The organism is Flavobacterium sp. TSSA_36 (genome assembly GCF_051547165.1).
Taxonomy (GTDB): Bacteria; Bacteroidota; Bacteroidia; order Flavobacteriales; family Flavobacteriaceae; genus Flavobacterium.
This window is the reverse complement of the sequence record NZ_JBPTTP010000010.1, coordinates 1-42765: the sequence shown is the minus strand read 5'-3', so window position 1 is coordinate 42765 and position 42765 is coordinate 1. Positions and strand designations below refer to the sequence as shown.

Genomic DNA, 42765 nt, shown 5'->3' with positions numbered 1-42765 from the left:
AATTAATTTGAAAAGATTGTGGGGAGGGGTGACCGCAGATTCGCAGATTTTTTTTTGAAAAGAGGGGGTGATGGGACGCGGATGGAAGCGGATGAAGCGGATGGGCGCGGATTTTTTTATGGCCACGAATGCTCGAATTAATTTGAAAGGATGTTTAACCGCAAGGGGCGCAAAGGGTTACGCAAGGTTCGCGAAGTTTTTTTAAGGGGTGATCGCAGATTACTTCGTCAGTTCGCTATCGCTCGGGTCGCAAATTTTTTAAAAAGATTGTGTTTGAGGATGGCCACGAAGGCTCGAATTAATTTGAAAAGAGGGGGTGATGGGACGCGGATGGGCGCGGATGAAGCGGATGGGCGCGGATTTTTTTATGGCCACGAAGGCACGAATTAATTTGAAAGGATTGTGGGGAGGGGTGACCGCAGATTCGCAGATTTTTTTTGAGAAGAGGGTGTGATGGGACGCGGATGGAAGCGGATGAAGCGGATGGGCGCGGATTTTTTTATGGCCATGAATGCTCGAATTAATTTGAAAGGATGTTTAACCGCAAGGGGCGCAAAGGGTTACGCAAGGTTCGCGAAGTTTTTTTAAGGGGTGACCGCAGATTACTTCGTCAGTTCGCTATCGCTCGGGTCGCAAATTTTTTAAAAAGATTGTGTTTGAGGATGGCCACGAAGGCTCGAATTAATTTGAGAAGAGGGTGTGATGGGACGCGGATGGACGCGGATGAAGCGGATGGGCGCGGATTTTTTTATGGCCACGAAGGCACGAATTATTTTGAAAAGATGGTGGGAAGGATGGCCGCAGATTCGCAGATTTTTTGAAAAGATGGTGGGGGGATGGCCGGGAAGGCTTGAAAAAATGAATGATTTAACTAAGAAAATACATAAAGAATAAAATTTCTAAACCTAAAAATAGCTATAAAATGAAAAAAATATTGATTACTGGTGGCGCAGGATTTATTGGGTCGCACGTGGTGAGACGCTTTGTAACGAAGTATCCTGATTATCATATTTTTAATTTGGATGCCTTGACCTATGCAGGGAATCTCGAAAATATTAAAGACATTGAAAAGGCGCCGAATTATACTTTTGTGAAAGGAGATATTACGGATGAGGCTTTTATTAACGACTTGTTTGCTACGCATCAATTTGATGGGGTCTTGCATTTGGCGGCGGAATCGCATGTGGATCGCTCGATTACGGATCCGCTAGCGTTTGTGAAGACTAACGTTTTTGGGACCATGATTTTATTGAATGCCGCTAAAAATCTGTGGAAAGACAATTTTGAAGGGAAACGATTTTATCATATTTCTACTGATGAGGTGTACGGTACTCTGGGAGCTGAAGGCTTGTTTACTGAAACGACGCCTTACGATCCGAATTCTCCCTACTCGGCCTCCAAAGCAAGTTCAGATCACTTCGTACGTGCCTACGGGGAGACGTATGGTCTGCCTTATATATTGACTAATTGTTCGAACAATTACGGTCCCTTTCATTTTCCTGAAAAATTGATTCCCTTGTTTATCAATAATATTATCCATAACAAACCTTTGCCGGTGTATGGTGATGGTAATTATACGAGAGATTGGCTGTTCGTGAAAGATCACGCCGTAGCCATCGATTTGGTTTTCCATAAAGGTACTAACCACGAAACCTACAATATCGGAGGCTTCAACGAGTGGAAAAATATTGACTTAGTAAAAGTCTTATGCCGCATCATGGACGAAAAATTAGGACGCCCAGAAGGCAGTTCGCAACGTTTAATCACCTACGTGAAAGATCGCCCTGGACACGATTTGCGCTACGCCATAGATGCCACTAAAATTAATCAAGAATTGGGTTGGAGTCCTTCGGTTACTTTCGAAGAAGGCTTGGCACAAACCATCGATTGGTATTTGAGCAATCAAGAGTGGCTGAATAGCGTGACTTCAGGGGCGTATGCGTCGTATTATGAGGAGCAGTATAAGTGATTTAATAGAAAATAGAGAATAGACGGATAGATGATAGAGAATAGAAAATAGATGCTAGAACATAGAATCAAGATTAGTGTTCTTTAATTAGTGCTAGGGGGGCTACTGGGCAAGGGGAAACACGTGTTTTTTATTTGTAAGTAAAAATTTAGAATCAGGAGTAGATAGTCTTGCATCTAAAATCCCTACCTTAAATGACGTTGGGGGTGTGGGGCAATGTCATTAAGTTAAGAGATTTTAGATTGAAGATTAACGATTCTTGATTTTAGATTTGATTTTAGATTTGGAGCAAGTGAGTAAAAATTATATGATTTTCAGCATCTTGTATATCAGCAATCAAAAATCGTTAATCAAAAATTAGCAATCATTTTATCATTTAATCCTTAACTTAATGACATTGGGGGTGTGGGGTAATTTCATTGAGTTAAGAGATTTTAGATTGAAGATTAACGATTCTTGATTTTAGATTTGGAGCAAGTGAGTAAAAATTATTTGATTTTCAGCATTTTATACATCAGCAATCAAAAATCGTTAATCAAAAATCAGCAATCATTTTAGATTGAAGATTAACGATTCTTGATTTTAGATTTGGAGCCAGTGAGTAAAAATTATATGATTTTCAGCATCTTATACATCAGCAATCAAAAATCGTTAATCAAAAATCAGCAATCATTTTAGATTGAAGATTAACGATTCTTGATTTTAGATTGTGAGCAGCTCTTAGTGAAGAGTTAAAAAGGATATTTGTAAGTTTGTATTTCAAACCTTAGAGAAATTGTAATAGTTTGGTGTTTTAAATGCATTGTTTAACTAAAACCTATTGAATTATGGAAGCAGTACACATAAAAGTATATCCGAGTGACGAGGGTCAAATAGAAAATTTGAAAGCCGTGATGAAAGCTTTTAAAATTAAATTTAAAGTGGTGGAAGAAAAACCATACGACCCTGAATTTGTAAAAAAAATACTTAAATCTCGAGAGGATTCAAAACAAGGAAAATCGGTGTCTATTCCTTTAGAAGATTTATGGAAATAAAATACACCCCCAATGCTGTTTCAGATATACAGTATTGGAAGAAATCTGGAAATTTGGCCGTTTGTAATAAAATAACCCAATTGTTGGAAGGGGGTTACCGCGAAGACGCTAGGGCGCGAAAGATTTTGAGTTTAAAAGTTTAAGGGTTTAATCGTTTAAAGGTTTAAGCGTTTAAGGGTTTAATTGTTTAAAAGTTTAAGGTTGTTGGATTGTGGGGACAAGGGCAATGTCATTAAGGTAAGGGAAAATCCCAGATTTGATTGATGATGAGTGGATTTTTGGCAGGATTCTTAATGGTGTTAGGATTGATTGGTAAACGATTTTGAAGGAGTTGTCGGTTTATGCCTTTATATTTGGTCTTATGATATGAAATAGCATTCAAAAAAAATGATTACAGAAAATCAACATATAGAATTCAAATCCAGTTTTAATGAAACTGTGATAGAGACTTTGTGTGCCTTTGTGAATGCTAAGGGTGGGACGGTTTATGTAGGTTTAGATGATAAGGGGATACCAGTTCCTAATTTTTCACTCGGTAAGGAAACGATACAACATTGGATCAACGAAATAAAAAATAAAACGCAACCTAGTATCATTGCCGACATAGAGACGGTAACGATACAAGGAAAAGAAGTGGTTAGTATTAGGGTTAATGAATTTCCTGTAAAGCCAGCTTCTTTTAGAGGTCGATATTATAAAAGGATAAAAAACGCAAATCATCAACTTTCGGCAATAGAAATTACGAATCTGAGTTTGCAATCGTTACAACTTTCTTGGGACTCCTATCCTGCTCATGGCAAGAGTTTGGATGACCTTGATATCCATAAGGTCACTGCTTTTTTTGAAAAAGTAAGTGCTATGGGACGGTTCAATCTCGAAGGTACTTGGTTAGAAAAGCTTCAAAAACTAAAGTTAGTGAATGGCGATGTCGTTAGTAATGCTGCTTGGTTGTTGTTTTCTAAAGAAAGTACAGGGTATAATGTTCATCTTGGCAGGCTGAAAACCCCTTCGATGATTATTGATGACAAGATGCTCAATAGTACCTTGTTTGAGGTGGTTGAGGAGACCATGAGGTATATTATTGGGCAGATAAAAGTAGCCTTTGAGATCAAAGGAATGCCAACACAGCGTACGGAAATTTTCGAATATCCCTTGCCTGCTCTTAGAGAAATAGTACTAAACGCTATTATTCATCGAGATTATATGAGTCCGATTGATCTGCAGATTAAGCTATTCGATAATTATATCACCATTTATAATCCAGGTGGTCTTTATGGAAATTTGACCGTAGACCAGCTTAAAAATGATAATTACCAAGCAATAGCTCGAAATAAATTGATAGCCGAAGCATTTTATCTTACGGGTGACATAGAGAAATATGGTAGTGGTTTTGGTAGAATCCGTAAAGGAATCAAGGAATACCCTACTATGAAAATGGAGTTTGGAGAAGTTGCCAGCGGTTTTTTATGGACTGTTAGTTATACGAAACAGAGGGTGAGTTTGGCTGAGGATAATGTCTCAGAAAAGGTCACCGATAAGGTCACCGATAAGGTCACCGATAAGGTCACCGATAATCAATTTAAAATTATAACTCTTATAGAAAGTAATAACAGAATTACAACTAATGAGTTGGCTATTGCAATAGGTATATCACAACGAAAAATAAAGAATAATATACTTAAGCTAAAGGCGTCTGGTATTTTATCCCGTATAGGAACTCCTAAAAATGGTTATTGGCAATTGTGAATTGTGAATGGTGAATGGTAATTAGTAATTAGCCAAAAGCCAACAAGAAGTTTAATTGTTTAAAGGTTTAAGGGTATAAGGGTTTAATTGTTTAAGAGTTTAATCGTTTAAAAGTTTAATCGTTTAAGGGTTTAATCGTTTAAAGGTTTAAGCGTTTAAAGGTTTAATCGTTTAAGGGTTTAATTGTTTAAAAGTTTAATCGTTAAAAGGTTTAAGAGTTTAAGGTTGTTGGATTGAGGGGGAGAAGGGATGAAACTTTTTAGTAATTAGTAATCAGTCCTTAGCCAAAAGCTAATAGCCAACAGTCAAAAGCTAAAAGAGAGTGCCGAGATTAAATGTAACATATAAGTCATGGTAGTTTTTTATGCAGTGGGGTGGCTTTGAGCCAATTAAGGTGTTTAAGGGCATAGAAGGGGGAGTCGGGTGGCAGTTTCGTTTTCCTGAATCTAAAGGGAGGTGAACATTTTCCTCTCAAAATGAATATAAGACCTAATACATCATTCCCTCTCGGGGCAATGTTATTAAGTTAAGGAAAAAGCAATAATTTGATTGCTGATTTTTGATTAACGATTTTTGATTTTAGATGGGTAAGTCGCTGAAAACAAGTGATTTTTACTCTATTAGCACAAAAAACTAAAATCAAGAATTGTTGCTCTTCCCTCTAAAATTTCTTAATTTAATGAAATTGAGGGAGAGGTGCCTAGGTGAAGGGGGATTTTGTGCAGACAAGAAGAGGTGGATGGGGTCTTCTTCTTTTTTGTTTTGGAAACGCACGGATTGGGTCATGGTGGCTGTTTACTTGAGGATTAGGTCTTAGTGTGGAAAATTAGAAGCTCGTAAAGGTGTGAGGTGTTAGGAGTGGTGGTGGTGTAATAGATTTTTATAAGACTTTGGCATAGTATCGGGGATTTTGGGTAGTAATGAGGCGTTTTGTTGTGTTTTTGTTTTCGTAAAATGCATGTTCCTGGGTTTGCAGGACCGTAGAGTAAGAAGAAAACAGTAGTAAAAGGCCGTTTTGTGGTTTCTGAAATTTTTAAATTTTCAATAAATACGGTGTTTTGCAGTCTATTTTTTATCTTTTTGTCTTTTTTTAACAACTTATTTGTTGACCTACGAATTCTCTTATTTAAGTTTTAAATAATATGAGTATTCTTATTTTTTTGTGCTACTTTCGCAGGGAAATAGCAGGGTTGTAGGTTCCGAAATGGGAGTTACAGTGGCGAAGCCGTTGGAGGAGTTGAGGGTTTTTTGTTTTTTACCGCTAAGACGCAAGGGCGCGGAGGAGTTGGAGGGGTTAAAAGTTTAATGGTTTAAGGGTTTAAAGGTTTAAAGGTTTAAGGGTTTAAAGGTTTAAGGGTTTAAAGGTTTAAGAGTTTAAGGGTTTAAGAGTTTAAAGGTTTAATCGTTTAAGGTTGTTGGATTGTGGGGGAGAAGGCAATGTCGTTAAGTTAAGGAAAAAGACTCTCGATTTTGTCATTCCGACGCAGGAGGAAACACACAAGCTGTTCATATTATGTGATTGCTTCGCCAATTCGCTTCGCTCGTGTCTTCGTTCCCCAGAATGACAAAAAAAACGCTTAGCTGAATGATATTGGAGAGTATCCCTTAGTCAAAAGGCAAAAGGCAAAAGTCAAAAGTCAAAAGTCAAAAGTCAAAAGCAAAAGTCAATAGCTAAAACCCAACAACTAAATTATATCAGCGTTTCAATGAATACCAACGAAATTATTTTATATAAATCGGATAGGCTTTCCAGTCATATTGAGGTTAGGATTGAAGACGAGATGGTTTGGTTGAATCGACTTCAATTAGCTGATTTGTTTGGGCGTGACGTAAAAACAATTGGTAAGCATGTTGCTAACGCATTAAAAGAAGAACTTGATGGGATTCAAGTTGTCGCAAAATTTACGACAACTGCCAGTGATGGTAAAACGTACCAAGTTGAATACTATAATTTGGATATGATTATGTCTTTAGGGTATCGGGTTAAATCAAATAGAGGTTTAATTGTTTAAGGGGTTAAGAGTTTAATCGTTTAAGGTTGTTGGATTGTGGTTGACAAGGGGTGGAACTTATTAGTGAGTGGTGATTAGTAATTAGTAATTAGACCTTAGCCAACACCGAAAACCCAACAGCCAATAGCCAACACCCAGTTGAATTAAAAAATAAACGCCATCTACTTAATTCCCCCTTCGGGGGCTAGGGGGCTTAACAATATGAAAATAGGAATTACTTTTAGTGCTTTTGATTTATTGCACGCGGGACATATTAAAATGTTAGAAGAAGCCAAGCGACAATGTGACTATTTAATTGTAGGTTTGCAAACGGATCCTACTTTGGATCGACCTGATAAAAACCGACCGGTGCAAACGGTAGTGGAACGCTATATCCAATTGAAAGGCTGTAAATTCGTTGACGAGATTGTTCCTTACGCTACCGAACAGGATTTAGAGGATATTTTACGCTCTTTTAAAATTGACGTGCGTATTGTAGGCGACGAATACCGTGAACAAAATTTTACTGGAAGAATGTATTGTGAAGCGAAAGGGATTGAGTTGTATTTCAATACGAGAGATCATCGGTTTTCGAGTTCAGGATTACGCAAAGTGGTGGCTGCAAAAGAAAAAATAATTTAATAATGATTTTGAGTTGTACTAATACAATTACCCATGTGATTTTAACAGGGGGCGTGGGGAGTAGGTTGTGGCCGCTTTCGCGTAAAAGTCAACCGAAACAATATTTGGAACTTTTTGAGGGGAAGTCCTTATTTGAGATGACTGTTGCCCGCAATCGTGCACTAGCAGATGCGGTAGTGGTGGTTGGGAATACTGACAACTGCGAGTTGAGCCGCAAGATTTTAGAAAAAACGTCTACTTCCTATACCGATATCATTGAAGCTACGGCTAGGAATACCGCAGCAGCTATTGCCTTTGCTGCCTTTGCTGCGGCTCCTGATACTATATTAGTAGTAACACCCTCTGATCACATTATAGCAGAAGGCAAGGCGTATCAAGACGCTTTATCACAAGCTATTGCTACTGCTACGGCTGGGTATTTGGTGACTTTTGGCATCGTTCCCACTCATGCGGAAACTGGATACGGTTATATTGAACACCGTGAAGGGAATGTGCTTTCTTTTCGGGAGAAACCCGATCAGGAAACTGCCAAAGCCTTCCTTGCTCAAGGTGATTTTTTGTGGAATAGTGGTTTGTTTTGCTTTAAAGCAGGCGTGTTTTTAGACGAATTGCAACAACACGCTCCTGAGGTGTATCGTACCTCCAAAATAGCCTGGGAACAGGCGGTTGATGGGCGTTTGGATTTGGCGCTTTCTATGGCGATTCCTTCTATTAGTGTTGATTATGCTGTAATGGAACGCAGTAAAAAAATAAAAGTGGTGTCATCTCACTTTGAATGGTCTGATTTAGGGTCTTTTGAAGCGGTGTATGCTTATTTGAAAGCCCATGGACATCCGGTAGACTCGCAAGGGAATATGGTAATTGGGACTTCTACACATACCTCTTTTTTGGGGTTGCAAGACACTATTTTTGTCCATACGGCAACTGCTAATTTGATTTTGCAGAAGGCTGCTTCACAAGAGGTGAAACAGTTGTATGCGCAATTAGAAGAAGGACAATCGGATCTTTTGAATTAAGTATTAAGTATTAAGTATTAAGTATTAAGTATTAAGTATTAAGTATTAAGTATTAAGTATTAAGTATTAAGAATTAAGTATTGAGAAGATGAATAAAGATACTAAAATATATATAGCGGGTCATCGAGGAATGGTGGGTAGTGCTATTTGGAGGACGTTGACCGCTAACGGCTATACTAATTTACTGGGGGCGACAAGTTCGGAGTTAGATTTAAGAAATCAACAAGACGTTCAGGAGTTTTTTGCGAAAGCACAACCTGATGTGGTCATTGATGCTGCGGCTAAGGTAGGTGGGATTTTGGCAAATAACGATTATCCTTACCAGTTTATTATGGAGAATATGCAAATCCAGAACAACCTTATCGATACTGCATTACAAGCTGGTGTTGAAAAATTTATCTTTTTGGGTAGTTCTTGTATCTATCCTAAAATGGCACCACAGCCTTTAAAAGAGGATTATTTATTGACCGATTCTTTAGAGCCTACCAACGAGTGGTATGCCTTGGCCAAAATTACGGGTGTCAAAGCTTGTCAAGCCATACGAAAACAATTTGGTAAAGATTATGTGAGTTTAATGCCTACCAATTTATATGGCACGCATGACAATTTCGATTTAACCTCCTCTCACGTTTTGCCCGCCATGCTTCGTAAATTTCATGAAGCGAAACGTAACAATCATGCACCGGTCACCTTGTGGGGTAGTGGTACACCTATGCGAGAGTTTCTTTTTGTTGATGACATGGCTGCTGCGGTGGTTTTTGCCTTAGAAAATAAGCTTCCGGACTATTTATATAATGTAGGGACAGGAGAAGATTTAACGATCAAGCATTTAGCGGAAACCATTCAGAAGATCACAGGACATCAAGGAGAAATCCTTTGGGATAGTAGCAAACCCGATGGTACTCCCAGAAAATTGATGGATGTTTCTAAAATGCACCAATTAGGATGGCAACATCAAGTGTCCTTGGGGGTAGGGATACAATTAACTTACGACTGGTTTTTGGAAAACTTGAATGCGTTTAAGGAAGTGAAGTTGTAAGGTTAATGGTTTAATCGATTAATCGGTTATGGAAAAGATAATCGAGAGGAGAAGATTAATCGGTCAACTGTTTAAATGGTTAGGTAAAGAGATTGGGGACAGAAAGGTTATTGGTATTAATGATTAATCGGTTAGGGAAAAGATAATAGAGTGGTGAAGATTAATCGGTTAATTGATTAAATCGTTAGGGAAAGAAGTTGGGGTAGAGAAAGGTTAATTGTTTAAACGTTGAGGAAAGTTTAATTGTCTTACTAGTTAATAAATAAATATTGTTTAACTAATTAAACATTTAATAACAAGCTATACCATATGAAATATCATGTTTATTCTTTTGAAAAATTAGAAGTATATCAACTAGCTAGAAAATTCAAAAAAGAAATAAAAATGATGAGCCAGTTATTTCCGAAAGAAGAACGGTTTGAGTTAATTAGTCAAATCAACAGGGCGGCGGCTAGTATTGCTGCAAATTTAGCAGAAGGATCTGGAAGAGCTTCTAATTTTGATCAAGCTTATTTTACCAACATGTCCTATGCAACAGGATTAGAAACTATTGATCATTTGAATACTGCATTAGATATGAAGTATATAAATGAAGATAAATATACGGAAATCAGGATTAAACTTGATGCCATTTTAAATAAACTTAATGCTCTTTATAAGTTTCAAATTAATAATAAAAGCACACTAAAAGGTAAAGTTTAATCCTTTTGGAAAGTTCAATCGCTTAGGGAATTAGTAATAGGTTAGAGAACGATTAAGCACGTAACCCATTAACCCAATAAGCAGTTAACCAATTAAAAAAAACATGCAAAAAACAGCACTTATTACAGGAATCACAGGTCAAGATGGTTCTTATTTAGCCGAGTTGCTATTAGAAAAAGGGTATAGGGTTCACGGGGTGAAACGCCGCGCCTCCTCTTTTAATACACAGCGTATTGATCATTTGTACCAAGATCAGCATGAAGCCCATGTGAATTTTAAACTGCATTATGGTGATTTGACCGATTCTACGAATATAATAAGAATCATTCAGGAAGTGCAACCGGATGAAATCTATAACCTTGGAGCGATGTCGCATGTTAAAGTATCTTTTGATTCTCCAGAGTATGTAGCTAATGTAGATGGTATCGGTACTTTGAGAATCTTAGAGGCGGTACGTATTTTAGGATTGACCAATAAAACAAGAATTTATCAAGCTTCTACCTCTGAATTGTATGGAGGCTTGGCCGAAAATAAAAATGCTGCCGGATTTTATGATGAAAATTCCCCTTTCTACCCGCGTTCTCCCTATGGAGTGGCTAAAATATATGGTTTTTGGATTACCAAAAATTACCGTGAAGCCTATGGGATGTATGCCTGTAATGGGATTTTATTTAACCATGAATCGCCTAGAAGAGGGGAAACTTTCGTGACCCGTAAAATAACTATGGCTACTGCCGCTATAGCTTTAGGCAAACAAGAGTGTTTGTACTTAGGTAACTTAAATTCTCAGAGAGATTGGGGTCACGCCAAAGATTATGTGGAGGCGATGTGGCGTATTTTGCAGCAAGAGGTAGCAGAAGACTATGTCATTGCAACTGGCGTTACTACCTATATCCGTGATTTTGTTAGAATGGCCTTTGAAGAAATTGGAGTACAATTAGCTTTTGAAGGGGAGAATGAAAATGAAGTGGCTAGAATTGTAGCTTGTAACAATCCTTTGTATCAACTAGAAATTGGTAAAATAGTTGTTCGCGTAGACCCACAATACTATAGACCTACAGAAGTGGATTTGTTGATAGGAGATCCTTCTAAATCTAAAACAAAGTTGGGATGGCTACCAAAATATGATTTAGCTGCTATGGTGAAAGAGATGGTAGCAAGTGATTTAGAGATTTTTTAATAAAAAGTAGATTTAAGGGACTTAATTCTAGTGGTTATAATGTTTAATAAAAATTACGCGTTTTATAGAATTCGTTATATTCCAGTAAAAAAATATTTTTTAATAAATAATCTTGTATTGAAACCTTTTATGGTCTTCAGTAATATTTACTAATATCTAATTAAATTTGATATAAATATGAAAGTTGTAATATTAGCAGGAGGTCTTGGTACAAGACTGTCAGAAGAAACAGTTTTGAAGCCAAAGCCAATGGTAGAAATCGGAGGGATGCCTATTCTTTGGCATATTATGAAGATTTATTCATCATATGGGTACAATGACTTTGTGGTGTGTCTAGGCTATAAAGGCTATGTTGTAAAGGAGTATTTTGCAAACTATTTTCTACATAAATCAGATGTCACTATAGATTTAAAAAACAATTCTGTTAAAGTTCATGACACGCAAGCTGAGCCATGGAATATAACTCTAGTAGATACTGGAGTAAATTCTATGACTGGTGGACGAATTAAGAGAATCCAAAAGCATATCGGAAACGAACCTTTTTTGCTTACGTACGGAGATGGTGTCTCTGATGTTAATATTGAAAGCTTAGTCGAAAAACATAAAAATAGCGGAAAATATTGCACAGTGACCTCAGTTCAACCATCAGGAAGATTTGGTGCCTTGGAGTTTGGTGAAAATGATCAAGTTAACTCTTTTTTAGAAAAACCAAAGGGAGATGGCGCTTGGATAAATGGAGGTTTCTTTGTTTGTCAGCCAGAGGTTTTTGACTATATAGATGGAGATGATACTATTTTTGAAAAGAAACCAATGGAACAATTAGCAAAAGATGGACAGATGATTGGTTATCGTCATCATGGTTTTTGGAAGCCAATGGATACATTAAGAGATAAAGTAGAACTCGAAGAGAGTTGGGCTTTAAATAAAGCAGCTTGGAAAACGTGGTAAATTATGTTTAAGAAATTAGAAGAAGCCTATAAAGGCAAACGGGTTTTTTTAACAGGACACACAGGCTTTAAAGGAGCTTGGATGTTAAAGACCTTGTCAATGCTGGGAGCCACTGTTAAAGGATATGCGCTAGCACCAAAACAAGACGACGATTTGTATCATATAATTAATGGAGATTCACTTTGTATATCGGTCATTGCTGATTTAAGAGATAAAGAACGTTTATCGAAAGAAATTTTAGATTTTGAACCTGATTTTGTATTTCATCTTGCCGCACAACCTTTAGTGCGATTGTCTTATGAAATTCCTGCGGAAACTTTTGAAGTCAATGCGTTAGGAACTGCATATGTTTTAGGGGCTGTCCGTTTACTTGAAAAAAAATGCTCTTTGGTACTAATTACAACAGATAAAGTTTATCAGAATAATGAATGGGTTTATCCTTACAGGGAAACAGATCGATTGGGCGGTTATGATCCTTATAGCGCAAGTAAAGCGTGTACAGAGTTAGTTATAGATTCTTACAGGAATTCCTTTTTTAATACGTCAAACTATTCAGAGCATCAAAAAGTAATTGCTGTGGCAAGAGCCGGAAATGTAATAGGCGGTGGCGATTGGTCAAAAGACAGGATTATTCCAGACATTGTTAATTCTATTAGAAATAACAAAGTATTATCTGTCAGAAATCCAAATTCAATTCGCCCTTGGCAACATGTTCTTGAACCTGTGATGGGTTATTTATTGCTAGGACTAAAAATTGATCAAGAACCACTGAAATTTTCGGGAGCTTATAATTTTGGTCCTTTTGATGAAGATGCCTTTACCGTAGAAGATCTCGTGAAATTGGCAATTTTAATATTTGGAAAGGGAACTTATGAATGCCCTATATTAGAAAATCAACCACACGAAGCCACACTATTACGATTGGATATTTCAAAGGCAGTTCAAACATTAGGATGGAAACCTTTACTTTCTAGCAGTGAAGCTATAAGTCTTACTATGAATTGGTATAATGTTTTTATTTCTGGTGAAAAAGATATTAACCTCTTGGTTGAAGAAAATATTACAACTTACTTAAATCAAAAAAATGACTAAGACCGCAATTATTGGTGCTACTTCTTTTTTGGCAAGTTATTTAATTGCTGATTTAGAGGAGGAAAATCATGAGCTTACACTTTTTTCAAGACAAAAAACTACTAAAAATCATCAGTTCATTTCGTTTTCTTTTCCAGATTCTATACCAGATTTAGGTGTTTTCTTAGAATTTGATGTTATAGTTTTTGCTGCCGCAGGAGGAGTTCAGTCCTCAAAAAAGTATAGCTCAGACGAGATTTATCAGCTTAATGTGTTCCTACCAATTACGATTGCTAATTTTTTAGACGCAAATAACTTCAAGGGAAAATATATCACTTTTGGATCTTATTTTGAAATTGGAGCACAGGAAGAACTAAAAAGGTTTAGTGAAAAAGAAGTGGCACTTTCAGATTATGAAGTTCCAAATCATTATTGCCTTTCAAAAAGACTATTAACAAGATTTGTAAATGATTCATTATCCAAAATAAATCATTATCATATAATCTTGCCTTCAATTTATGGGAAAAACGAAAATCAAAATCGATTGATTCCGTATCTTATTAAAAGCCTAGATCAAAAAAAAGAACTCGAATTAACTGCCGGAACCCAAATCAGGCAATTTTTACATATTAAGGATGTCTGCTCATTTATAATGATGCTTTGCCTTAAAAATGTTGAAAAAGGTATTTATAATATAACATCGGACACACAAAATTTGGTTAAAGATGTTGTTGAATTGATATTTAAGCATTTTAATAAGGATCACAATGATGCACTTGGAAAAGCAAAAAGGCAAGATGAATCTATGCAGGTAATTTTGTTAGATAATAAAAAAGCTAAAGATTTAGGTTGGAATCCAACAATAAGCTTGGAAGAAGGTATTTTAGATTATTTTAAAAAAGAGAGTTAATAATGAGTTTGTCAGAAAAAATAATCAGCTATAAAAGAAACAAAATCGAGGATACTCGTGGCTGGTTCTTGAAAGTCATTACAGGAAAAGAATCTAATCTTCCAAATAACACAGGAGAAGTTTACCTAACAATGGCAACTCCCGGTGAAATGAAAGGCGGGCATTATCATCCTCTTGCAAATGAATGGTTCACGTTAATAACGGGCGAGTGCCTTTTAAAACTAGAAGATTTAGATTCAAAAGAGCGTAAAGAAATTTATTTAAATGCTAATGATCCAGTTACTATCTACGTACCTGCAGGCATTGCTCATGCTTTTTTTAACGTAAGCACTAGCACCGATTTTATATTGTTAGCTTATTCTGATCAACAGTTTGATCCTGCGGATACAGTACCGTTTGATTTTATTGACATTAAAAACTTAATTTAATTTCAATCATAATTAAAGAAAATTTTTTTAAAAAAAATCATTGGTGATGATTGCTAAAATATAATGTCAAAGTATAAAGCTTCAATTTTTAACTATTTATTTAATTCCATTAATGCAATTGTGATGATTGTGAATGGAATAATAATGGTTCCTCTTTATTTCAAATTTATGCCAGTATCTACTTATGGTGCTTGGCTGGCAACTGGAAATGTTGTTGGAATGCTTGGCTTGGTTGAGTCGGGATTATCAGGTGTAATAACTCAAAAAATGTCAGTTGCACTAGCAAAAAAGGATGACAGGATGTTCTTTCAGCTTGCGGGAGCAAATTTATATACCGCTTTGTTCATGTCTATGACTTTGTTAGTGTTGGGTTTGTCATTAGCTCCTTTTATCGCTGACTGGATAAATGCTGATGAAAATATAAAGCGTTCAATTACTACTGCTTATATCGTAAGTCTTATTTCTGCGGCTCTATCTTTGATCACTTCTCTTATAGGCGCATTTCCACAAGTTTGGCAGGAAACCAAAACAACAGGTATTATTACAACTGTTGTAAATATTATAGGCGTTTTATCCTTAATAACTTATTTATATTTAGGTTTTGGAGTTGTTTCTTTAGCTTTAGGTTATATTACCCGTGCAATTTTGAACCTTTTGGGTCAGGGTAGCTGGATTTTTATCAAATGGAGAAAATTAAATTTATCAAAACCAACTTATGATTTTGATGTTGTCAAAGCATTGTTGAAAGATTGTTTTTACCCGTTTTTGTCGCGTATATCTGGTGTAATTATGGGAAATTCTCAAAGTTTTATTTTAGCATTTTTTATTAGTCCAACTCTTGCTGCTGTTTATGATATTACTAGTAAAATTGCCTTTGTTGCCTGTAATTTTGTAAGCATGGCCAATGGTTCTTTTTTTGCACTGTTCTCCCTTACTTATGCTTCAAAAAATAAACAGGAAATAAATAATCTTACACAGAAAGTATCATTGTTTTTCTTGACAGTGTTGTTTTCGGCATTAGTGTATTCTGTAGTTTTCAGCAAGTCAATAATTTATTTCTGGGTAGGATTAGATAAGTATGGAGGAGATTTATTGCTTGCTTCTATTGTAATTTCTTTGTTGATTACTCAACTCAAACAATATTTTATAAATTTGCTTTATGCTGGTGGTTTAATTAATAAATCAGCCAAATTGGATGTGATCAGTATGATATTCTATGTGTTACTACTTTTAGTAATTGTAAAACAAACACAGATTTATGCTGTACCAATAGCAACATTTATTTCCGGAATACTCTTTATTAGGCTTTATCTAAGTTTGTTAAAGAAACACTTAGATGTTGATATTAATGTAATATTGAAAATATGTTATAAATTATTCTTAATTACAGCTCCATTTGTGCTTTTACATTATGTAGTAAAGATTGATTTTTTCCAAATAGAAGTTATGTCTATTTATTTAGCTTTATTTACTCTGACATATGTTACTGTTTTGTTAATTACCAATAGACAATTTTTAAAACAATTAATCATTAGGGTCAAAAAACACAATTCAAATTAAGTTTTAATAACAATAAACATTTTAACAATCAATAGTCTACTTTAATGGTATGAGTAGATTAAAAATGTTATAAAGAAATCAATAGTAAATAATAAAAATAATAAACAAAAATAATTTTCAAATTACTAGTATGAAAAAGAATAATATGTTATTAATCGTGGATGTTTTTTTTAATAAACAGTCTGGTTCTCTCGCTGCTAACGAGAAAGCAAAATTATTAAGGGAAAATGGTTATGTTATTAATGTATATTCAAATGATGGTTCAAATCAAATGTTTGATGATGGGGGTAAATCATTTCTTAGACGATTCAAAAAGAATACATATTCGCATGATTTCGATTTTTCTCGCGATGAATATAATGCGGTGTTAGACGAATGTAAACCAGATATTATTTTTTTAGTTGCAGGTGTTTTTCCTTACGCTGGTGTATTTATTGAAGAAGCTAAAAAGAGAAATATTAAAGTTGTTTCTATGTGTTACACTCAAGATTTTTTTTGTGCTAGAAGTTATTCAAATGATCTTAATTCTCCTTGTTTTGAATGTATTAACAATTTAAGTTTCTCTTCATTTATACCGAGATGGAAAAAGAAATGCAATATTAATACAACTGTTGATTATGCAAAAGATATTTACAGATGGAACATATTAAAAAAAATACAACAAGCATTATCTCAAGTTGATTATATCATTGGTTCAACAAATGAACAATTAGAGTTTTATAAGAAAATAGGGATGGCAGATGATAAATGCATCAAAATACCATTAACATTCAATAAAAGTAAATTAGAAAATTTAATTCCTTGTAGAGGCGACTATTTTTTATGTATTGCTCAGGATAGAACTGAAAAAGGATATCAGTTTATTCCTAGTTTGCTAGATGAAATGAAAAGTTCAGGTTTGTCAACAAAAATTAAAATAGCATATTATTCTGATCAAGAAGCGGAGCAAGCTATAAGTAAATACGCTTTGGGGGAGTATATTTCAGCAGGACTTTTAGAGGTTACCGGCAGTTATAGTTGGGGTAATGGTTTAGGCGAATTAATTGCTGGTTCATTAGGAATTATACAACCAACGATATGGCCAACAACTACTGAATTTGCTTTACTTGAAGCTATTGGTTTAAAAAAACCAGTTTTCACTTTCAATGTTGGTATTCATGGCGAAAGGATAATAAATGAAAAAAATGGTTTTATTGCAGAAGTTGGTGATTGTAAAACAATGGTTAGCCAAATGATGCAATTAAGTAAAGATCCACATTTATACGAAAGAGTCTCTGAAGGGGCCTTTACTTTATATAAAGATTTAACTGATGAATCTTATTGGCATAATGCAATAAAAAAATATTTTATTCGATAATATAAATTATTTCTATTATGAATGCAGTAAAAATTTCGATAATTATACCATTCTATAATGAGGAATCATTACTGCCAAGATGTATAAACAGTATTCTTGATTCAAGCTTTTTAGATTATGAAATAATCCTCATCAATGATGGTTCAACTGATAACTCTGCATTTGTAGTTGAAAAATTTGTGAATCATCACGATAATATATTTCTAATCAATAAATTTAACACGGGAGTATCTGAATCTAGAAATATTGGTATTACTCATGCAAAAGGTGATTATATTACATTTGTTGACGCAGATGACACAATAAATGATGATTATCTATCACAATTATATTCTAAGTCAATAGTCAATGGGGAATTATTGGATATAATTGTTTGTGGATTTACCTATAATTATTCTTACGCCAATAAGCGAAAGATAAATATTTTTTATAAAGATAAATTCGAAGGTAGAATTAGTGATTTAGATTTAATTAGATTAGAAGAGTCACGAGTTCTGAATACAGTTTGCAACAAATTAATTCGCACTGAGATTATCAAATCTAACAACATTTTTTATGACACCAAGTTGTCAGCTGGTGAGGATACATTGTTCATATACAAATGCATGTTGTCAAGCAAAACTATAAGTGTTTTTCCATACTGCGGTTATAACTATTGGATTACTGGTGAGGGGCTATATCAAAGAATTCATCCATTTAAAATGTATGAAAGTTATATTAATCAACTTTTTACCATAAAACTACAATTGTTAAATAATCTCAATTTTTCTGATGAGAAAAATAATAATTATCTTTCTTATTTATGTGTAAACAAGATAAATGATTACTGCAGTTACATGACTGTTTCGCTTCAAAAGAGAATGGCATACAAAGTTTTTGTAGATCACTGCAAAAACTTTCTCGTTTTTTTAGAAAACTGTAATTGTAATATGGATTATGCTCATTTATCACCAAAAGTAAATTTTATGATAAAGAAGAATTTTATAGTTTTATTTATCCTTTGGAAATTGGAATCGCTTTATAACTATATAAAAAAAAGTGTCAAAAAATTAATCATCAAAATAATCTCCATTTAATCACTACTGATTTTGAATAATTATATAATTGAGCAACGCAAAACGAAGTATCCCTATCGAATTTTGATGATATTATTGTTTTCTTGGACATTGTTAACAATATTTTCAATGCCCGATAGTCTAATGTCTAGTTTGGTAAGTGGCACCATAATTTTTTTTTTATTAACAGTTCTTTCAACAAAATTAATTTTAGGTTCAAGTAAATGGGTAGTTTTTTTTAGTGGTATTTTTTTATTGAAGCTCATTTTGGGTGTTTCGCATTATTTGATATTTGTTGATCCGAATTATTTTTTAGGTGATGGTGCTTTACCTAATTCTTTTTGGCATGAATATCATTCTGTTTTTAATCAAGTATCTGATGCTGTAAGGAGCAAAGTAGTTCATGATGACATTCTTTATTTTGACAAGGAGAGTTTTGAAGTTAGTCATCCTGAGATTTGGAATTTAATAAGTATGCCACTTTTTTATTTGGGGGGGTACGTTTTGACTATAACACCGATAAATATATTCTTTACCACACTGTTGTCTATCAACTTTGTGTTTATTGCTCAATTTATTTTGCTTTATGATAAAGCAAAGGTCTCCGCAGTTGCAGTGACTAGTGCTTTGTTTCCTATGTTTTTGCTTGCCGATAATTTTTATAGAGATCAAATAGGAATGGGTTTGTTATCTGTAGGCCTAATTATTTATTTTACGACAAGTAAGACATTTTTTCAAAAAATATTTTCAATCAGCTTGCTGTTATATATTAGCTTTCTGCTGCGTACTGTATATCCAGTTATATTTTTAGTGTCTTTAGTAATTTATTATGTATTTGTTGAGCGAAGAAATAGAAAATATCTTATCCTGCTTCTCCCGCTTATTTTAATATTATTATATTTGGCTGCTAATGAAATTTTACAGGATAAGGACTATGTTTCTGGTTACGTTTCAGCTTCAGGATGGCTTTTTTTACCTATAAAATTAGTTTTCGGAGTTATTGGGCCATTCCCTTGGACACAATTTATGTTGTATAAAGTAGATCCTACTTTATCTTATCAGTTGCCAGATTATTTGCTAGGAATTTTCCAATTATCGTATTTGACTTTGCTAATTCAAAAAGCAAAATATCTTTTTACAACTAAAAATATGAGTATCCTAACTTTATTCGGTTTTGGTATAGCATTATCTGGAATTATAACTAAGCATATGCACATTGGATATATTGCGGAAGGTATTGTACTTACGTTACCATGGTTTTTCGCACATATATCACTTGTTCAATTTAGAAAAAGATTAGGTTTAATATTCGCAATTTTGCTTTCTTTAAATATTCTTCTTGAATTGATAGGGAATGCAGGTATCTCAAATTTATGGAAGTAGTAAAAAAACAAAATCTGCGAAATTCAAATATTGAGCTTCTAAGGATTATTTCAATGACATTTATAGTTCTTCATCATTTTATATATCATGGTTTAGGATTGTTTAATTATTTATTAGGCAAAAGCGTTTTTTTTGATGGAATTGAAGTTTCTTTATTTATTAATAGTTTTTTGATTATTGGGGTCAACCTTTTTGTAATGATCTCAGGATATTACTTGATTAAATTTAGTTCAAATTCATTGGTTAAATTGTATGTTGTTTGTGCATTTTATGGTGTCCTTACATACTTAGTTAGTTCTTTTTTAGTTGATGATGGAGTGATAAATGTTCAGAGAGTATTTGTTAGGCTTTTGTTCCCAATATCATATCCAACATATTGGTTTATTACTCATTATGTTATATTGATTTTGCTGTCGCCGTTAATTAATTTTTTTTTGAAAAACAATAATCAACATCAAATTTTAATATTGATATTTACGTTTTTTGTAATTAGTGTTTGGTTTGGTTTTTTCAGAAATGAACAACATTTAAATAATGGTTATAATTTTATTAATTTTATTCTCATTTATATTATAGGTCATTATTTATCATTGCCAAATAATATTTTATTAAGAAAGTTTAGATCACATTCTTTTCTTTGTTATATAATTTGTTCTTCATTATCAGGTTTATTTGCTTATTCACTTTTCTATTTTAAAATTTCAAATGATTTAATATTTAAGGTGTTTTTTTATAATAATCCATTGGTATTGTTATCTACAATTTTTTTATTTATCACTTTTTTAAAGCTTAGTTTTCAAAACAAATTAGTAAACTGGATTTCTGGATCAATACTGTCTGTATATCTTATCCAGGAGGGAGGAGTTAATTTTTATAACTATGTGAATGTTTTATTTTTCGAAAATGGATATAATTTTAATTTTGTTTTTCAGATAATTGTTTTGATTTTGATTACGATATTTTTGTCAGTCCTTTTCGATAAATTTAGGTTGATATTGACAACTCCAATCGAGAATTTTTTAAATAATAAAATTAAATATTGCTTAAAAAGAATTATGAAATGAAAAAAATAGTAATGTCAGGAGGTTTGGGAAATCAGATGTTTCAATACGCCTTATATCTTGCATTAAAGCATAAAGAAAAAAATGTATCGTTAGACTGTTCATTATATTCTTATGTAAAAATGCACAACGGTTTTGAACTCGACAGATGTTTCGGAATCAATAAACTGGAAAATAAGTTCAGTAGATGGAATTTATTAAAGCTCAGGTTAGCTTTAAAAAGCAAACTTAAAACTTTTGTTTATAGCGACCTTAATTGTTACGATGAAAATGTTTTTAGTAACAATAGTAAATACCTTAACGGATATTGGCAAAGTGAAAAATATTTTATTCAAATTGAAGATAAGATAAGACAAGCTTTTGTTTTTAAAGATATTGATAATACAAACGTTGACATTGCTAAAGAAGTTGCTAACAATTGTTCTATTTCACTACACATAAGGCGCGGAGATTATTTGGGGATTAATATTTATTCAGGTGTATGTACGGAATCTTATTATACCAAAGCTGTTGATTTACTGTTAAGTAGAATGATTACGCAAGAAAATATCAAAATATATGTATTTACTGATGACGTTGAGTTTTCAAGTGCCTTTGTTAAAAACATATATGTACCATGTCAATTAATAAATATAAATAAGAACGCGGATAGTTATAAAGATATGTATTTAATGAGTCAATGCAAGCATAACATTATTGCAAATAGCTCTTTTAGCTGGTGGGGAGCTTGGTTAAATCGCAATCCGGATAAAATTGTTATTGCTCCACAAAAGTGGTTTAATAGTTCAGAAGAAAATTACAAAGATATTGTACCTGAAAATTGGATTAAAATCTAATATTAGTAAATAAGTTGCACAAATAATTAATCGCTGTTTTTTTATTAAAGGAATTCAATTTTAATTGATATCAAATCCTACTTGATGTTTTTACTGCAATCACAAATCATTATATTTAAAAATAACAATCTTTATCGTTTAAATTCATTTATATGTTACCTTTTATTTCAGTTATTTTACCAGTTTACAATGCCTCTAAATTTCTAACTGAATCAATCAAAAGCATGTTAGAACAGACGTTTACTAATTTTGAATTAATTATTATTAATGACGGCTCAACTGACAATTCTCAATCAATAATTGAGTCATTTGATGATAAACGAATAAGAGTTTTTCAAAAACCTAATACAGGACTTATTGATTCTTTGAACTTAGCTGTTGCTCATAGTCGTGGGAGTTGGATTGCTAGAATGGATGCCGATGATATTTCGGCTCCAAATCGTCTTGAAGAACAGATAAAGTTCATTGATAGTGGTGTAGCTGTAATTGGTACTCAAGTCACACTAATTGATGAAAATGGTAAACCATATGGTAAAACTAAATTAGCTACCAATCCAGAAGAAATTTTAGCAAACTTAAAAAAACACATTTCAAATGTTGTTCACCCATCAGTTTTGATAAACAAAACATTATTACTTAAAGTTGGAGGTTATGATCCAAAAATGCACGTTGCAGAAGATTACGATTTATGGTTGAGAATTTCGAAAATTGGAAAAATTATAAATATAAATCAAAGCTTACTTTCTTTACGAAAACATGGAGATAATATTTCTAGTAATAAATTAAGTATATCAGTTGAAAATTGCTTAATAAGTTTAGCTTATTATTTCAAGTCAAAATCATCTGAAATTATGTCAATTGATGAATATACTTTGTTGAAAAGAAGTGTTTCAGTAACAGCTAAAAATTACTTTAATAATATAGTAGAATGGGAAAATAAAAAAATAAGAATAAATTCTTTTTCTCCATTTTTTAAAATGATTTTTTTGATAGGTCATCCAAATTTTTTGTATCAATATTGGTTGATAAATAGTTCTAAAAAAAGTATATTGAACAAGCTCAAAAAAAACAACAAATAAATAATTTATGATTTTAGGTATAGATGCCACTAATATAAGAGCTGGAGGTGGATTAACACATTTAAAAGAGATACTTGTAAATGCAAATCCTAGTATTTACGACTTTACAAAAGTTGTAATTTGGTCTAGTAATGATACCTTAATTCATTTACCTAATTTAGTTTGGCTCGATAAAGTATCACATCCATATTTGAACAAGAGTTTTTTATGGTCTTTTTTTTATCAAAAATTTTTTTTATCAAAATCAGCACAACAAAAATATAATTGTGATGTTTTATTTGTTCCAGGAGGAACTTTTTTTGGGTCATTCTTGAATGTAGTTTCTATGAGTCAAAACATGTTGCCATTCGAAAAAGAGGAAAGAAATAGGTTTCCGAGTTGGAAAACACAATTTAAATTTAAGATACTTAAATATTCTCAAAGTACAACTTTCAAAAAATCTCAAGGTATTATTTTCTTGACGAATTACGCTAAGGAATACATCACTAATGAAATAAATTTGAAAAATAATTCAAAAGTTATTATACCTCATGGTATTAATTTATCATTTTTAAATGATCCTAAAAAGCAACAGGATATTGCTGATTACACCTTTGATAATCCTTTTAAATTATTATATGTATCAATAGTAACTGTATACAAGCATCAGTGGAATGTAGTAGCAGCCGTATTAAAGATTAGAGAGGAAGGTTTTCCTATAACTTTAGATTTGGTTGGTACATATACTGAAGAATCTTTAAAGAAATTGAAGCAGATATTGTCTAATGACATTTATAATTGTATTAATTATCGAGGCTTAATACCTTATGAAGAGTTAGACGAAATATACAAAGATGCCGATTCTTTTGTGTTCGCTTCCTCTTGTGAAAATATGCCAATAATCTTGATAGAAGCTATGACAGCAGGTTTACCAATTGCATCCTCCAATTATGGCCCTATGCCTGAGGTTTTAGGTGATGCAGGTTTTTATTTTGATCCACTTAAAACTGAAGAAATTTACCTTTCAATAAAAGAGATGTTAATTTCAAAAGAAAAAAGAGAAAAATATGCATGGGAGTCCTTTAATAAATCAATTAATTACACTTGGAAAGAATGTTCAGATAAGACTTTTGAATATTTATCACTAGTTGCAAAAAAATATAGTAATGAAAATACAAAATAAAACACTCCTTATAACAGGTGGCACAGGATCGTTTGGTAACGCCGTTCTGAATCGTTTTTTACTAACAGATCATTTTAATGAAATACGAATTTTTTCTCGTGATGAGAAAAAGCAGGATGACATGCGCAACCAATTAAAAAGTGATAAGCTCAAATTTTACATTGGTGACGTTCGTGATTATGCCAGTATTGAACGTGCCATGCGTGGAGTTGATTATGTTTTTCATGCAGCCGCACTAAAACAAGTGCCATCATGCGAGTTTTTCCCAATGGAAGCGGTCAAAACTAATGTCATGGGGACACAAAATGCTATTGATGCAGCCGTTGCAAATAAGGTTTCTAAAATTATTTGTTTGAGCACTGATAAAGCAGCTTATCCAATAAACGCAATGGGGATATCCAAAGCGATGATGGAAAAAGTGGCAGTAGCAGCTTCAAGAACAATTCCTAATAACGATACTACTGTTTGCCTAACACGCTATGGCAATGTAATGGCCTCAAGGGGATCAGTGATTCCCTTGTTTTTAAATCAAATTAAAACAGGACAAGCCGTGACTATTACAGATCCGAATATGACTCGTTTCTTAATGTCATTGGATGAAGCAGTGGAATTGGTATTGTTTGCATTTGAACATGGAAATCAAGGCGATTTGTTCGTCAATAAAGCACCTGCAGGTACCATTGCAGATTTAGCACAAGCTTTAAAAGAACTAAGTAATGCTACGAACGAAATTAAAGTAATTGGCACCAGACATGGTGAAAAGTTGTACGAAACTCTATGTACGCGTGAAGAAATGATTAAGGCCGAGGATATGGGCGAATTCTATAGAATTCCTGCAGACAATCGAGACTTAAATTACGCTCAGTATTTTTCTGAAGGAGTAAAAGAGGTTTCGGTTATTGAAGATTATCATTCGCACAATACAGAACAGTTGGGTGTAGAAGGAATGAAAAAATTGTTAGTGCAATTGCCGCTCATTAAAAAAGAAATTTTTGGAGAAGATTTAGCTCAAATGCCAGGATAATTTAGTAATCAGTTTTCACTGTTCAATAATCAGACAACAGATTTTAATGTATATCTTAATATTTTATTTGCAAACAGGTTTTTAATGCAATATGATGTCAATGCGTCCAAATATAATTAAAGGCAGCAGCCATACCGATGCTAGAGGTGTGTTACAATTCAATAATGATTTTAACACTTTAGGAGTGAAAAGAATCTATACGATTCAAAATCGAGATACAGCATTTGTTCGAGGTTGGCAAGGGCATAAAATAGAGCAGCGTTGGTTTTTAGCCGTTAGTGGTTCTTTTAAAATTGTACTAATTTCTATTGATGATTGGGTTAGGCCTTCGCTAAATTTAGAACAACATCATTTTATTCTAAACTCACAAAATATGGATGTATTGCATGTGCCTTCGGGTTACGTATCGAGCATTCAAGGTTTAGAACCCTTTTCAAAATTGTTGTTGATGTCAGATTATTTATTGGGAGAAATTGACGATGAATACAGATTTGATTTAGATTATTTTACGAAATAAAATTTAATTATATTATTTAAGATATGCAAAAAAAATTAAAAGTAGCCACTATATTAGGAACAAGACCAGAGATCATAAGATTGGCAGAATGTATCAAGAAATGCGATCATTTTTTTGATCATGTTTTAATTCATACGGGACAAAATTATGATTATGAATTAAATGAGATTTTTTTTGATGATTTAGAATTACGTAAACCCAATTACTTTCTAAATGTGGCTGGTCAGCACTTGGGGGAAACAATTGGAAATGTTATTTCAAAATCTTACGAGATACTTTCGATAGAAAAACCGGATGCTTTACTAGTGTTAGGTGATACAAATAGTGTACTTAGTACGATTGCTGCTAAGCGTCTAAAGATTCCAATTTTTCATATGGAAGCAGGTAACAGGTGTTTTGATCAGAATGTACCAGAGGAAATTAATAGAAAAATTTCTGATCATATTTCAGATATTAATCTTTCCTACACTGAGCATAGTAGAAGATATTTGTTAAGTGAAGGATATAGAAAGGATCATGTTTTTGTTACAGGTTCTCCATTAAAAGAAGTTTTGCAGAAATACCAATCTAAAATATCGGAAAGCGACGTTGTAGATAGACTTAACTTAAAAGAGAATGCTTATATTGTTGTTAGCGCTCACCGTGAAGAAAACATTGACCTTGGAAATAATTTTGAAGTATTAGTCGCTTCACTTAATGCTGTTGCAGAAAAATATCAAATGCCACTAATTTTTTCAACACATCCAAGAACTAAGAATAGAATTGAGAATAATAAAATAAAGTTTCATCCGCTAATAACAAATGTGGCTCCACTAGGCTTTTTTGACTATGTTAAATTGCAAAGTAAATCATTTATAGTCCTTTCAGATAGTGGCACAATTAGTGAGGAATCTGCAATGATGGGATTTCCTGCTGTAAGTATACGTACAAGTACCGAAAGACCAGAAGCTATAGATGCAGGAACAATTGTTTTAGGAGGTATTTCTGAAGAGCAAATGATTAATTCAATTGAAATTTCTAAAGGTCTTTTTGATTCTTCGGTTAAATTACCTTTTGAATATGAAGTTACCAATACATCGGAGCGTGTTATTAAAGTTATTCAAAGCTATACATCAATTATAAATAAAGTAATTTGGGACAAATAATGAAAAAGAAGTTATTGGTTATTGGTATAAATGGAATGGCAGGGCATCTAGTTTTTCGATATCTAAAAGACACACAAAAATACCAAGTTTATGGTATTGCAAGAAATATAGAGTCAACTGAAAACATATTTAATCTTGATGTTTCAGATACAGTTGGATTGAATAAAATAGTAAATGACCATCAATTCGATTACATAATTAATTGTATTGGAATATTAAATCAAGATGCTGAAAGCAATCCGTCGAAAGCGATATGGTTTAATAGTTATTTTCCACATTTTTTAGAAGAAATCACCAAAGATTCAGAAGCAAAAATAGTACATGTCAGCACAGATTGTGTTTTCAATGGAAAGCAAGGCAATTATAGTGAAACTGCAATAAAAAATGGAGAGGGTTTTTATGCCCAATCAAAAGCCTTAGGGGAAATTGATAATTCTAAAGATTTAACTATAAGGACCTCAATAATTGGTCCTGAATTAAATACAAAGGGAATAGGTTTATTTAACTGGTTTATGCACCAAGAAGGCGAGATTAACGGTTATACAACTGCAGTTTGGAGTGGAGTTACAACTTTAGAATTAGCTAAAGCAATTGAGTATGCAATTTTACATCCTGTGAATGGATTAGTTCATTTAACAAACGGTGTTCCTATTAATAAATTTGATTTATTGCATTTATTCAAAGAAATATGGAATAAAAAGGACATAAAAATAGAAGCTCATGAAGGGAAAGTGGTTGACAAGTCATTAAAAAAATCAGAACGATTTAATTATCAAGTGCCTAGTTATAAAGAAATGCTTGTAGATCAATACAGCTGGATGCAAAAGTTTGCTAATTTATACCAATATTAAAATGAACATTTTATTTGTTTTTTTTACTTTGCCGCATTTATCACAATCTGCAATGTATAGCGACATGGTAAATGAATTCCAAAAAAACGGGCACAATGTGTTGCCTATGGCTCCTATAACTTCAGATTCGTCTAAATCTTATATTTCCAGTGAAAATGATATTGAGGTCCTTAGAGTTAAAACGTTAGATGTTTTTAGCAAAAATGTGTTTGAAAAAGGTTTTGCTAATTTACTGCTTTCGTACCAATATAAAAAAGCATATAATTTATTTTGGAAGAAGAAATCTGTTGATTTGGTTATTGTTGCAACACCATCTGTAATGTTTGCAGATTTTATAGTCTATGTAAAAAAATGCAATCAATCAAAAGTTTATCTTATGCAGAAAGATATTTTTCCACAAAATGCTGTTGATTTGGGTTTTATGCGGAAGAATTCATTGCTTTATAATTTTTTTAGAAAACATGAATTGAAACTTTTAGATACTTGTGATGTTATAGGTTGTACGTCAAAAGGTAATATCAATTATTTCAATGAATTTTATCCTCAATTGGATAAAAATAAAATAAAGTTGCTATACAATTGTTCTAAGTTGATCCCACTAGAAAATAATACTTCAAGTTTAAAAAATGAAGATATAAAGGGGAAATTCCTAGTTGTATTTGGTGGTAATATGGGTAGGCCACAACAACTTGAAAATGTATTAAACTTAGCGAAAAAGACTTCAAATTTTAATGATGTATTATTTCTTATAATTGGCAATGGTACAGAAGTTGAAAAGCTAAGAGAAGTTTCAAATGAAATAGGTGTATCTAATTTGAAATTTATTACAACTTTGTCAAGAAAACATTATTTTAAATTAATCTCTTCTTGTAGTTTAGGTTTAATTAGCCTGCATCAAGATTTTACTGTTCCTAATACGCCTATGAAATTAAATGATTATTTAAATGCAGGAATACCAGTTTTAGCATCAATTGATAGGAATAATGATTTAGGGGAACTGCTTGTTCAAAATAATATGGGAAAATACGCATATGCTGATTCTCCAGATATGCTTTTTGATCAATTTTTAAAGTTTTATAACGATAAAGATTTATGTGTAGAATTCGGAAAAAACGGATATGATTTTTGTTGTAAAAATCTTTCTGTTGAAAAGGCATACTATGACATTATTCATCAATTAGATGCGCTGAGCAAAGTATAAAACATTTGGTAGTTACTTTATGTATATAATTGGAGCCGGAGGACATGGTAAAGTAGTTGCTGAGGTGGCAGAGCTTTTGGGGGAGCGTATTTATTCGTTTGTGGATGCCAACGAGGCCCTCACAAGCCTTTGGGTGTATCCTGTTACTCCTACTTTTCCTGAAAACAGCAATCGCGTTGTTATAGCGATAGGCGATAATCTTGTCAGAAAAGCTATCAGTAGTGCTTTTGATGCACAGTATATTTGTCTTTTTCATCCTTTTACGCAAATTAGTACACGGAGTACGATTGGTGAAGGCACTGTTGTTATAGGTGGAGCGGTAATTAATGCTAATGCTAGTATAGGAAGACACGTTATTGTTAATACCAATAGTTCGGTAGGGCATGATGCTTGTTTGGAAGATTTTGTACATATTGCACCGAATGTTGCTTTAGCAGGGCATGTTCATATAGGAGAAGGGACTTTTGTAGGCATGGGCGCTTCGGTACTTCCTGGTGTACAAATAGGGAAGTGGTGTGTTATTGGCGCTGGTGCTGTGGTGTTGGAAAATGTTCCTGATGGTGCCAAGGTTGTCGGAAATCCGGCGAAAGTGCTTTGTAATGAGGTTGCAAATGATTGCAGTAGGTAAAATACAATGGGCAAACATGTAAGCCATCTAAGTTGTTTAGCTACCTACTGCTACTAAGTAAGGTCTAAGTCCATGGAAGTACCTACATAGCGACATAGCCTCATCGATTAATAGCAAATAAACAGAGAAGAGCAGCAATAACGCTCTTTTTTTCAGCGATGTTCACCCTAGAAGATGATGGTACATGCAAAATTTTTCTTATTTGGACTTTACCCCTAATTTAAAGAAAGAGGTCGGACTTTGACAGCAGCTTGGCTACCTTTTTTTGGCCACAGATTCGCAGATTTTATGGATATATAAAAGAGTTAGATAGGACTTATAAGGCTGGTTTTCTTTAGCTTAAGTAATTAGTATAAAATAGTCTCATACCTTATATTAATTTCTCTCAAAGCCGCAAAGAAAGTTCTGTGAAACTGCGTTTTAGCGAGCATAGTGATAGGTAAATTACGAACGAAATATTGTAAGTCGAAATCGGAATTAAATACGACAATTTATATAGCCAACAACTTATATGGCTAATGTGTTTAAAAATTTAATGGAGTTGACAGCTAGATATAGCGGTAACTTTATAACAATGCCTATGAATACTTTAGATTCTAGACGACTTTCTTTTGGTGCTTGGTTGAGGAACAAAACCTTTTTTTTTCTGGATCATTTCAAAAAACCTAGTGTTCAACAGATGATTACTGCTCTAGAAAACTGGGAGCAAGAGCAAGATAAAGAAGTCCATTTACGACAAAAATTGGCTGTATTGCTAACGATGGCCTGCAAGGACACTGTTTTTTATAGAGACTTTAACGAGGCAAGTGCATTGGATTTATTTCCCATCATGACCAAAGCCACGTTGCTTCAACACAGTAATGCGTTGCGGTCAAAATTGTATCCTGAGGCTAAAACAGTTCAGGTTCATACCAGTGGGTCCTATGGGATGCCCGCTTCTTTTTATCTTTCAAAGGCTAAGAAAAGGAGGCAATGGGCTGAGGTGTTGTATTATGGAGCCCAGTGTGGCTATCAAGTAGGTACCGCTCATGCTTATTTTCGTTCTAATCCGCCCAAAAGTAGGCTTAGATTTTTTATCCAAAACGAATATTTTTTTGCTTCCAAAATTTTAGACGATCGTTTTGCCGCTCAAGCCATGCATCAATTATCCAAAAGGAAAATAAAAGTGATTATTGGATTTCCTTCTGCCATTGCCTACCTCGCCACCTACTGTTTGCAACAGCAGCGCCATGCTTCTGATTTTGCTGTTGCAGGAATCATAAGTTGTTCTGAGAATTTGACCAACAGACACAGAGCAGTACTTGAAAACGCTTTTGGTGTCCCCGTTCATAATCGTTATTCTACGGAAGAGTTGGGGGTTTTGGGGTATCAATATGAGAAAGAGGGTGTTTTTTATTTGAATACAGCCCATTATATCTTTGAAGTGGTTCAAATGGAAAGTGATGCGCCTGTTGCCATAGGAGAAGTTGGAAGGGTACTAGTGACCGATTTACATTCAGAGGCGATGCCCTTACTTCGTTATGAAACAGGTGATTTGGCTGTTTTGGCCGCTGTTTTTGAGGAAGCACCTACTTGGGCCACGCAATTGAAAGCTTTTTCGGGCAGAAGTGTTCAACTGCTGCAATCAGTGGATGGGAAGCAATTGTATCCTCTTTATTTTGATACGATCATGGAGGCGTTTCCTTTTTTTGCACAATATCAGTTGCTACAAGAATCTGAAACCTGTTTTACCATAGTTTTAGTGCCCAATTATGCATTTGAAAAGGAGAAGTTTGTAGCGTCGTCTTTTTTAAAACCTTTTAAAGAATGGCTGGGTGCTGAAGCGATAATCACAATCCGTTTTCAGTCGGATATTGAAAAATTGCCTTCCGGGAAACGTCCTTATGTAATTAATAGAATAAAAACAATGTTTTAAGTATGTATAAAATTTTTTTAAAAAGAGTATGCGATTTTGCTGCTGCTTTGGTTGGGATTGTCCTTTTTTGTCCGCTACTGTTTTTGATAACCGTCGGACTTTTTGTAGTCAACCAAGGCCAACCCTTTTTCTTTCAAACACGTCCTGGTCGGCACGAGAAGTTATTTCGTATTGTCAAATTCAAAACCATGAACGACAAAAAGGATGCTGAAGGAAATTTACTTTCGGATGCCGATCGTTTAACTCCTATTGGAGCATTTGTACGCAAAACGTCTTTGGACGAATTACCACAATTGTTCAATGTGTTAAAAGGGGATATGAGTTTGATTGGCCCCCGCCCTTTATTGCCAGAATATCTGCCTTTGTATACTGCGGAACAGAAAAAACGACATAACGTTAGTCCTGGAATTACGGGGTGGGCACAAGTAAATGGACGCAATGCGATTAGTTGGGAACAAAAATTTGAGTATGATGTTTGGTATGTGGCCCATTTGTCAATACTTTTGGATCTAAAAATTCTATTTTTGACGATAAAAAAAGTAATTATAAAAGAAGGAATCAATTCTAACACTTCCGCTACAATGGAGGAATTTAAAGGAAATTAAGAAAAATGAATATATTAATAACTTCAGCTGGTCAAAGGGTTTCATTAGTTAGAGCATTTCAAAATGAGATAAAGAAGATTGATAAAGATGCCAAAGTCTATACAGTTGATTTTAATCCTATCCTTGCCCCAGCATGTCATATTTCTGATGGATTTGACGCAATAGTTAAGGTGACAAGTCAGGATTATATCAGTAAATTGCTCGAGATTTGCATCAATAGAAAAATAAAATTAATTATACCGACTATAGATACTGAATTATTAACCTTGTCTCAAAATAAAGATTTATTCATACAAAACGGTATTATACCTATTGTTTCAAATTTTGAGTTCATTCAAAAGTGTAGGGATAAACGAATAAGTAATCAATTTTTTATAGATAATGGGATTGATATTCCTAAAATAATCGACAAACATGCTTCAACATTTCCATTATTTATTAAACCATATGATGGGAGTTTAAGTAAAGATATTTTTGTAATTAGAGAAAAGTCGGAGTTAACTGCTTATCATTTAACGAACTCAAAATTGATGTTTATGGAATACATTGATCCTTCACAGCATGATGAATATACAGTAGATACCTACTACGATAAAGAAGGGTTTTTAAAATGTGTGGTACCACGCAAAAGAATTTTTGTAAGAAGTGGAGAAGTAAATAAAGCGGTTACTCATAAAAATGAAATTATTTCTTTTGTTAAAGAGAGGCTTAATAGTATACATGGAGCAGTGGGTTGTTTGACTATGCAGTTTTTTTTCAACTCTCTTACAAAAAGAATTGTTGGTATTGAAATTAACCCTCGTTTTGGTGGAGGTTATCCTTTGAGCTATTTGGCGGGAGCTAATTTTCCTAAATGGCTAATTCAAGAATATCTTTTTAATAAAGAAATTCCATTTTTTGAAGATTGGGAAGCTAATTTGTTGATGCTGCGATATGATGATGAAGTATTGATTCGAAATTATGAATAAAAAAAAATGTATTGTTTTTGATTTAGATGATACTTTAGTTTATGAAGTCGAATTTCTTAAATCGGCATTTATAGAAATATCTAATTTTATAGCGCCTTTATCTTCGAATCTTTTGTTTGAAAAAATGATTGGTTGGTTTCTTGATGGACAAAACGTCTTTAATGAATTATTAAATTTACATCCGGAATTAGTAAAAGATGATTTGTTATCAATTTATAGAAATCATAAACCTACCCTTGCTTTAAATGATGGTGCCTATGAAATCCTAAATTATTGTATTGAAAACTACTATTATGTTGGGTTAATTACTGATGGTAGGACTATTACTCAACGGAATAAGTTGCAAGCATTAAACATTGAAAACTATTTTACTAAAATAATCATATCAGAAGAGTTTGGGACAGAGAAACCTTCGATAAATAATTTCAAAGTGTTTCATGAATTGGGTGCTGATGAATTTTTTTACATAGGAGACAATCCTAAAAAAGATTTTATTACTCCAAACAAATTAGGTTGGACTTCCGTCTGTTTGAAAGATAAAGGGCAGAATATTCATGAGCAACATTTTGATTTACCTTCAGCGTATTTACCACAATTAGTAATATCTTCACTAAATGAATTAATAGAAATCATTGAATACAATAAAAAATTATAATGTAGCCCTCTCCTGCGCGGGTAGCGGCATAGGGCAGTCTGTTATTAACTCCATCAGGTTGTCAAAATTGCCCATAAAGACATTTGGATTTGATGTAAGTCCTATGGCTTTTGGGTTGTATGATTGTGATGTTTTTCTTTTAACCCCTGCTGTTTCTGATAAGGACTATGTTTCGTTTGTAATTGCTACTTGTGTAGCTCATAAAATTGATCTAATCGTTCCGTGTATAGATGAAGAAGTGCAGTTGTTTGCACGGCATAAAGCCGCTTTTACAAAAGCAGGCGTCAAAGTGTTGGTGGCCGGGGAACGTTTGGTGGCAATTTGTAGGGATAAGGAGGCAATGAGTCGATTGCTGCATCCGATTGTCCCTATTTTTGTGGCTTCCTATGACAAAAGCTCTTTTGCCATTGCCTTAGATAAAGGGGAGGTTCATTTTCCGGTTATTGCCAAGCCACGATCAGGATCTGCTTCTGCGGGTATTCATATTATTTCGAATGCAGAGGATCTTCAAGCCATAAATGACGGCATGATTCTTCAGGAACTTGCAATTCCTCATAAAAAAGATCTGGACTACGATTTTTACAGGCAGCAGTTAGACCAAAAAATAAACCCACAGGTTTCAGAAATTTCAGTTCAAATAGTTGCTGACCTGCAAGGGGAGGTTATAGGTCAAATGATGTCGTATAATAAACTTAAAAATGGCGTTCCCATTGAAATTTTTCCTTATGAAAATGAGGCCATTCTTGAGGAAATAAGTCAACTCTATCCCTTTTTGAAGGAATTAGGCTGGAAGGGGCCTCTCAATTTGCAAGGGAGATTGACTGATAATGGCTTTAAAATTTTTGAGATGAATGCTCGATTCACCGGTATTACTGGTTTAAGAGCTTGTATGGGCTTCAACGAGGTGGCGGTTTGTATCCAAGAGTGGTTGGGTATTCGACCTGAATTGAATCGTTTGGATCTGACCAAGAATCGTTTTGGAATTCGACAAGTGGCGGATAAGGCGGTTTCTTTCGATCGAAATGAAGAAATAAAAGAACGATCTAGACTACTCCATGGCAAAGCATTGAAAAGTAAGCAAACGCTTTTACTCACTGGTGCCACTGGTTATTTAGGGAGAAATTTGATTGATGCTCTTCTAGAAAGTAAAGATTCTTTTGAAATTTTGGCGTTAGTAAGAGCTAAGGAAACAGCCCTTGCCTTATTGCCTAGCGAAGTACTATGTTATGATGTTCAGGATTTGGAAAATGGGCAACTTGTTCTTGGGAAAGTGGATGTGCTTTTGCACGCTGGATTTGCAAGACCCTACCGATCACAAGAAGAATTGTCCGATAGCTTGGCTTTTACAGCAGACTTGTTCAGTCGGGCAGTGGCCAACCAAGTGCCTACGATTGTCAATATTTCTTCTCAAAGTGTCTATGGTCAGTCTGATGTACTCCCTTGGAAGGAAACTGCAACTATTGCGCCTGCTACCCCCTACGGCATAGCAAAATATGCTACAGAATTACTGCTTGAAAGTACGGTAGCGCAACATAATCATATTAATTTTACGTCGGTACGCTTGGGTAGTTTAGTGGGAGGCGCCAAGGGCATGGTAGCCGTTGATTTGGTGTCAAAATTAGTGGCCAAGGCTTTGGTGTCAGAACCCCTACAAATAAATGGGGGCACGCAACTTATAGATCGATTGGATCTAAGGGATGCTGTCACTGCTATCACTACACTTTTAACGCATGCTGCTACGAAGTGGAAAAAAGTTTATAACTTAGGATCGTCCACTCCTATGCCGTTACTTGATTTGGCTGCATTAATAGTTGATACGGTGGCAGTGCATACGGATGTTCCTCGTGCTGCTATTGAAGTACATCAGAGTAAAGACACGCTATTGGCAGGTATGGATTGTAGTGCTTTCTGTCAGGATTTTCAATGGAAACCGAAATACACTATGCTAGAGGGAATTAAGACCGTAATCGATTATCAACTAGCACCCGATGGTCTATTGCTTTTAACTTATTAGTAATTTTTAAAATAGATAATAGATTAATAGATAATAGATTAATAGATAATAGAAAAGATAAAGGACTTACTAAGAAGCTTTTGAGGTTAGAAAATGTACTGTTACATTTTGCGCTTACTTATAGGGACTGAGATTTAGGAATTTAAATTTTTTAAAAAAATTGAATAATACCAAAATAGGGTTGTCTTTCCCGCATATGGTGGGAATGCACCAAATTTTTTTAGCCCCAATTTATGGAATGTAACAAAATAAAATACAACTTTATTGGATTGTAATCCAAAAAAGTTGCGTTTTTTTTGGAATCAAATCCAAAAAAGTTTAGTTTTGAGCCATAAAATAACTATTTATGGTAATCCGTAGTTTAGAACAGCGTATTTTGTCGCGGCTTTTTCAGAAAAAAGCACTACTTATAATGGGACCAAGGCAGGTAGGGAAAACGACACTATTGAAAAAAATTTTTCAAGACAACCACAATCTCCTTTGGTTAAATGGTGATGAATTAGATGTTCAAAAACTTTTTTTGAACCTATCGGCCGATAGATTTAAAGCAATTATAGGGAATAAAAAAGTAATTGTTATAGACGAAGCTCAGCGTATTGAAGCCATTGGGCTGCGATTGAAATTGATCACTGACTCTTTACCAGAGGTGCAGTTGGTTGCAACGGGTAGCTCCTCATTTGAGTTAGCCAATAAAGTTAATGAACCCCTAACAGGCAGAAAATGGGAGTACAAGATGTACCCGCTCTCTTTCTCAGAAATGGTTACCCATCATGGTCTTCTTGAAGAAAAACGAATGTTGCCTCATCGTTTGTTGTATGGTTATTATCCTGATGTGGTGAATAATCAAGGAAATGAAAAAGATATTTTGAGACAACTTTCGGATAGTTATTTGTATAAAGATGTCTTGATGCTGGAACAAATAAAAAAGCCTGAAAAGTTAATTAAGCTTTTGCAGGCTCTAGCTTTACAAGTTGGTTCTCAAGTCTCTTATAATGAAATCGGGACACTGTGTGGGTTAGATTCGAAAACGGTAGAGAAATATATAACTTTACTTGAGCAGACTTTTGTTGTTTTTAAATTAAGTTCCTTCAGTAGGAACATTCGTAATGAGTTAAAAAACAGTAAAAAAATCTACTTTTATGACAATGGTATTCGTAATGCACTGATTTCAAATTTTAATCAGATTGAAAACAGAACGGATATCGGTGCATTGTGGGAGAATTTCTTAATTTCTGAGCGAATGAAACATTTGAATTACAGTGGGAAGTGGGTTAATTATTGGTTTTGGAGAACAAAAGAACAGAAAGAATTAGACTACATAGAGGATTCAGATGGTCAAATCACGGCTTTTGAATTCAAATGGAACCCTAATACGAATGTTAAATTTCCAAAGCAGTTCATAGCCAATTATCCGGATTCAGCATTTGAAATTGTACATAGAGATAATTTCGAGTTTTTTTTGCTGTAATAGAAATAATCTAGGCTTGTTGTTTAAAAAAAGCCTTAGATTTTAAAAAAAATTAAAATAGCCAATCTTTAGAATTAATAAAAGAAAGGTGTGAAATATAACATAAATTATGAATAATTCAAAAATATGGCTCTCTTCACCCCACATGGGAGGCAAAGAGCAAGAATTTGTTAAAGAAGCCTTTGATGCCAATTGGGTAGCCCCACTAGGGCCTAACGTGAATGGTTTAGAGCACGATTTGGAGCAGTATTTGGGAGAATCCGCTAATGTAGGGGCTTTGTCTTCGGGTACGGCAGCGATCCACTTGGGCTTGCTATTGTTAGGGGTACAAGTAGGAGATTTCGTGTTGTGTCAGTCCATGACGTTTTCCGCTTCGGCGAATCCTATCTTGTATCAAGGAGCTACACCCGTTTTTATTGATAGTGAGTCAGCAACTTGGAATTTGTGTCCGGTGGCTTTGGAGGCTGGAATACAAGCCTGTATCGCCCAAGGGAAAACGCCAAAAGCCATTATTGCGGTGCATTTGTATGGTGTGCCTTATCAGATAGATGCTATTCGAGCGGTAGCGGATCGCTACAGTATTCCTATTTTGGAAGACAGTGCGGAAGCTTTGGGTAGTAGCTATAAAGGACAAAAATGTGGTACTTTCGGAGATATTGGGGTGTTGTCGTTTAATGGCAATAAAATTATTACTACTTCAGGTGGTGGTGCTATAGTCACTAAAACCAAAGCGCAAAAGGATAAGGCGGTTTTTTATGCTACGCAATCGCGAGACGATGCTCCACACTATCAGCATTCTCATATCGGTTACAATTACCGTATGAGTAATATCAGTGCCGGTATCGGAAGGGGACAAATGGAAGTCTTAGATGCACATGTTGAGTTAAGAAGACAAATGCAGGCATTCTATGTGAGCCTTTTTAAAGAAATTTCAGGGGTCACTGTTTTTACAGCTCCTACATCAGATTATTATCCGAATTATTGGTTGAGTGCGATTACAATTGATCCATCACTTACTAAAGGGATAACAAGAGAGACGTTACGTTTGGCCTTTGAAGCAGACAATATTGAATCGCGTCCTTTGTGGAAACCGATGCATTTGCAACCTATTTTTGAAAATTATCCTTATTATGGCGGTACTGTAGCTGAAACATTGTTTGACAATGGTTTGTGCTTGCCTTCTGGCTCTAATTTGACGGATGATGATCGAGTTAGAATTGCTAGTGTGGTGCAGCAGGTTTTCGGGTAATTGTTTTCGGTTGTTTCAAATTAGAACACCCTTTCTGAGTTTTGGACTTGGGAAGGGTTTTTTGTTTTGTGGGGGAGCGCCACGAATGCTCGAATTATTTTGAAAAGAATGTTTAACCGCAAGGGGCGCGAAAGTTTACGCAAAGGGCGCGAAGGTGGTATGTGAGACAGAGTTATGACCGCAAATGCGCAAATTTTTGTTGAAAAGATTGTGGGGAGTTTTACCGCGAAGACACTATGTCGCAAAAGTGGGGTGGATAGCCACGAATGCTCAAATTATTTTGAAAAGATGGTGGGTGTTTTAACCGCAAGGGGCGCAAAGTGTTGTGTTAAAGATGTGACTTATTTTTTAACCACATAGAAGTATCATAGAAGCATAGTGTGGTAAAGAAGGCATAGCCGTTTTACTGTTCACATAGTTTTGCTGGGAAGATGCAAAATAGTGATGAAAAGGCAAGAGGTAAGAGGTAAGAGGCAAGAGGCAGAAGGCAAGAGGCAACACCCAAAATCCAAAATCCAAAATCCAAAATTCAAATTCCAAAATTCAAAATTCAAAATTCAAAATTCAAATTCCAAAATTCAAATTCAAAAATTCAAAAATTCAAAAATTCAAAAATTCAAAATTCAAAAATTCAAAATTCAAAAATTCAAATTCCAATAGCCAAAAGCAAAATCCAAGTTTAAAACTAATGCTGAGAAGCAAAATGTGGGTTTGACGTAATGGTCGCGGATTACTTTGTGTATTCGCTATTGCTCGGGTGTCGCATTGTTTTTGAGGAGTTTTGGATTTTGAGAGGTGGCGGCAAGAAGGCACTGGAGAGGACTGTAAGAGGAAATTTCTGTTTTTGAGGTAAGGGAGTGGTTTTTTTTGTAGTATTTGTTTTTTTTGTGATATTTTGTAATTAACTGGTGTTTAGCGGCTTGTGTTTTAACAAGCTTTTAAGAAAATTGTTTTAAGTTTTGTAAGTAAACTGTATATTTGCGCACTCAAATACGCTACCATGAAAAAACTACTGAAATGTCTCTTTGTTTTGCTGCTTTTGGCTATTGCCTCTTGTCAGAACGCAAAGGAGATTGTCTATTATCAAGGCATTGATGCCGCCAAAGCGTCCTCAGGGACTTCTTATGAAATCAAAATTCAACCCGATGATTTGTTAATGATCGTTGTTTCAGGCGATGATCCTGAAAACGTGATGCCTTTTAATTTGACAACTTTAATGGTTGCTAATGCTGCACGTCCTGATATGGGTGGGCAACAAGTGAATCAATTGTATTTGGTTGATGATAAGGGGACTATAGATTTTCCGGTATTGGGAAAACTAGCTGTAGCGGGTAAGACGCGTACGGAGCTACTGCAAGACTTAGAACACCGAATTCGCGCTTATGTAAAAAAACCTATGGTTTCGTTACGGGTGATGAATTTTAAGGTTTCTTTGCAGGGCGAGGTGAATAATCCAGGGACTTTTCCAATAACTACCGATCGGGTTACGTTGATTGAAGCTTTGAGTATGGCTAAAGACTTGACCATTTACGGGCGTCGCGATAATATTTTAGTGATTCGTGAGGTGAATGGTGCTAAATCATTTAATCGCGTTGATATTACTAAACCTGACTTTATTCAGTCTCCCTTTTATTATTTGGCTCAAAATGATGTGATTTATGTAGAGCCGAATAAGACTAAAATAAATGGCGCTAGAATTGGTCCGAATACCAATGTGATCATTTCTGTTACGTCCCTTTTAATTACGCTAGTTACCTTAATCATTACAACTTCCAAATAGATGAATATTCCAGAAAATGAATACGCCAAGCATATTGCCAAGGATTTTGAAATTATGATTGAAATCCGCAAATATCTGTATCAATGGCGTTGGTTTGTACTTGCTATTGTTTTGTTTCTAACCTTAGCCTTTGTGTATCTTCGGTACACTGTTCCACAATATAAAGTCACAACTACAGTCTTAGTGAAAGATGATTCTAAAGGAGGGTTAATGTCAGAGTTGTCCGCATTTTCCGACTTGGGATTTGGCAAGGGCAAAAGCAATGTAGATAATGAAATCGAGATTTTGAAATCCCGTAGTTTGCTTGAAAGCACGGTAGAACAATTGCAATTTCAAGTACAGCTTTTTGTACAAGGGAATGTAAAGACTACTGAGGTTTATGGTGCCAAGGGGTTGCACGCTCGTTTTAGTGGGACTAACTCCCTTTTCGCAACTAGTTCGACTACGCTTCAAATACAACTTATTAGCGGTAATCGCTTTAGATTGTCACCCGTAGAAGGGGAAGAAGCTTCTGCCACAGGTATATTAGTTGGTAAAGGAGGGGAGTTTACTTTCGGACAGCCCATTCTTACCAAAGTTGGTGTGCTTCGCTTGGAGTCGGATGCTGTTCGCAAAGCGCCAGAAGCTGAGAACTTTTTGTTGGTATTGCGCCCTGTGGATCAAGTAGTGGATGCTTTAATGGGGAGTTTGGCTGTAGCGCCTTTGAGTAAAACTAGTAGTGTGGTGTCGCTTTCGATGGTACACGCGGTTCCTGAAAAAGCGGAAGTTTTTTTAAATCAGTTGGTACAAAATTACAATGCTAATGCGATTACTGATAAAAATTTTATCTCTGAAAACACTTCCAAATTTATCGCCAATCGTTTGTTGTTGATATCTCAGGAATTGGATGGTGTGGAGAAAGATGTACAGACGTTCAAACAAGACAATAAGTTGACAGATATCGAAACTCAAGCGGAGCTTTTTGTAAAAGGGTCTTCAGAGTATGATAAAAAGGGCGTAGAGACCGCCATTCAATTGGATGTTTTGTCCTCGATGTTGGGGGCTTTGAAAAATAATAAGCAACATGATTTGTTACCGGGTAATTTGCTTTCGAGTACCGGAGAAGAGTCTAAAGTGATCGGGGAATACAATAAATTGTTATTAGATCGCAATCGCTTGTTGAAATCGGCAACCGAGGAAAACCCCACGGTGATTCGTTTGGATGAGCAAATTCAGGCCATGAAGCAGAATGTAGCGGCTAGCCTGCGACGTTTGCAAGCAAGTCTGGAAATTCAAAAGCGAGATTTGGATGTGCAGCAAGGTGCTATGAATGTGAAGATTGATAAAATCCCTACGCAAGAGCGACAATTTCGGGTGATTGCGCGTCAACAAAAGGTAAAGGAAGAGTTGTATTTGTATTTGTTGCAAAAACGCGAAGAAACGGCCATTGCTTTATCGGCCACAGAGGCTAATGCCAGAGTGGTTGACAAAGCTAGAGCTAACCCCATCGCGGTTTCCCCTAAAGGTAATGTGATTTATCTGGCGGCCTTTTTATTGGGATTATTGGTGCCTTTTGGTGTGATTTACTTGAAAGAGTTGTTGGATACCAAAATTACTAGTCGTTTGGATTTGGATAAATTGTCAACTATACCGTTTATTGGTGATGTGCCTACTTCGGATTCTCCCGGGGAGTTGATGCATGCGGATAGTCGTTCAAGTTCGGCAGAAGCGTTGCGTATTATCCGAACCAATTTGGAGTTTATGTTTACGAAAGTGCCTGAAGGTACTGCTAAAACGTTGTTTTTGACCTCTACTTTTCCGACCGAAGGGAAGACGTTTGTTTCTGTGAATTTAGCCTCTACCTTTGCGCTGTCTGGGAAGAAGGTGTTGTTGATTGGTATGGATATCCGTAGTCCGCGTTTGAGTGATTATATGGCTGTGCCTGAGCGAGGTGTGACGAATTATTTGTCGAGTAAGGACGCTAATTGGGAAGATTTTGTCGTAAAACATCCTAGTTTTGAGGATTTTTGGATTTTACCTGCTGGGGTTGTTCCTCCTAATCCAGCAGAGTTATTGATGAGTAAGAAGGTAGATGATCTTTTTAAAGCACTTAAGAGTCATTACGATTACATTATTGTGGATACGGCTCCCGTTAGTTTGGTTACAGACACGTTGTTAATAGCTAAGCATGCGGATACTTTTGTGTATGTCGCACGCGCGAATTATTTAGAGAAGCGTATGTTGGCTATTCCTAACACACTTTATAAGGAGCATAAGCTGCCTAATATGTGTTTGTTGTTGAACGACACTGATTCTACTAAAGGATACGGTTATGGGTATGGTTATGGGGCTACAGTGACGAAAAAGCCTTGGTATCAACGTATTTTTGTAGGATAGGGTTTGTTTTTTTACTAGTATTAGAAAAGAGGTTATCTGTTAAAGGATAGCCTCTTTTTTTTGTGGGGATGGCTAGGGAAAATTCAAAATTCAAAATTCAAAATTCAAAATTCAAAATTCAAAATTCAAAAGCCAAAAGTCAAAAGCCAAAAGTCAAAGTTTTAAGGGTAAGTACTGCATTAATCTTTGTGAAGCTTAGC

Annotated in this window: 36 protein-coding genes; all 36 read left to right on the top strand. The window is 34.6% G+C overall.

The genetic code is table 11. The annotated features are described in order from the left end of the window. The first annotated feature begins 922 nt into the window (after window positions 1-922). Entirely contained in the window at window positions 923-1969 is a 1047-nt protein-coding gene (gene rfbB / locus ACSVH7_RS14615; RefSeq protein WP_438067426.1) for a dTDP-glucose 4,6-dehydratase, read from the top strand. 827 nt (window positions 1970-2796) lie between these two features. After that, window positions 2797-3003, top strand: a complete 207-nt coding sequence (locus ACSVH7_RS14610) for a DUF2683 family protein (RefSeq protein ID WP_438067425.1) — start codon at window positions 2797-2799, stop codon at window positions 3001-3003. A 387-nt stretch (window positions 3004-3390) separates the two neighbouring features. Further along, the gene (locus ACSVH7_RS14605) at window positions 3391-4749 is read left to right on the top strand and encodes an RNA-binding domain-containing protein (protein WP_438067424.1); all 1359 of its coding nucleotides are present in this window, start codon (window positions 3391-3393) and stop codon (window positions 4747-4749) included. A 1706-nt stretch (window positions 4750-6455) separates the two neighbouring features. Then, window positions 6456-6761, top strand: coding sequence for a RhuM family protein (rhuM, locus tag ACSVH7_RS14600; RefSeq protein WP_438067423.1), 306 nt, complete (start codon window positions 6456-6458; stop codon window positions 6759-6761). 201 nt (window positions 6762-6962) lie between these two features. Then, a complete protein-coding gene (locus ACSVH7_RS14595; protein WP_438067422.1) occupies window positions 6963-7382 on the top strand; it encodes an adenylyltransferase/cytidyltransferase family protein in 420 nt (139 codons plus the stop codon). Window positions 7383-7390: 8 nt separating this feature from the next. Continuing rightward, a complete protein-coding gene (locus ACSVH7_RS14590; RefSeq protein ID WP_438067427.1) occupies window positions 7391-8398 on the top strand; it encodes a mannose-1-phosphate guanylyltransferase in 1008 nt (335 codons plus the stop codon). Window positions 8399-8486: 88 nt separating this feature from the next. Then, window positions 8487-9437: a GDP-L-fucose synthase family protein gene (locus ACSVH7_RS14585; RefSeq protein WP_438067421.1), complete on the top strand. Its 951-nt coding sequence runs from the start codon at window positions 8487-8489 to the stop codon at window positions 9435-9437. 309 nt (window positions 9438-9746) lie between these two features. Continuing rightward, window positions 9747-10139, top strand: coding sequence for a four helix bundle protein (locus tag ACSVH7_RS14580; protein ID WP_438067420.1), 393 nt, complete (start codon window positions 9747-9749; stop codon window positions 10137-10139). A 103-nt stretch (window positions 10140-10242) separates the two neighbouring features. Continuing rightward, entirely contained in the window at window positions 10243-11319 is a 1077-nt protein-coding gene (gene gmd, locus ACSVH7_RS14575) for a GDP-mannose 4,6-dehydratase (protein ID WP_438067419.1), read from the top strand. Window positions 11320-11496: 177 nt separating this feature from the next. Continuing rightward, window positions 11497-12267 carry a glucose-1-phosphate cytidylyltransferase gene (gene rfbF, locus ACSVH7_RS14570; protein ID WP_438067418.1) on the top strand — a complete coding sequence of 257 codons (771 nt, stop codon included), beginning with the start codon at window positions 11497-11499 and terminating at the stop codon, window positions 12265-12267. Between the two features lie 3 nt (window positions 12268-12270). Further along, entirely contained in the window at window positions 12271-13359 is a 1089-nt protein-coding gene (gene rfbG, locus ACSVH7_RS14565) for a CDP-glucose 4,6-dehydratase (RefSeq protein ID WP_438067417.1), read from the top strand. Further along, the gene (locus ACSVH7_RS14560; protein WP_438067416.1) at window positions 13352-14248 is read left to right on the top strand and encodes an NAD-dependent epimerase/dehydratase family protein; all 897 of its coding nucleotides are present in this window, start codon (window positions 13352-13354) and stop codon (window positions 14246-14248) included. The genes rfbG and ACSVH7_RS14560 overlap by 8 nt, the downstream gene beginning before the upstream one ends. A 2-nt stretch (window positions 14249-14250) precedes the next feature. Then, complete coding sequence (locus tag ACSVH7_RS14555; protein WP_438067415.1) at window positions 14251-14676, top strand: polysaccharide biosynthesis C-terminal domain-containing protein; 426 nt, start codon at window positions 14251-14253, stop codon at window positions 14674-14676. A 63-nt stretch (window positions 14677-14739) separates the two neighbouring features. After that, window positions 14740-16236: an oligosaccharide flippase family protein gene (locus ACSVH7_RS14550; RefSeq protein WP_438067414.1), complete on the top strand. Its 1497-nt coding sequence runs from the start codon at window positions 14740-14742 to the stop codon at window positions 16234-16236. Between the two features lie 130 nt (window positions 16237-16366). Beyond that, the gene (locus ACSVH7_RS14545; protein ID WP_438067413.1) at window positions 16367-17593 is read left to right on the top strand and encodes a glycosyltransferase; all 1227 of its coding nucleotides are present in this window, start codon (window positions 16367-16369) and stop codon (window positions 17591-17593) included. Window positions 17594-17610: 17 nt separating this feature from the next. Then, the gene (locus ACSVH7_RS14540; RefSeq protein WP_438067412.1) at window positions 17611-18669 is read left to right on the top strand and encodes a glycosyltransferase family 2 protein; all 1059 of its coding nucleotides are present in this window, start codon (window positions 17611-17613) and stop codon (window positions 18667-18669) included. A 108-nt stretch (window positions 18670-18777) separates the two neighbouring features. Next, window positions 18778-20031, top strand: a complete 1254-nt coding sequence (locus ACSVH7_RS14535; protein ID WP_438067411.1) for a hypothetical protein — start codon at window positions 18778-18780, stop codon at window positions 20029-20031. Further along, window positions 20022-21095 carry an acyltransferase gene (locus ACSVH7_RS14530; RefSeq protein WP_438067410.1) on the top strand — a complete coding sequence of 358 codons (1074 nt, stop codon included), beginning with the start codon at window positions 20022-20024 and terminating at the stop codon, window positions 21093-21095. Before ACSVH7_RS14535 ends, ACSVH7_RS14530 begins: the two co-directional genes overlap by 10 nt. Further along, complete coding sequence (locus tag ACSVH7_RS14525) at window positions 21092-21928, top strand: alpha-1,2-fucosyltransferase (RefSeq protein WP_438067409.1); 837 nt, start codon at window positions 21092-21094, stop codon at window positions 21926-21928. Before ACSVH7_RS14530 ends, ACSVH7_RS14525 begins: the two co-directional genes overlap by 4 nt. A 152-nt stretch (window positions 21929-22080) precedes the next feature. Continuing rightward, window positions 22081-23007: a glycosyltransferase family 2 protein gene (locus tag ACSVH7_RS14520; protein WP_438067408.1), complete on the top strand. Its 927-nt coding sequence runs from the start codon at window positions 22081-22083 to the stop codon at window positions 23005-23007. A gap of 7 nt (window positions 23008-23014) precedes the next feature. Beyond that, window positions 23015-24169: a glycosyltransferase family 4 protein gene (locus ACSVH7_RS14515; protein WP_438067407.1), complete on the top strand. Its 1155-nt coding sequence runs from the start codon at window positions 23015-23017 to the stop codon at window positions 24167-24169. Then, complete coding sequence (locus tag ACSVH7_RS14510; RefSeq protein WP_438067406.1) at window positions 24153-25193, top strand: polysaccharide biosynthesis protein; 1041 nt, start codon at window positions 24153-24155, stop codon at window positions 25191-25193. Before ACSVH7_RS14515 ends, ACSVH7_RS14510 begins: the two co-directional genes overlap by 17 nt. Window positions 25194-25293: 100 nt before the next feature. After that, complete coding sequence (locus ACSVH7_RS14505; protein WP_438067405.1) at window positions 25294-25710, top strand: WxcM-like domain-containing protein; 417 nt, start codon at window positions 25294-25296, stop codon at window positions 25708-25710. 23 nt (window positions 25711-25733) lie between these two features. Further along, window positions 25734-26855, top strand: coding sequence for a non-hydrolyzing UDP-N-acetylglucosamine 2-epimerase (gene wecB / locus ACSVH7_RS14500; RefSeq protein ID WP_438067404.1), 1122 nt, complete (start codon window positions 25734-25736; stop codon window positions 26853-26855). Further along, on the top strand, window positions 26855-27706 hold the full coding sequence (locus tag ACSVH7_RS14495) for a dTDP-4-dehydrorhamnose reductase family protein (RefSeq protein ID WP_438067403.1): 852 nt from the start codon (window positions 26855-26857) through the stop codon (window positions 27704-27706). The genes wecB and ACSVH7_RS14495 overlap by 1 nt, the downstream gene beginning before the upstream one ends. A 1-nt stretch (window position 27707) precedes the next feature. After that, entirely contained in the window at window positions 27708-28907 is a 1200-nt protein-coding gene (locus ACSVH7_RS14490) for a glycosyltransferase family 4 protein (RefSeq protein ID WP_438067402.1), read from the top strand. 19 nt (window positions 28908-28926) lie between these two features. Continuing rightward, window positions 28927-29535 carry an acetyltransferase gene (locus tag ACSVH7_RS14485; protein WP_438067401.1) on the top strand — a complete coding sequence of 203 codons (609 nt, stop codon included), beginning with the start codon at window positions 28927-28929 and terminating at the stop codon, window positions 29533-29535. Window positions 29536-30115: 580 nt separating this feature from the next. After that, window positions 30116-31450: a hypothetical protein gene (locus ACSVH7_RS14480; protein ID WP_438067400.1), complete on the top strand. Its 1335-nt coding sequence runs from the start codon at window positions 30116-30118 to the stop codon at window positions 31448-31450. Between the two features lie 2 nt (window positions 31451-31452). Next, on the top strand, window positions 31453-32055 hold the full coding sequence (locus ACSVH7_RS14475) for a sugar transferase (protein ID WP_438067399.1): 603 nt from the start codon (window positions 31453-31455) through the stop codon (window positions 32053-32055). Between the two features lie 5 nt (window positions 32056-32060). Beyond that, window positions 32061-33023: an ATP-grasp domain-containing protein gene (locus ACSVH7_RS14470; protein ID WP_438067398.1), complete on the top strand. Its 963-nt coding sequence runs from the start codon at window positions 32061-32063 to the stop codon at window positions 33021-33023. After that, entirely contained in the window at window positions 33016-33678 is a 663-nt protein-coding gene (locus ACSVH7_RS14465; RefSeq protein ID WP_438067397.1) for an HAD family hydrolase, read from the top strand. Before ACSVH7_RS14470 ends, ACSVH7_RS14465 begins: the two co-directional genes overlap by 8 nt. Continuing rightward, window positions 33656-35692, top strand: a complete 2037-nt coding sequence (locus tag ACSVH7_RS14460) for an NAD-dependent epimerase/dehydratase family protein (protein WP_438067396.1) — start codon at window positions 33656-33658, stop codon at window positions 35690-35692. The genes ACSVH7_RS14465 and ACSVH7_RS14460 overlap by 23 nt, the downstream gene beginning before the upstream one ends. Before the next feature lie 346 nt (window positions 35693-36038). Further along, entirely contained in the window at window positions 36039-37160 is a 1122-nt protein-coding gene (locus ACSVH7_RS14455; RefSeq protein WP_438067395.1) for an ATP-binding protein, read from the top strand. A gap of 109 nt (window positions 37161-37269) precedes the next feature. Next, window positions 37270-38409 carry a DegT/DnrJ/EryC1/StrS family aminotransferase gene (locus ACSVH7_RS14450; protein ID WP_438067394.1) on the top strand — a complete coding sequence of 380 codons (1140 nt, stop codon included), beginning with the start codon at window positions 37270-37272 and terminating at the stop codon, window positions 38407-38409. A gap of 1000 nt (window positions 38410-39409) precedes the next feature. Further along, window positions 39410-40189, top strand: a complete 780-nt coding sequence (locus ACSVH7_RS14445) for a polysaccharide biosynthesis/export family protein (protein ID WP_438067393.1) — start codon at window positions 39410-39412, stop codon at window positions 40187-40189. Then, window positions 40190-42565: a GumC family protein gene (locus ACSVH7_RS14440; RefSeq protein WP_438067392.1), complete on the top strand. Its 2376-nt coding sequence runs from the start codon at window positions 40190-40192 to the stop codon at window positions 42563-42565. Window positions 42566-42765: the final 200 nt, after the last annotated feature.

Coding starts and splice junctions, on each gene's coding strand:
- rfbB (WP_438067426.1), top strand. CDS start 923: ATGAAAAAAATATTGATTACTGGTGGCGCAGGATTTATTGGGTCGCAC.
- ACSVH7_RS14610 (WP_438067425.1), top strand. CDS start 2,797: ATGGAAGCAGTACACATAAAAGTATATCCGAGTGACGAGGGTCAAATA.
- ACSVH7_RS14605 (WP_438067424.1), top strand. CDS start 3,391: ATGATTACAGAAAATCAACATATAGAATTCAAATCCAGTTTTAATGAA.
- rhuM (WP_438067423.1), top strand. CDS start 6,456: ATGAATACCAACGAAATTATTTTATATAAATCGGATAGGCTTTCCAGT.
- ACSVH7_RS14595 (WP_438067422.1), top strand. CDS start 6,963: ATGAAAATAGGAATTACTTTTAGTGCTTTTGATTTATTGCACGCGGGA.
- ACSVH7_RS14585 (WP_438067421.1), top strand. CDS start 8,487: ATGAATAAAGATACTAAAATATATATAGCGGGTCATCGAGGAATGGTG.
- ACSVH7_RS14580 (WP_438067420.1), top strand. CDS start 9,747: ATGAAATATCATGTTTATTCTTTTGAAAAATTAGAAGTATATCAACTA.
- gmd (WP_438067419.1), top strand. CDS start 10,243: ATGCAAAAAACAGCACTTATTACAGGAATCACAGGTCAAGATGGTTCT.
- rfbF (WP_438067418.1), top strand. CDS start 11,497: ATGAAAGTTGTAATATTAGCAGGAGGTCTTGGTACAAGACTGTCAGAA.
- rfbG (WP_438067417.1), top strand. CDS start 12,271: ATGTTTAAGAAATTAGAAGAAGCCTATAAAGGCAAACGGGTTTTTTTA.
- ACSVH7_RS14560 (WP_438067416.1), top strand. CDS start 13,352: ATGACTAAGACCGCAATTATTGGTGCTACTTCTTTTTTGGCAAGTTAT.
- ACSVH7_RS14555 (WP_438067415.1), top strand. CDS start 14,251: ATGAGTTTGTCAGAAAAAATAATCAGCTATAAAAGAAACAAAATCGAG.
- ACSVH7_RS14550 (WP_438067414.1), top strand. CDS start 14,740: ATGTCAAAGTATAAAGCTTCAATTTTTAACTATTTATTTAATTCCATT.
- ACSVH7_RS14545 (WP_438067413.1), top strand. CDS start 16,367: ATGAAAAAGAATAATATGTTATTAATCGTGGATGTTTTTTTTAATAAA.
- ACSVH7_RS14540 (WP_438067412.1), top strand. CDS start 17,611: ATGAATGCAGTAAAAATTTCGATAATTATACCATTCTATAATGAGGAA.
- ACSVH7_RS14535 (WP_438067411.1), top strand. CDS start 18,778: ATGCCCGATAGTCTAATGTCTAGTTTGGTAAGTGGCACCATAATTTTT.
- ACSVH7_RS14530 (WP_438067410.1), top strand. CDS start 20,022: ATGGAAGTAGTAAAAAAACAAAATCTGCGAAATTCAAATATTGAGCTT.
- ACSVH7_RS14525 (WP_438067409.1), top strand. CDS start 21,092: ATGAAAAAAATAGTAATGTCAGGAGGTTTGGGAAATCAGATGTTTCAA.
- ACSVH7_RS14520 (WP_438067408.1), top strand. CDS start 22,081: ATGTTACCTTTTATTTCAGTTATTTTACCAGTTTACAATGCCTCTAAA.
- ACSVH7_RS14515 (WP_438067407.1), top strand. CDS start 23,015: ATGATTTTAGGTATAGATGCCACTAATATAAGAGCTGGAGGTGGATTA.
- ACSVH7_RS14510 (WP_438067406.1), top strand. CDS start 24,153: ATGAAAATACAAAATAAAACACTCCTTATAACAGGTGGCACAGGATCG.
- ACSVH7_RS14505 (WP_438067405.1), top strand. CDS start 25,294: ATGCGTCCAAATATAATTAAAGGCAGCAGCCATACCGATGCTAGAGGT.
- wecB (WP_438067404.1), top strand. CDS start 25,734: ATGCAAAAAAAATTAAAAGTAGCCACTATATTAGGAACAAGACCAGAG.
- ACSVH7_RS14495 (WP_438067403.1), top strand. CDS start 26,855: ATGAAAAAGAAGTTATTGGTTATTGGTATAAATGGAATGGCAGGGCAT.
- ACSVH7_RS14490 (WP_438067402.1), top strand. CDS start 27,708: ATGAACATTTTATTTGTTTTTTTTACTTTGCCGCATTTATCACAATCT.
- ACSVH7_RS14485 (WP_438067401.1), top strand. CDS start 28,927: ATGTATATAATTGGAGCCGGAGGACATGGTAAAGTAGTTGCTGAGGTG.
- ACSVH7_RS14480 (WP_438067400.1), top strand. CDS start 30,116: ATGAATACTTTAGATTCTAGACGACTTTCTTTTGGTGCTTGGTTGAGG.
- ACSVH7_RS14475 (WP_438067399.1), top strand. CDS start 31,453: ATGTATAAAATTTTTTTAAAAAGAGTATGCGATTTTGCTGCTGCTTTG.
- ACSVH7_RS14470 (WP_438067398.1), top strand. CDS start 32,061: ATGAATATATTAATAACTTCAGCTGGTCAAAGGGTTTCATTAGTTAGA.
- ACSVH7_RS14465 (WP_438067397.1), top strand. CDS start 33,016: ATGAATAAAAAAAAATGTATTGTTTTTGATTTAGATGATACTTTAGTT.
- ACSVH7_RS14455 (WP_438067395.1), top strand. CDS start 36,039: ATGGTAATCCGTAGTTTAGAACAGCGTATTTTGTCGCGGCTTTTTCAG.
- ACSVH7_RS14450 (WP_438067394.1), top strand. CDS start 37,270: ATGAATAATTCAAAAATATGGCTCTCTTCACCCCACATGGGAGGCAAA.
- ACSVH7_RS14445 (WP_438067393.1), top strand. CDS start 39,410: ATGAAAAAACTACTGAAATGTCTCTTTGTTTTGCTGCTTTTGGCTATT.
- ACSVH7_RS14440 (WP_438067392.1), top strand. CDS start 40,190: ATGAATATTCCAGAAAATGAATACGCCAAGCATATTGCCAAGGATTTT.